Below are 57,314 nucleotides of genomic sequence, written 5' to 3'. Positions count from 1 at the left end.
ACGTTCCACAATATCCCGACGGGACAACACCTTTTCGCAGGTCTCCCATCTTGGACCTTTGGGTTCAACTGTGCTTGCGTAGCGCAGCTCAAAAGCGTTGGCCTGTTTCTTGTGCTCTGTAAACTCCTGCAATTTGGCCTCCAGAGTTTCGATATTCTCAATCCACTCATCTTCGATAGTATCGGGCAAAGAACCGAACAAGTCGTAGCGATCTTTCATCCGCTGAGAAAGCACCTCGTATACCTTTTCGTCGTGGGTACCGTGGTACACCAGGTTGAGCATGTCCACACGGTCGCGGGTCTGACCAAAGCGCTTGATCCGCCCGATGCGCTGCTCTAGGCGGGAAGGATTCCAAGGGAGATCAATGTTGATCAGCGTGCCCAAAGTTTGGAGATTCAGACCTTCACAAGCAGCATCGGTGGCCACCACCAGCCGAATGGTACGCTCTCGCACGGCTCTCTTGATATCTTCCCGCTCTGCGCTCCGCCATTCTCCGGCAAAAAACAAACCCGACTTGTGGGCGCCTGCATAGAGAGCCACACTTTCTTGAGGCAGACGTTGGCTCAGGTTGTTGGCCACCCAATGGGCGGTATCAAAATACTGGCTGAAAATGATGCATCCCAAGTCCAGCCAGTGTCGTTCCTGTAGGAAATAGAGGACGGCATCGAGTTTGGGATCCGTGCTCTTTTGGCTCAAGACGCTAACAATGCGCTCCAAATGGGCATATTCTGCCTCTAAAATCTCTGGAAGGTTGTCTAACAGCCAATCTTCTTCTCCGTCCTCCTCAAAAAAACGCCGCTTTTCCAGTAGTTTCTGAGCCGTAGATAGGCCGCTGGCAATACTGGAGCAGATCCGGCTTTGCATGATGCTTTTCATAAACCCAGCGGATTGGGTACGCTGTCTCAAAGCCCTAGCAAAATCTTGGGCAGCTTCATAGGCCACATCAAATTCGGGAGAAGTGAGCAAACCCAGCCCACAGAACATGGGCAATTGCTCTCCCTCGCTCGGCCAAATATCGACGGCAATCCGCTCAAGCAAGCCCAATTCTTCCAAGGTAGAGCGTTTTCGCAATACGGTATGGCGCAGAATTGGGTTGTGTCGCTGGAAAAAAGTCAGCCCCTGTTGGCGCTCTTCCAGGGCATCTCGCAGTTCTTGGCGGGTGAAGTCCTCCAATTCCGTCAGGGGCTTATCTGTGAAGTGTTGACCTTTGAAGAGCTTCAGATCGCTGCGGATGTGGTCAAACAAGGGATCCTCAACAGATGGCGGCAGAGGATTGCGGAGCAAATTCCAGGCAAAATGCTCGTCGGTCACTGCTTGTTGTCCTGTCAAGATGGGCAGGATCCTTTGCGTCTGCTGCCACAACTGCTGATGCCGTCGTCCCAACACATGCTCGGCACCGCTGTTGAGCACTCCCAGCAGATCCCACAGTTCCTCAACATGGGTTTGGATGGGGGTGGCTGTGCCCAAAAGGACGTGCTTGGACTGGGTGGCCGCCTTGCCCATAAAGTCCAAGAGATTGTTGGGTTTGGGATCCCTTACCGTGACACCACGGGTACAGCGGGCGCGGTGGGCCTCATCCAGGACAATCGTGCCAAAGCGTCGTTCCAAAAGGCATTGGGCTTCGGGGGCATTGTGAAAGATGAGACCCGTAGAAACAATACCAATTTGATAGGGGCAACGGCCAATACCTTCAGCACCCTTGGTTTTGATGATGTGCCCATTGGCATCTTGCCATACCTTGCGGTTGGAGAGCCACACAGCAGAGGGAATGCCCAGTTTATCTTTGAGTTCCACTTGCCACTGCTGGCAGAGGGTAGCCGGACAAAGAATTAAGGCTGGCCCATCTTCCAAAAGGCACGCCACCATCGCCGCAACCGCCAAAGACAAGGTTTTACCCAGCCCCACTTCATCTGCCAGAATGAGTCGCACTGCACCATACAGCTCTCGGTGTTCCAGGAACATTTCCACAAACGACTGCTGCCATGGTTTGAGAACCTCACCCCGGCGATAGAGAGGGGCTTCCACCAATGCGGCTCCAGGAACATCGACAGGTTGCAAGTCTTGAAGAAATACCTCTACCTTGCGAGATAATCGCCCCACCTCTTCCACAATCGCTTCTGGCAGAGGAACACTCCGTTCCCACAGGTACTGAAACTCCGCTTCGACCCAAGCAACCCCTTCTGGCGACTGGTCTTCCCAGACAATTTCGTAATGCTCTTGCCATCCCTGCCGCGTTTCGTTGAGGCTGCCGATAAAAGCAGATTTGGTGCCATCTCTTGCCTCAATAACACCTGCTTTGCCGTGGAGAAAGGGGGCATCTGCGGCTGACACCACTCGCACTTCCACTTTGCCGCTTTTGAGGATTTCGTAAAGTTGACGGTAGCGGGGGCGCTGTAATAGGCTGGTGATCAATTCTCCTTTCTCTTCGTTCCATTTTTCTTTGAGCGCCATTTCTCTGGCCTGGCGGGAAGCTTTGCCGATGGCAATATCCCAGGGATCCAAGTCGCTGTTACAGACGATCTGCACCTGCTTGATGTGTGTAATCTCTTCAGTCACCAATTCAAAAATAGAAGAGCGAAAGTACCCAGCAATGCGCTTGTAGGTGCGTGCCTTTGCCAGGCGATCTTTGAGAAAGACATGGCTGAGCCGCTGCTGGCGGGAACTGAAACGGCGTAGGAAAGAAGTGCTGGACATGGCGGGCTGGGGTAAAATTGTAACAATACTCTAGCCTTAAAATGAGCAGCCGAAGGCGCAAGCAGCGTCTTTGCAGAATAAGCTGATCAGCGCAAGGTAGCCATGTCAACCGTACAAGAGTCTGCAGGCTTTCAGGGCAGAGAGAAGCGCAGCATAGGAATATCCGAAGCACAAGCGCGGCTTATTCAAGAGAAAATTCAATCCGTCTTTGGCTCGGATCTGTGGGCTATTGTTGTCTATGGATCCCGCGCCAATAATTCATGGGTTCACGGCTCTGACCTCGATTTATTAGTAATTGCAGAGAATATACCCGATTGCAGAAGCAGAGATGACTTACTGCTTCCTACCTGCAGGGATCTAGAAAAACTTCTTGGCTTGGAGATAAACTTTATCTTGCTAAAGCCCACAGAGCTATGCAGGCCAGCCAGCTTGACTTATGAAGTGGCTACCAACCACCACATCATCTATGAAAAGCAGAACTGCATCACGCAGATCAGGGATATAGTCAATCAACTCATCTGTGACAGTTTAATTACGTATAAAGTATGCCGGGGGATCCCCTATTGGGTGAATAACGATGAGAAAGAAATTAGCAAGAGACTACTATCAAAGGGCTAATTATCGCATCCAAGCGTTGTCATTCTTCTATGAGGTTGGCGATTACGCTGATGTAGTTCGGATGTGCCAAGAAATCATTGAGTTATTCATCAAAGCTTGCCTAATGATTAAGGGAATAAACTACGGCAAAACCCATGACCCTGGTGGCCAAGTAGCAGAAAATAGAGAACGGTTCCCAGAGCTTTCTGACGAGGAAATAGCCTTGCTGGAAAACATATCATTTAAGATGCGCAAAGATAGGGAGTTGGCTTTTTATGGAGCTGTAGATATTGTCCCCTTGGAATAGCGGACAAGGCTATAGCTTATGTTAACCAAATAAAGTCGATTGTTGAGAAATACTTTAACTCAGATGCTGAGCTTGAAGGAAGCCCTGGCAATACAACCTGTGAGTGTGAGTGAGTTAATCCTATAACTTCTTCTTCAACCCAAGCGTTCATTTCTAATCAGTGCAAACAAGATATTAGCGGCTGAGGACTCTTCTGGATAGCGGTGTTCTCGCTTGCGGGCAATGTATTGACAAAAAGCCACCAAATCATCCCGGCGCATGTGGTAGTTGGGCACCAAAGACCGCAGGTGTTCCATCACCTCATCGCTATCCGCCTCTTTCTGCAGTTCGTAGAGAGCAAACAAAACGGCTCGCAGTGCTGAGCGGCCAAATTCGCCCTCAAAGCTGCTCTTCTTGAAGTCTAGAGCATTTTTGAGTCGGGCATTGTTGGGCTGCTGAGAGGCCATCAATTCGCCATAGTCGCCAACTCGAAATGCCTTGGCAAAGTTCTGGTAGTTGTCCAGCTTCTTCAGCCCTACCGCTTCCAGTTCCATCATTTTCAGATAAAAGCGCTCTGCACCACAGCACCCCTCCCACACACCCGGCGCAATCCCTTCGGGTACGAGATGCTCATTGGCAACCTGCACGGCATAATCAATAATTTCCCGAACGATATCTCTTTCGCCTTTGGGTCGGGGGCGCAGGGCTGCTGCCACCATATCCTGTCCATCAATGCGCCGGTAGCCTGTCAATACCCGCAACGCTGCCGCATAACCTGCCATTTGCAAATCGGCATCTTCAAACAGGTTTTCGGTGCGCCCCTTGCCTTGGGTGCTTTGATTTAGCCCCACCATGGTTTCAATCTGATGGGCAACTTCTTGCCGCACTTCTTCTACCAGTTCATCCCGATAGGCAGAAGTATCTTGCAACCGCTTACGCGCCACCAGCAACACCGTGCCTTGCACATAACCGCCCTTTTTGAGTTCGGAAGTGGTTTCCGTAGCGATGTACCAAGCCGCGGTAACCTGCAGCCCGGATCCCCACATGATGCCCGTCATATCCGACCACACTTCCGCATCCTGATGGGTAAACATCACAATCTGCAACCCGTTGTCGGGCATGTGGTTCGCTAGGGCGCTATAGGCGGCAATCATGTCCTGCCGAAACTTTTCGCCTTTGCCCTGAATGGCCAACGCCCGCCGACTGTCCCACACCCAATCGGCAAACTCCTTGGGCGGATTCTTGCGCAACCACGCGATGAAAAATTCTGTGATCTCGTGGTAGTTGACGGCGTCGGCGTAGGGTGGGTCGGCGATCCAGAATTCGCAGTGCTGTTGAGGATGATTGGCTGGGACAGAGACGATCTCGCGCTTTACATCCGGCATCGTCACCCTACTTAACTCGAAGAAATCTGGTGTGAATCGAACAAAGCCTCGCACGGCGTAGTTGTAAAAAACGTTGAGTGCCTGGTTGTAGAAAACGTGCTTAGGGCCACCTTCGCCTTGGGTCGGCAACCACTGACAAAGCTTGGCGTAGAAATTCAGTATCTTGGCTATGTTGATCCAGCCTACATTAGCCACTTGTGAGGTTCGCCATTCTTGGATCGTCAGCGCCATTGATAACAACTGCCGTGCGTTGAACAAATGATGCCAATACGTCCAGCCCCGCGTGCGAATTAGCTCATCGGTTTTTTCTCCAGGTTCAATCGGCATATCGGGTACTAAACCAGCTTCTTGCCAAGCGGCGAGGTTTTCTCTAACGATTTGCTCTACTTTGCGCTCTCGTTCTAGGTCGGCGGGGGTGACGCTGGCAAAAAAGGTTTCTTGACGGCTCTTGCCCAATGTTTCGGCGGTGATCCACTGAATGCAATACAGCCGTTCCTGAAAAATGTCGTCGGGGCGGGGCATAAAATCGTGCTTTTCCCAACGGCGCAATTTGTTGCCAGTGGTGCCATCGGGAAGGCGGTAATCCCCACGAAGGGTTCTAATGGGCGTGCGGTATTCTTCTCCATCCAAGACATACACCAAATCCCCATTTTGTACAGTGCCTTTGGCGGCGGCGGTCATTTCCGCTTCGCTCACTCCCGTGACAATTTCAATTTCAAAACGTTTTTGTTCGTAATTGGGGATTAACTTGGCCACCACCTTGCGGGTTTTGCTAATCACCCAACTGGGAGCCATTGGCACCATCCAGCCGGTGTGGGGGCAACGGGTTTCCAGGCAATACAAATAGGCTTTGGCGCGGTTGCCGTGCTCATCATGCTCAATGCCTAGAGCAGTAATTTCCCGATCCACCGCCTCAGCCACTGCTTTTTGGGCTGCTTCAATTTCCCGACGGGTGGCTTCATCGGCTCCCACGATATTCAGCGCTCCCCAAGTGAGCATACAGGCAATGGGATTGAGGTCGCTGGCATAGACATCGCATCCCAGCCTTGCCGCCTCAAAGGGGATTTGACCGCTCCCGCAGAAGGTATCTCCCACCCGCGGGCGATGGCCAAACCGCAAGATCCCCAGTTGTTCCACCAATTCCGGGAAACTGTGGGCATTTGTCCCCAAATGTTGGTTCACCCGATCCCAAATGGGGCCGTAGAGGGTGGCATCGTCGCATTCTTCCGGGCGTTTGCAGAGTTCCAGTTTTTCGAGGTAAGAGCCTTGTGCCAATTTGGGTTTATCCCGTTGCGATTTCAGACGGCGTTCCAAACTGCTGTCAGCAATGCCCATCAGCAACTCAAACACTTCCAGATCGGCTTCGGGGTTATCCGTTGCAGGTAGCAATGCCCCCAACACACAGGCTTTGGCCAGGATCAGGGGTTTGCGCCCTTTCCAGTAGCTCCCCAACGCCGTGAGGGTTTGGCCAGCCACAGCTTTGCGTTCCTTTTGCGCTTCGGCGCTGATTTTTTGGGCAGGCAAGAGCCGCTCGATCAAACTCGGCTTATCTTTCCAAGCAAGGGGGATGATGGACAAGGGAGATCTCCGGCGATACCATCGATCATGGTAGCTCTTAGGGCCCTAAGCCGTGAACTGGGAAGACTATATTCATTCGGATCCCGATATTCTCCTGGGTAAGCCAGTTTTCAGAGGAAGTCGCCTATCGGTGGAATTTATTTTGGGGCTATTTTCGGCAATGAAAATTTTCCACGCTTAAGTATCTGTCTATTGCGAGATGCTGGCTTAGATGTGGCATCGCTCTCAGAGGAAGCTCCAGGTACTAAAGATTTCGAGGTCTTGGCTAGAGCTGCACAAGAGAAGCGGATTATATTGACTTTTGATCGGGATTAGCGTCCTTTGTAAGTCTAGCTTGTCCAAATCTGGAATGGACTCTGGAAGAGCGTTAAACAACTTGCGAAACTGGGCGGTGGTGCGAGATTTCACAGCGTTTCGGGGTTTAATTCTTCCGTCTTGCCTGCTTGATACTCGGCTATTGCCTCGGCACCGAGTTTTGCTAACATATCCGCTGAAGAAGCAAAGGATTCTTCCCATCGCTGATCGTCTTCTAGCTCATCAAGAATCAGGCTGGCAATTGCATTTTGCTCCTCTGTGGGTAGAGCTTTTAACTTGCTAATCGCTTTCTCCAGCAGTTCTGTCATCATTTGCATTCTCCCAAATAGGCGGTTTTATCTATATAACTTAATCTCTTAGCTTTGTCGTGCCAATGGTTGCTTCACTATCCCAAAAGGGCGAGGGATCTTCTTGCAAGCAGGATAACAGGCTGAGTTGATCGGCTTCTACGGCTTCGCTACGCAAGCTATCGGAACAAGCTGGCTGGTATGGGCGCTTGACCGGAGTGGGCACACTCAGTTCCGTCAAGGGATTTTCTGTGAGGGCATAGCGCAGGGCTTTGCGCCAACCGATATTCCCGTGATCGACACCCCCTGTCGCCGCTGCTGTCATGGTGTAAAGCCACCAGCGCTCTTCTGGACGCAGCCCTCTCCAGTTGCGAATGGCATTGGGGATCGCCTCCGGTTTGGCCCGTTCTACTGCCCAAGCCAGCACCAGCAATTCCTTCCCCAGCAGACGTTCTACGAGGTTGCGGCCAGTTGTCCAACGGCTCGGATTCATTTTTTTCGCCCGCAGGCGGTCATTAAACTCTTGTTTGAGATCCTCAGCAATCTGGCTCCAGATAGACCGGCTGAGAACACAGCGCTCCGCAATGTCCGGCTGTCCGTTGATGCCCGCCTTGATGCCATAGACTTCGTAAATCAGCACAGGAGCGGTTCTGCCGGCAGGTATTTCGACCACAAAGTGGTGGGGATCAACGGTTTTGGGACAGCCGAACCCCACCGTCTCCCATTTTTTATCGCTCACTGCTCTACCTCTCCCGGCTCAGGATTGATTTCCAACCGATGCAAAAAGACTTCCAAATCGTGGCCGCTGCTGAAGTGTAGTTCGTTCAAGCGCAGACTCACCTCTGCCGTCTCATTGCCCAAAGCCTGACGTGCTATCGCAATAAACTGCTCAATGTCTTCCGCTTTTACCACCACATCGCTTCCAAACCGGGTGGTGATGGCTCGGTTCCCTTCCCCCACGGTTAGGGAGATCCCACCCGCCAGTCGCACACCCAAAGCCTTGCTCTGATTGATGGCCGTATAACTCGCCTTATTTCCTTGCAGGTTGAGGCGCTTGTGCAGCTTAGCCGGTTTGTTTTTGTCAATCACCGGCCCTTTTTGGTCGAGCGCCGGGATCGTGAAGTTGCGAGTGGTGCTCACCCCTTGATCTTCGGCGTAGGCATAGATGGTAACGGCTTCTGATCCCTCTAGTTCGATGGGGCCAGTGTAGAGGGTGCCTTCCCGTGGGTTAATGCCCGTGGTGTTCCAGCGAATTTGACCACGGGGTTTCACGGTTAGCTCTACGGTGCGCTTGCCGCCGCCAATACGAGGCTGGTGGGTGAGGGTCAGCGTATTCTTCCAAGCATAGACATCCCCTGTCTCGTGCCGGCCATCCGGGTCAATGGCGACAAACCACAGGGCAGTGTCATCGGTTGTCCAGATCGTATCGGGCACCACAGGGCTGTTGGCATCCACATTGGGCTTGTAGTCGTAGTGAACACGGCCATTTTTGCCCGCATCTCGAGGCAGAATTTCCAAGGTAGCCGTACCGGTGCGGTCATCGTATTCTCGCTGGGTGATGGCTACGGATGTGCGGGGGGGCGGAAAGGGCCCCTTTTCGATGTATCCATCTTCGGTGTACCGCCAGCGACCTTGGCTGACGGCTATCTGCCGCAGGGTATCCATTCCTTTGGGGGGCAACCAGGGCCAGCGCTCGTTGGTGATGGTGCGGGAAACCACGTCTCGCCAAGGGATACGCCGCTCTCCCCCTGCCGGCCACAACAGGTCTTCTGCTCGTGACAGCAACGCCTCGGCATTGGCTTCCACATCGACATACAGCTTGGATGCACCGACATCGGATAGGGCTTTTTCGATCTGCTCTTCAGCATGGAAGGTATTGCCCGTAAAGGTCATGGAGAGCTTGGTAGGAGTCAGTTTGCCCTTGATGGGGTAATAGACCCGATTGAACAGGCTGACCACAGTGGCGTTAAAGTCGTAGGCGGCTTGTTCGGCCTCTTCCTCCAGTTCTGCTTTGTGGGGGGATTTGTCTCCACCGGTTTCTTCCAGTACTCGGGCAACGGCCCACAAACGACGGGTTTTGTCTTCTAGGCTGGCCAGATTGGAGCCATCTCCGGTAACCACACAAAAGTTGTTCTTCTCGGGAACACTTTCCCAAAACTGCTGGGCCTCTTCTGGGGGTGTTTTGCTGTCTGGGCTGAGTACCAGGCACACCCGCGGGCCATTGAGGCGAATCTCATCAATTTTGGGCAGGGCTTGCACCTCTTGATAGGCAATCCGCCGTTGGGGTCGGAAAATTTCTTCCAGCCGCCGCTTCATTTCCGCATCAATTTTCGGCTGGGGAGCGTTGCGGGCACGGCTATCAATGCGCTTACGCAGGTTCTCGATGTTGGAAAAGTACCAAGCATCGTTTTCTTTGCGGTGCAGGTACCAGGCGTTGGCACGGAACGCTTGAAAAGCATCCTGAAATTCGCTGACATTCCGCTGAGGAGCTACTAGGTATTCCAAAAATTGCCCCTCGGTAAAGCCTTTCACGGCATCAACTGATTCAGACAGAGAGGCAGTCAACAGCAGGGCAGCAATCTGACTGGCAGCATCATGGCCCAGTTTTTGATCCACCAGTTCAGCGACAGCAGTGCCATTGGCCGCAATATCGTGGGCAATCGCTCCCTGTAGATTGCTGATTTTGTTGATCTCTTCCCGCACATCTGGGATGTTGAGGTTCAGATGCTGGCAACCGATCAGGTAGACATCGTTGCTGGGACGCTCCCATACCGACTGGATTATTTTTGAAACAAACTGCATCAAGCCGCGAGTTTGACGGTAGCTTTCGTTTTCCTTAAATAGGGCAATGATGTGCTTAACCGAAGGATGGAAAGGGTAAGAAGCATGAATTTCGGCGGCAATTTGTTCGGCAGTTTTGGCAATTGATTTGGCTCTGGCTGCATCTCCCAGCACTTTTGCGTAGGCAGAAGCAACTGCATCAATGGTTTGTACATTGGGCAGGGAGCTAAATAGCCGCTTGCGGAGAATGTCGTAAATTTCCGATGTGCCCAGGTCTACCGGTGTGATGGATCGCGCTTGGCGGTTGGTTTCTTGAGCGAAGTTACCGATTGCTTTTTGCAGTTCCCGTGAGGCTCCTTCGTAGCTGCCGGATAGGTTGGAAATGACAATGCAGCAGCGCTTTAACTTCAAGGCGGCACTCAGCAGGTTCGATAGGGCGTAGGTTGTCACTTGCGCCAATGTACCTCCGCCCACCATGCGGGTAATGGCGTAGTCGAAGTAGGGCGGCAGCTCGTCCAATAGAATGAGGGTGGGTTCATCTCCAATTAAATCAATCCAATCCTGCTCACTGGGGGCATCTGCTCCGTGCTGCCAAAATTTGACAAAAGCCTCTTCTTTCCCCAGTTGCCGGGCAATCTCTCCCCAAATAAACCGTTGCTCGAACTTGAGGCGTCCATTGATGGCAACCAGTTTAGCGTCGGCAAAAGGAGCATCTTGAGCGATGTCTGGCACAACCTCGGCACGCAAAGCGGCATCCCGCGCCAGCAACCCTAGGGCAATCATGGAGTGGGTTTTACCACCCCCCATCGCCTGTTTGAGTTCAAACACCGCTTGGTCGGAGCGACCTGCCAGCCGTTTGAGCCCCTGACGCAGCAACAGATCCATCCCGCGGGTAATGTGGTTTTTGGCGAAGAATGCCCGGGCATCCTCTGCTGTATGCTCGATAACATTCGACAGATTTTCAATTTGCTCAACTATGGCGTAGTTCAAGGCCATAGGATGAATTTGACAAACGTCTTTGACGGTGGGAATCATTGCGGCTAGCTCCTGCTACCCAAGATGGTGACCCTCTCTTCAGCTAAAGGAACTGTGGGGGGTGTTCAGTATTTAGCAGAGCTGACACAGGCAGGCAAGGGCGGCTGTTCGATATTCATGTCCCGCCTTGTTTGGGATGCGACGGTCAGGATGGGGATCCCTCTGTGAGGATTTGGCTAACCTTTTCTGTCCACTGGGGATCTTCAGGTGCAATCACTATGCTCTTGGGTCGGGATCCCAGTTCCCGATAGATGGGCTCCACTGCGGGAGTGCCCCGCAACTGCCAAGCTATGTCTTTGAGCTGTTGAGTGGTCAAGGTCGATAAATCAAGGATGGTCATGTGGATAGCTCCCCCTCTGGGCCAGTGAATCTCTGTAGCTTCGACCCGTTAGGCTTTACCTCAAGATAAACGGAGAGGGTGGGATTCGAACCCACGGTGGCGTCAACCACGGCAGTTTTCAAGACTGCTTCCTTAAACCGCTCGGACACCTCTCCAAACTGCTGGGATCCCCAGGCTTTACTTATGTTACGCAATGGGTTTCTGGCTGTGCAATCGCTGCCGACCACAACCCCCACAGATTTACCCGCCACTGCCGCCGGAGACCTGAGTGGACGCCTGATGGTTGCGAATGGCCCGCTTGACCAAATTGAGGAAGGCAAAGGCCCGTTGGTCGGTGGGATCCAAGCGCATCACCGCTTGAAAGGCTGCTTCTGCCTGCTGTAGAACGGCCAGATCGATTTGTCCATCCTCATCGGCTTCCAGTTGGGCCTTTTGCAAGAGGAGGGCCCCTCGATTGTAATGGGCTGCCACATGGTTGGGATCTGCCGCCAAAACGGCTTCCAGCTCTGCCAGGGCCGGATCCAGATAGCCGCTCATGCCCAGTACCCAGGCCAGCTTGTAACGAGCTTCGGTATGGGTTGGATCGGCAGCAACCGCCTGGCGAAACGCTTGGATGGCAGCCTGGAAATCGCCCGCTTGTACCGCTGCGATGCCTTCTTGGTAGCTGTCGTGAGCCATGAGCAAGTTGGGGGTTGACTGGGAAGCTGGCGTGAGGAAGGGATCCCTTACCTGTAGATTAACCCTTGCCAAACCGGTGGCTCCCAATTCCCATCCCAGGTACCGAGAACAGAGCCGTGCCCCCGCTGGTTTACCGTCTTTTCCCTCTTGGGGGTGCCATCTGCAGCAGGAGAAACTGCCGCGGCAAGAGATTGGAGATTGCGCAAAGCCTGACCTGCATAACCTGCGCCCCTTCCTAGGATGAACATAGCCATTGATTGGGTGTGAACCATGAATGCCAAACTGCTTTTCCTACCGCTGGCTTTGGGGCTGTCTGTAGCTCCGGCCACCGCCGTTTTTCCGCAAACCCTGGGCATCTACCCTCCTTTACAGAGGCTGCAACTGGCCGATACCCGTCAGTTGGATGCTGGCACTCGCTCCATCATTGTCAACCCCGTTCCTTCCGACCTGCGGGTGAATCTGGAGCTGGATCGGCACGGGTCTAACCCCATCTACCGGCCTGGCGAGCCGATTGCCATTACCCTGAGCACCAACCGCGATGCCTACGTTTACCTGTTCAGCATCCAAGCCGATGGCCGTACCCATCTGATTTTGCCCAACCGCTTTTCCGGTGGCAACGAGTTTCTGCGGGCCGGAGAAGTGCGCACCTTCCCGCCGCCAGGGGCCAGCTATCGGTTGACCATCGCTCCACCCTTCGGCCAAGCCCAGGTGTTGGCGGTGGCCTCTCCCCGTCCGCTGAACTTCCAGGAGATTGCCTCTTTTGAGCAGAGTGGCTCCTTTGCCGACGTGCGGGTGCGGGGATCCCAACTGGGCAATGCCATTGCCCGCGCCATCATCGTCGAGGGGATCCCTTCGGACCAGTGGGTGACGGCCACTCGGTTCTATCGGGTTGCCCCGCGCTAATCCAAGCTCTGAGACCTCAGGTGGATGGCCCGCACAGGATCCCCTTCATCGGGTATATGACCAGCCCCACCGTTCAAGCTGGGAAGGAAGTCAACCACCCCAAAGGCTGCCCAAAGATTGGGTTCATCTGCCACAATGAGAGCAGCCAAAAGTAGTCCCGGCTACGTTTCTCCTGTGTGGTTCTGGGTCAGCCGTTCTATGTCCCCTTCCTCCAAGCCCCTGAGCGAGCAGATTCGCAGCATTGACGACCATCTCTCCCGCCGCCCCCTGGATCTGGATCCGGCGGGCTATTTCGTCATCTACTTGGATCGGGAGCAGAACCTCATTTGCGCCAAGTACTACAGCACCGTCATCAATGAGCGGGGGCTGGCCACCGATCCGGAAACAGGAGCTGTGATCCCGGCAAAGGGCTCCGTCAACCGATCCCCTGAACGGGTGTACGTTGGGCGCACGGCCAAAGAACTGTGTGTGCAGATCTTTGAAAAAGAGCAGGAGAAAGTGGTCTCCCAGCTCAGCCATGCGGCCTACTTGGGCAGGGAGTTTCAAAAAGCTGAAGCTGCCCTGATCTCCGGCGAGGAGTACATCCAAGACTGATCCCTTCCCAGAAAGCTCACTTTCGCAAGACTACATCATCCCCTTAGGTGCAGAGCCAGCCGCCGGCTTGGGCTCAGGCTTTTCCACCACAATCGCTTCGGTTGTGAGGTACATTCCGGCTATGGAAGCCGCGTTTTGCAGCGCTGAGCGCACCACTTTGGCCGGATCCACGATCCCCTGGGCAAACATATCCACATAGGTTCCGGTCAGGGCATCGAAGCCAAAGGGCATCTCCTTCTCCAAAACCTTTTCCACCACCACTGACCCTTCCAGACCGGCATTGTGGGCAATCTGAAAGAGAGGGGCCTGCAAGGCTCGGTAAACAATTTCTGCCCCCACCTGTTCTTCGGCATTCAACTTGGCCTTGAAAGCCGGGATCCCTTTGGAGAGGTGCAATAGCGTCGCCCCGCCGCCAGGGACGATCCCTTCTTCCACCGCAGCTCGGGTGGCATTCAGGGCATCCTCAATGCGCAGCTTGCGATCTTTGAGTTCGGTTTCAGTGGCAGCCCCCACTTTGATCACCGCCACTCCCCCGGCTAACTTGGCGATGCGTTCTTGCAATTTTTCGCGGTCGTACTCGGAATCGGTGGTTTCCAGTTGCTTGCGAATTTGAGCCACTCGCTTTTCCACCGCCGCTTTGGTGCTGCCATCGGTCACGATGGTGGTCTTGTCTTTGGTGACGGTGATCTTGCGGGCTACCCCCATCATGTCCAGAGTGACCTTATCCAACTTGATGCCCACATCCTCAGAGATGAGCTGCCCGCCGGTGAGAATGGCGATATCTTCCAGCATGGCTTTGCGCCGATCCCCAAAAGCCGGAGCCTTGACCGCCACCGCATTGAGTACCCCCCGCAGGCGGTTCACCACCAATGTGGCCAGAGCCTCTCCCTCCACATCCTCCGCAATGACCAGAAGAGGCCGACCCTCGCGGGCCACCCGCTCTAGGATGGGCACCAGATCTTGCAGGCTGGAGATCTTGTTGCTGGTAATCAGCAGATAAGCATTCTCATACTCGGCCACCATCCGCTCCGAGTCTGTGACGAAATAGGGGGAAATGTAGCCGCGGTCAAACTGCATCCCCTCCACCACGTCCAACTCGGTTTCCAGCGACTTGGATTCTTCGACCGTGATCACCCCATCTCGCCCTACAGCATCCATGGCCTTGGCGATCATCTCTCCCACTTCGCTGTCATTGCCGGCAGAGATAGTGGCTACTTCGGCGATGGTTTTACGGCCTTCCACAGGCTTGGCATGAGCTGCAATTTGCTCCACCAAGTAGGCAGTGGTCTTTTCAATGCCGCGCCGCAGAGCCACAGGGTTGGCGCCCGCCGAGATGTTTTTGAGCCCTTCCCGCACCATGCTTTGGGCCAGGATGGTGGCTGTGGTGGTACCATCTCCGGCCACATCGTTGGTCTTAGAGGCCACTTCCCGCATCAACTGGGCGCCTGTGTTCTCCAAAGGATCGGCCAACTCAATTTCCTTGGCAATCGTGACCCCGTCGTTGACGATTTGGGGGGCACCAAACTTCTTCTCCAAGACCACGTTGCGTCCTTTGGGGCCAATCGTAACCTTGATTGCATCCGCCAGTTGGTTGATGCCCTGCTCCAATGCCTTGCGGGCCTCTTCTCTAAACAGAATCCGCTTTGCCATAGAATCCGCGATCCTCGTAAGTCTGACTGGGCTCCTACTTTGGGTACTGCCAGGCGGAGTGGGGTTCCCAGGAATCCTCCGGCTCGGCTAGCAGGGAGTTAGCACTCTAAACTCCCGAGTGCCAATCTAGCTCAAAGACGGGAGCCTGAGCAAGATGGGCAGATCCGGAGTCACGTTTTGGCTGACAGGGGGGAGAGGGCTAGGAGTTGCCGCCGATCAGGATGTCGGGAAACTGGGCCTGGGCTTCGCTGATGGGGCGGTTGCGCCCGCCGTTTTGCCAGTAGTTGATGAGTTCGGTGGCTCGGTTAAGCAGCTCGATGCGATCCACTTCGCTGATCCAAGTTTTGCTTTCCAGCTCAGCCTTAAGCTGCTCCCAAGCGTCATCCCGCGGCCAGAAAAAGTAGTGGGTGAGGGGGCTGCGGTTTTTGGCCACCACCTGATCGACGGCAATAGCCAAATCGTTTTCCAACCAGAGGGCTTTTAGGGCGAACTTCGGCAAGGCTCTCTTCTCCTTATGGGCTACTCAACGGACGATCCGATCCTAACCAGGCAGCCTTTCATTCTGACATATGTCCTGTCCATCGGCGGGCCGAGAGCCGGAAGATGGATACGGGCTCAGCCCTGTCTGGGGGCAAAGGGCCCTAGATCACAGAGGGCTGTTTCCCCTTTCAGTACCAAGTCCCGCAGGATGGCGGCGCTGATCGGGGCCAGCAACACTCCATTGCGATAATGGCCGGTGGCAATGAGCAGATTGGCGTAGCCAGGAGCCCAACCCAGGATGGGGGCGCGCTGTCCCACTGGTCGAGGCCGATGGCCGGCCCAATGATCCAACAAAGTCGCTGCGGCCAAAGCCGGGCAGAGTCGGATGGCGCGGGCCAGCAGATCTTGTAGCGCCAGCAGCGTCGGCTCGGGATGAGGGGCCTGAAATTCCACTGTTGCCCCCACCCACAGGGATCCATCCCCCAGGGGAACCAGATGCAGATCCGCGTCGGTGACCACGGGCCCCAGGGGGATCCCGGGGGCTTTGACCCGCAGGGCCTGACCTTTGACCGCTTGCAGCGGCACCTGCAGCCCCAGCTCTTTGGCCAGAGGAGAGCTGCCCAGACCTGCCGCCAGGATGACGTGCCCTGCCGAGAGGGTGAGAGCGGGCGTGTAGACCGTTTGCAGGCGAAAGGGGGGATCCGAGCTGCGCTGAATCTTCTGGACAGGCTGGTGGAAGAAAAAGCGGGATCCCTTGCGTTGGGCTGCTTCCAAGAGAGCCTGGGTTAGGAGCTTGGGTTGGACTTGTCGATCCTGGGGAGAGTAGATGGCCGCCGCCAGGTCGCTGCGCAGGCCGGGCTGCAGGGATCCCACTTCGGCAAGGCTGAGCAGATCTAGGCGGTAACCTGCTTGTCGGCGGGCCACCAGGGTTTCTTGCCAAGCTTCCACTTCCTCCTCCCTGAGGAGTTTGAGAATGCCGCGCCGATTGACGGGCAAACTCCGGCCCAGGTCTTCCTCCAGCCGCGCGATTAGGGGATCGAACAGCTCCAGGCTTTTCAGGCGAAGCTGAACCGTCTCCCCACCCGCTTGCCGACTGGAAATGCCCACCAATACCCCCAGAGCTGCCCCTGTCGAGCCGGCGGCAGGATCCCCGGCATCGATCCCAACCACCGATAGGCCAGCCGCAGACAATTCGTAGGCGATGGCACAGCCCACCACCCCACAGCCGATCACCAGCACATCACAGTTCAACAGCCCAACCCTCAATGGAGATGCTTTTCGTAGTGATACTCCACAGAGTTGCTGCGATCGTGCAATTCACGAATTTCCGGCAGACGCACATAGCCGAGCCGCTCATAAACCCGATGAGCCGTCGTGAAGCGAGTATCTGTCCACAGATGCAGAGAGTCCGCCTGCTGCTGCCGAGCCGCAAATTCGGCCTGTTCAATCAAACGCCGACCCAAACCTCGACCCCGCACTGCGGGCAGGGTGTAGAGTTTTTTCAGCTCCATTCGCCCAGGGATCCCATCGGGCACAAGGCCGACACAGCCGACCACTTGATCCTGATGCTGCGCCACCCAAAGGGATCCCCCCATCTCCGCGAAAGCTGTGGCAGGCTGAAGCAACTCCGGCACCTCTTCGATGTCCAATACACAGCCTGGATACTCCGCAAAGACCACTTGCAAAATGTGGAGCAGAGCCGCACTGTCCGAGTTTTCCGCAGGACGGATGTCGATCTGCATCGAGCAGCGAAGAAAAAGAACGAGCAGCGAAGAAAAAGAAATCATCGTTAAGTAAAGCTTTCTCGATTGTACCTGGGCTTGCTCGAGGACTCTGTTTTCTCTGTTTCTCAGGGAGCAGAGGATCCCTGAGGTGAGCAGCTAAGATCACTGGCATCCCCACCCCCATCTGCCCATGGATACTGAACTGCTGGTTCCCGACGTTGCCGACCTTGTGACGGAGGACGATACCCCGGTGGATAATTTCGCCTCCGAAAAGCAGCAGCGCCTCTTGACAGGGGCTCTCTACAGCGCTTTGCGCGGCAAAACCTTTTTAGCAGCGGCAAATGTAGGCATCTACACCGCCATCGGTCGGCCCCCGATTGTGCCGGATGTTTTTCTCAGCCTGGACGTCACGGTGCCGGAGCAATGGTGGGAGAAGCAAAACCGTTGCTACCTGCTCTGGCAATTTGACAAGCCGCCGGATGTGGTGATCGAGATCGTCTCCAACCGCGAAGGCGACGAGCTGGAAGGCAAGCTGAGCCGTTATGAGCAGATGCGAGTTAGCTACTACGCGGTCTTCGATCCCAATCATGAGCTGGGGCCAGAGGAGTTGCGCATTTTCGAACTGCGGGGCCGCCACTACGCGGAAATGACCGAGACCTGGCTAGAACAGGTGGGGCTGGGCCTGACGGTGTGGGAAGGCGTTTTTGAGGGGAAACAAGCTCGCTGGCTGCGCTGGTGTGATGCCCAAGGGCAGTTGCTGCTGACCGGCGATGAACGGGCTGAGTTGGAGCGGGAACGGGCGGAGCAGGAACGTCAACGGGCGGAACAAGAACGCCAAAGAGCCGAACAAGAACGCCAACGGGCGGAACAGGAACGTCAACGGGCGGAGCGTCTGGCGGCAAGATTGCGGGCTTTGGGTGAGGATCCCGATTTGGAGAGCTGAAGCCCAGGGATCCCCTTCAGCACCCACCCTCCACTACACTCAGAGAGGGAACTGCTGCCGGAGTGGCAGGGATCGTTGGACTCACAGATGGGTTATCGCCGCCGGGATTGGTTGGCCTACTGGCTGCTCAAGTGGCTGGTGGTCAACCCCTTGTTTCGGGGACTGTATTTTGGGCGCACCTATGGGCAGGAAAACGTGCCTCGCCAGGGATCCCTCATCGTCGTCAGCAACCACGCCAGCCATTTGGATCCGCCGCTGGTGGCCAATGCGGTGCGCCGCCCGGTGGCCTTCATGGCCAAGGAAGAGCTGTTTCGGGTGCCGGGGCTGAAGCAGGTGATCCAGCTCTACGGCGCCTACCCGGTCAAAAGAGGCGGCTCTGACCGCGCTGCCCTGCGGGCCACGGAAGCAGCTTTGGCGCAGGGATGGGCGGTAGGGATCTTTTTGAATGGCACTCGTACCCCCGATGGCCGCATTCCTCAGCCCCACTTGGGAGCGGCCTTGGTTGCAGCCCGCACCCAAACGCCTCTGCTGCCTGTAGCCCTTTGGGGCACGGAAAAGGTCTTGCCCAAGGGATCCCGGTGGCCGCGTTTGTTCTGCCCCATCACGGTGCGCATTGGCAACCTGATTCTCCCCCCCGCTTCCAGCGATAAGGCCGATTTGCAGCGGGTGACGGCAGAGTGCGTGCAGGCTATCCATGCCCTTTTGGATCAGGGGCGCTGAGGGTATCTTGGGCTACCAGATACTCAACAACAGGGATCCCTCCCAAGATGTGCTTTTGAAGAATCTCCTCCACCACCTCCGGCGTGACCGAGTGGTACCAAAACCCACCGGGATAGACCAGCAGCACAGGGCCAGGAACAGCATAGTCGCATGCCCGCAGGCAGTTGGCTTTGGTGCGGTGTACCCGCAGGGATCCCCCGCTCCCGATTTCCAGGTTCAATTCCTTGATCCGCGATTTCAAATAGTCCCAGGCTTCCAATCCCACGGCTTTCTCACAACATTTGGGCTTGGTTTGATCTGCACAAAGGAACAAATGCCACTGGTAGGGCGGAATGGGAGCCGGCTGAGGCGCTTGGCCTGGGGATCCGGTTGTCGAGGAGGGATCCAGGATAGGGGAAGAAGCGACAGGACGCGACATAACAAGATGTTTGGGCTTGGCTACAGTTGCATTATCCCCTGTTCTCTAGGTTCTTACCGATGCTGGTGGATAACCCCAAGCAGCGACTGTTTCTTGCTCTGCTCCCCCCTCCAGCACTGCAAGAGCAGGTGACAGCCATCAAACAGCAGTTTGCCGAGCAATTTGCCAGCCAAGCGGCCCTGCGCTCGCCTCCCCACATCACTCTGGTGCCGCCGTTCGAGTGGCCCAGTTCCGATCTGCCGGCCTTGACGGGATCCCTAGAGGCCTTTGCCAAGCAGCAAACTCCCGTCGCCATCCAGTTATCCGGCTTTGGGGCCTTCGCGCCGCGTGTCATTTTTATTCACGTCGTGCCCTCCCCAGAACTGCAGCAGCTACAAGCTCAAGCCCATCACCACATGGGGCTCCTTCTCAACCGGAAAGAAACGACCGCTCAAGCCCGTCCGTTTGTGCCCCACATAACCGTGGCCTTCCGAGACCTAACCCCCGCCCACTTTCGCGCCGCCTGGCCAGAGTTCAAGACGCGTTCTTTCCAGAGTGCGTTTGTAGCGTCAGCTTTGACGCTCCTCCTCCACGACGGCAAACGTTGGCAGGTTTTTGCCCAGTTCTCGATGGGGGAATAATGGGGAACAGAAGAGGGTTGCCAACCGAAGCAGCCTACTCCACCCAGTGAGCGGCCATGTATTCCGCCAAGTCCAACACCCGCTGGGAGTAGCCCCACTCGTTGTCGTACCAAGCCATGACCTTGACCAGATCCCCATCCAGCACACTGGTCATCTCCGCATCCACAATGGCCGAGCAGTCGTGGCCGCGGTAGTCGATGGAGACCAAGGGAATATCCGAGTAGGCGATGATCCCTTTCATCGTGGTTTCCGAGGCTTCCTTCAGGGCAGCGTTTACCTCCTCGGCAATCACGCGCCGCTCCGTCTGCACCACCAAGTCCACCAGAGACACATTGGGCGTGGGAACCCGTACCGCCACCCCATTCAGCTTGCCTTTCAGCTCCGGGATCACCAAAGCCACCGCCTTGGCAGCCCCCGTGGTGGTGGGCACCATACTCAACGCTGCTGCCCGCGCCCGCCGCAGGTCACGATGGCCCCCATCCAAAATCCGCTGGTCGCCGGTGTAGCTGTGGGTGGTGGTCATGGTGGCGCGAAGGACGCCGAACTTGTCCAGCAACACCTTGATGATCGGGGCAAGGCAGTTGGTGGTGCAGCTGGCGTTGCTTACAATGTTGTGCCGCAGCGGGTCGTAGGTGTGTTGATTAACACCGTAGACAAACGTGGGAATGTCTCCCCCCTTGGCCGGGGCGGTGATCACCACCTTTTTGGCCCCCGCTTCTATGTGCTTAGAGGCACCCTGGTAGTCGACAAAAACACCTGTAGCTTCAATAACAAGATCCACCTTCCACTCTTTCCAGGGCAGGTTGCTGGGGTTGCGGTCGGAAACGGCATAGATATGCTTGCCGTTCACCACCAAACCGTTTTCTGCAGGCTCAACGTCTGCTCCCTGCAACGGCCCAAGGATGGAATCGTACTTGAGCAGGTGGGCAGCCGTGCGAGCATCTGAGGTGTCGTTGATGGCAACAATGTCCAGGTTGGACTGGGAGCGACCCAGCCAACAGCGCAAAAAGTTGCGACCAATGCGACCAAACCCGTTGATGGCTACCCTAACCACTGCTCCTGACCTCGCTGCTTGAAATCTCTTGGGGGCTGCTGCCTAGCACATGATATCGCAACCCCTGAACATTCTGAAGACAAAATTTGGGATCCAAGGGGTTGTCTTCGTGGACGTTGACCTGCAAACCTATGCGGAGCAGGGATTGAGCCTCTTTCAAGCGGGATAGCGCTGGTGCAGCAGAGCCATAGCCGAGGCTACATTTTCTACCCCTCGCTGCTCCAGAAGATCCGTGAACATACTATCCAGCCAGTAAAGGTGCTCGCTGATGATCTGGCTCCAGGCGCGGTAGAGTTTCACCTGGACTTCCAGAGGCAACAGGATCAGCCCTTCGGTGGAAAGGCGTAGGGTTTGCACCTCGGTCATGCTCACTGCCGTAAAGGAGCGCCGCCGCCCCGTCAGCAGAGAAAGTTCCCCAAACAAGCGCCCGGCGTGCAGCGTGGCCAGCCAATAATCTCCCGGATGTCGCACGTACTGGCGACGCAGCTCCACCACTCCACTGAGGATCATGTACAGGTCACTGCTGGGATCCCCCTCTTGAAAGATCACCTGGCCAGGAGAGAAGCGGCTGGGCAACAGGGCTGCCGTCAGCGCCTTCCACTCGGCATCTTCCAAGGATTGGAAGAGCAAGTGCTCGCGAACACGCTCAAACGGATAACGGGGGCTGCTCATGATGTCGGTGGGCCAGAGGGGTACCTGAGGCCGGCTCCGTTTCATCCTACCGCTGCCGGCAGGGTATTGGGAGATGGGAGAGAGTTGTCCCCAAAGAGTATCTAAGATGCAATGGAAAAGGTAGGTCGCTCCCAGGGATCCCATGCAGCCTGGCTCAATTGTCCGCTGCCGCAACCGCGAGTGGGTGGTGCTCCCCGCTGATTCAGAAGAAATTGTGGTGCTGCGGCCCCTCACCGGCACCCCAGAAGATGCGGTTTGCATTCACCGACACCTGATGAACCTTGTGGGCGGCACCTTGCCCTTCGAGCGAGTGGAGCCTACCGCCTTTCCTTGGCCCTCTGGGGATCATCCTGCCGATGCCACCAGTACCCTTCTCCTCTGGCAGGCGGCCCGGCTGATTTTACGGGAGGGCGCAACTCCCTTTCGCTCTCTGGGGCGCCTCTCGATTCGGCCACGGGTATACCAGTTTGTGCCCTTGCTCATGGCGCTGCGCCTCGATCCGGTGCGGCTATTGATTGCCGACGACGTGGGGGTGGGCAAGACCATCGAGGCGCTGCTGATAGCCAGGGAGCTTTTGGATCGCGGCGAGATCCGACGCCTTTGTGTCCTGTGCCCTCCCTATTTGTGCGAGCAGTGGGCCAGCGAGCTGGCCGAGAAGTTTAACCTGGAGCCAGTGGTCATCCGCTCGGGAACGGTGGGGCAATTGGAGCGAAAAACCCCTGTTGGGCGCAGCCTCTACGAGTACTTTCCTGTCCAGGTGGCCAGCATTGACTTCGTCAAGACCGAGCGCAACCGCCACCCATTTCTGCAATTTTGTCCTGAGCTGGTCATTGCCGACGAAGTCCATGGGGCAGCGGCGGCCCATGGCAAAAACCAGCAGGAGCGCCACAGTCTGCTCAAAGCGGTGGCCCAAAACCCCAACCGCCACCTGATCCTGCTGACGGCAACTCCCCACAGCGGTGTCGAAGAGGCCTTCCGCTCGCTGCTGGGGCTGCTGCGGCCCGAGTTCGAGACATGGGATCTCCAGGATCTCAACGAAGACCAACGCGTCCAGCTAGCCCGTCATTTTGTCCAGCGCACGCGGCGAGATATTCGGGAAACTTGGCAGGAGCTCACCTGTTTTCCAACCCGGGAAGCTGAAGATGAAACCTACACCCTTTCTGAGGGGCAGCGCAAGCTGTTCGAGGACACCTATGGGTTTTGCTCGGAATTGGTGTGCACAGGGCAGCAACTAGAGAAGCGCCAGCAGCGAGTGCGCTACTGGGGAGCGCTGGCCCTTTTGCGCTGCGTAATGTCCAGCCCGGCGGCAGCAGTAGCGGCATTGCACAATCGCAGCGGAGCAACCCTGGAGGCAGAAGAAGAGGTTGAGGCAGAACTGAGCCGCTGGGTGTTCGAGTCGGCAGAAGAGCGTACCGACGATGAGCTGCCAACGCCAGCTCTTGAAGCCGCAGACCCAACCCTGCCGGATAGCGACCGCCGCCGGTTGCAGGCCCTGGCCCGTCTGGCCAAACAGCTCCAGGGCCCAGAGCACGACACCAAACTGGCGCGGGCCATCGAGCTGGTGAAAAAGTTGCTTCAGGAAGGTTTTCATCCCATCCTCTGGTGCCGCTACGTTGCCACTGCGGAGTATCTGGACAGTTACCTTCGGCAACAGCTGGGATCCCCAGCCCAAGTAGCCTGTGTAACGGGCAGGATGGGAGACGAGGAGCGGGAGGCCAAGATCGCGAACCTGGAAGTTGACCGACCACGGGTGCTGGTGGCCACCGACTGCCTCTCGGAAGGGATCAACCTGCAGGAAAAGTTTACAGCCGTCATCCACTACGACCTGCCCTGGAACCCCAATCGGCTGGAGCAGCGGGAGGGCCGGGTGGATCGCTACGGCCAAAAGGCCAGCCGGGTCAAGGTCATCCGCTTTTTTGGCCGCGACAACCCCGTAGATGGCGTGGTACTGGAGGTGTTGCTCAACAAAGCGCGGGAGATCCACCGCACCCTGGGCACCCACGTGCCTGTGCCGGAGGCTAGCGAAAGCGTTACCCAGGCTGTGCTCGAAGCCCTCTTCCTGCGCAAGGGACACTGGTCCGCCGAGCGCCAGCTAACCCTCGATCTTGGCGTGCCGGAAGTGGATGAGTTTCACCGGCGCTGGGATCGCTCTGTCGAACAGGAGCGGCGCAACCGCACCCGTTTTGCCCAGCGGGCCCTCAAGCCTGAGGCAGTGCAGCGGGAGCTGGAGGCCACCGATGCCGTGCTAGGGGATCCCGAAGCTGTGCGCGAATTCTTCCTGGCTGCCGCCCAGCGCCTCAACCTAGCCATAACCCCAGGGAAGCGGTCGGGGGTCTACCAGGTTAGCGTCGGCTCCGAAGCCACTGCCACCTTGCCGGAAGCCATTCGCCTGGCCCTGCCCTCTCCCAAAGGCGGGCGTTGGCTAATCAGCTTCGACTCGCCCACGCCCGAAGGTGCCGAATACATTGGCCGCAACCACCGCGTCGTGGTTGCCCTGGCCCAGTTTTTGCTGGAGGAAGCCCTCGACAACCCAGAGAAAGGGGATGCTGTCGTCTCCCGCTGCGGCGCTCTACGCACCCGAGCGGTAGTTGATCTTACAACTCTACTGCTGCTGCGGGTGCGCTACCTGGTGGAGCAACCCCAGGGGCAGCCTCTCTTGGCGGAAGAGGTGCTGGTGCTAGGCGGTGTTGGCCTGGAGAGCGGCGAGGCCCGCTGGCTGGAGACGGGCGCAGCTCTCCAACTGCTGGCCACGGCCAAGCCGGATGAGAACCTACCGCTAGCGGAAAAGCGGGAGCTGGTTCAGCATCTCCTGGCCTGTCTCGGCCCGTGGCAGGAGACAGAGGAAAACTGGGGAAGGGATCACCGGCTGCAGCAGGCGGCGCGGGAGCGGATTTTGCAGCGTGCTGCTGAGCTGGAGGCTGCCCATAGGCGCATCCGCCAAGCCGTGTCCCTACAGGGGCGGGGGCTGAAGGTGAAGCCGCAGCTTCCCCCCGATCTTTTAGGACTCCTTGTTCTCCAACCGGTGGTTTGCCGATGAGCGAGTTTTCTGGGGTACGCATCGAAGGAGGCCTGTTGGGGCCCGATATTCTCGAAAAGCTGCTGGCAGGGGATCTGCCAGGACAGAAGCCAGAAGACTTCGGCTTTAACAGCAAGCGCGGCCCAGTCGAAGAGATTGCCGCGGTCTTTGCCGATTGTCGAAAGTACTGGGAGGCCTTCCAGAGCCGCCTGCAGCGCCTGCCCGAAAGCGATCTCGCCACCAGCATCACCCGCGATGCCTGGGCGATCCCCTTCTTCAGTTTGCTGGGGATCGAGGTGCGCTATCAACCGCGCGCCTGCGAGGTGGACGGAATGAACTTCCCCATCTCGCATCGCATGGGCGAGGCGGAAGACGCGCCACCGGTGCACATCGTCGGCGCGCGCCAGGAGCTGGGCCGCGTGCCGGCTTCTGGCCGGCCTCGCCTGGCACCCCACTCGCTGCTGCAGGAGTATCTCAACCGCAGCGAGCACCTCTGGGGCATTGTTACCAACGGATTGACCCTGCGCCTCCTGCGGGACTCCACCTATGTGCGTCGGCAGGCCTATGTGGAGTTTGACCTGAAGCAGATCCTAGAGGAGCAGCGGTTTAACGACTTTGCCATCCTCTTTCGGCTGCTGCACCGCAGCCGCTTGCCCCAAACGGCAGAGCTAGCAGGGGATTGTCTGCTGGAAAAGTACTACCAACAGGCCCTGGAGCAGGGTGGCCGGGTACGGGAACGGCTGCGGGAGGGGGTTGAGGAGTGCATCAGGTTGCTGGCAAATGGGTTCCTGGCCCATCCCAAGAACCAGAGGCTGAGAGCGCGGCTCTTGTCGGATCCCAGGGAGCTCTACCGCCAACTGCTGCGCTTGGTCTACCGGTTCCTGTTCCTCTTGGTTTCCGAAGAGCGGGGGTTGATGAGCAGCGCGGCGCTCTATCGCGAGCACTACAGCGTGACGCGGCTGCGGCGGTTTTTGGATCGGCAAAGTGCCCAAGACGAACACGAGGATCTCTGGTGCAGCTTGCGGGTGCTCTGGAGGGTGCTTTCCCAAGAGGAGCTGGCGGAGCTGCTGGGGGCTGCTCCTCTCAACGGAGAGCTGTTTGCCCCTCTGGAGCTGGATGAGTGCAGCCTGAGCAACCGGGATCTGCTGCAAGCCTTTTCGCACCTAGCCTACTACCGAGAAAACCCCACCTCTCCCCTTCGGCGGGTCAACTACGCGGCGCTGGATGTAGAAGAACTGGGATCCGTCTACGAAAGCTTGCTCGACTACCAGCCTCAGATTGTAACTGGGCAAGGGGCGCCTCGCTTTGAGTTGAGCTACGGCTCAGAGCGCAAGAGCACAGGCTCCTACTACACCCCGCCGGAGCTAGTGGCCGAACTCATCCGCTCGGCGCTGGAGCCAGTGATCGAAGAACGGCTGAAAGCCGCTCGCCCACCTGAGGAAAAAGAGCAAGCGATTTTGTCCATCCGTGTGTGTGATCCCGCCTGCGGATCCGGTCACTTCCTGCTTGCTGCCGCCCGCAGGTTGGGCAAGGAACTGGCAAAGATCCGCACCGGCGAAGAGGAACCCGCCCCCGAGCGTGTCCGCGAGGCCATCCGCGATGTGGTGGCGCACTGCATCTACGGCGTGGACAAAAACCCGCTGGCGGTGGAACTCTGCCGCGTGGCCCTGTGGCTGGAGGCCCACTGCGCCGGCAAGCCCCTCACCTTCCTGGATCACCACATCAAGTGCGGCGATTCGCTGGTGGGTGTCTTGGATTTGGCGATTTTGGAAAAGGGCATCCCCGATGAAGCCTTTACCCCGGTTAGCGCTGACTCCAAGGAGGCTGCCCGCTCGCTAAAGCAGCGCAATCGCACCGAGTGCCAGAGTTTGCAAACAGGGCAGCTTTCCCTTGCTTTTGACACTGACCAGGTGGTAGCTGAGCTTAGCCAGGAGCGACAGAAGCTAGAAGCCATTCCAGACAACTCCCCGGCAGAGGTTAGCCGCAAGCAGCAGCTCTACAGCCGCTACTGCCAAGACCCGCAACACCAAAAGCTAGTGGAAGCCTGCAACCTGTGGACAGCCGCTTTTTTCCAGCCCTTGATCCCTGACTTCTCTAGGGCCATTACCACCCAAGCCGTGGCTGATCGACTGCAGGAGAGAACCCCCTCCCAGGCCCTTGCCACTGCTCAGGCCCTCGCCGTCGAGAACCGGTTTTTCCACTGGCCGCTGGAGTTCCCGGAGGTGTTTGAAAGTGGCGGCTTTGATGTGATCCTCGGCAACCCGCCCTGGGAGCGCATCAAATTGCAGGAAGAAGAGTTCTTTGCCAGCCGCAATACCGCCATTGCTCGGGCTCCGAATGCCGCCGCCCGCAAACGGCTGATCGCCGACCTACCCAAGACCAACCCCGCCCTCTGGCACGACTACCAGCGTGCCCTGCACGGCGCCGAAAGCACCAGCCGCTTTTTACGGGGCAGTGGTCAATATCCCCTCACCGGGCGCGGCGACATCAACACCTACTCGGTCTTTGCCGAACGGGTGCGTAGCCTGCTCAATATCCGGGGGCGGGCGGGCATCATCGTCCCCACCGGCATTGCCACCGACGCGACCAACCAGTTCTTCTTCGCCGATCTGGTGGAACAGGGACAACTGGCCAGTCTGTTCGATTTTGAAAACCGTGAAGCGCTCTTTCCCGGCGTACATCGCAGTTACAAATTCTGCCTGCTCACCCTCACTGGCAGCCGTACCCAGACCGACGCCACTACCTTCACCTTCTTCGCCACCCATGCCGATCACCTGCGCGACCCGCGTCGCGTTTTCACCCTCACAGCGGACGACATTGCCCGCATCAACCCCAACACCCGCACCCTGCCGGTCTTCCGTACCCGGCAAGATGCCGACCTGACCCGCGCCATCTATCAGCGCGTGCCGGTACTGGTGAACGAACGCACGGGTGAAAACCCTTGGGACGTGCGCTTCATGGCGATGTTCCACATGTCCAACGACTCGCACCTCTTCCGCACACGGGCAGAATTGGAGCAGCAGGGGTATCGGTTGGTGGGGAATCGATTGATAAAGGATGGAAGTATCTACCTGCCGATGTATGAAGGAAGGCTGGGGTTTCAATTCAATCATCGGTATGCCACACAACCTTCGGGTAATCTACAAGTCGTATCCCTGTCTCAACTCCAGGAGGCTTGCTTTCTGGTAGAACCCCAATTCTTTGTAGATCAAAATGACTTCAAGACACGGATGGGTCGCTTACGTCTCTCTTGTGTAACAGGATTGCTGGGATACAGGCGTATTTCAAACAATACCAATGAGCGCACTGTCGTTGCGAGTATTATTCCCTGGGGTCCGGCATCGTATGGTTGGATTCTCTCACTGGGTCCCGATGCCGCAGGTCTCTCTCTTCTGTGTGCTACCTATAATTCTCTGGTTTTTGATTACCTTTTGAGGCAGTCCCTCAGTCAACCCAGTATTCCGCAATCTACCTTTGAGCAGGTCGCCGCACTTCCCCCCACCGCCTACACCTCCGCCGATCTCGCCTTCATTGTGCCGCGCGCACTGGAACTGACCTATACTGCCTCGGATCTCAAGCCCTTCGCCGACGATGTGTGGAACGAAGCTGATGACGGGCTGCGGGCAGCCATCCATGCTGCGTGGGATGCAAACCGTATTGCTGTCGGCAGGCATGAATGGCGCCTGCCATCCTGGATCAGCGCTTACCCGGAGATCGAAACCAACCCGCAGAAGGGCATCCCCTTCCCGCCGTTCACCTGGAACGAGGAACGCCGCGCCGTGCTCCGCGCCGAACTCGATGCCTACTATGCCCGGCTCTACGGCCTCACCCGCAAGCAACTGCGCTACATCCTCGACCCGGCAGACCTCACCGAACGCGAACTGGAAGACATACTCGACCCGCGGGAAGAGGTGGCAGACCCGCTCGACCCGGCTGGCTACGCTACCCGCGCTGCTGCTAGCACCTTCCCCGGCGAAACCTTTCGCGTGCTGAAGGAGAAGGAGATACGTCAATACGGCGAATACCGCACCCGGCGGCTGGTACTGGAGGCGTGGGAGAAGCTGGCGCAGCACTCAATAAAAGCTTAGAATACACATAGATCTGCATTTCTATACACACAAGTGGCTCCTCATGCGCACCAACATCGTCCTGGATGACGACCTGATCGAGCGTGCCCGCCAGGTAACCGGCCTCAAGACCAAGCGCGAGGTGATTCACGAAGCGCTGCGTGTCCTGATTCGCCTACACGAGCAAGCTGAGATCCGCAACTTACGCGGCAAGTTGAAATGGGAGGGCAATTTGCATCAGCAACGCCTGTCGTGCCTGCAGGACTGAGGATGATCCTGGTGGACAGCACCATCTGGATTGATTACTTCAACGGCATTTCATCGCTTCACACCGACTATCTGGATTGGGCCCTGGATCAAACTCTTATCCTGGTGGGCGACCTGATTTTGGCAGAAGTCTTGCAGGGCTTTCGCAAAGATGCCGATTTCGAGCAGGCTTGCTGTGCTCTGGTGAAATTGCATCAGGTGCAAATGGTTAACCCCTCCCTGGCGGTGAAAAGTGCGCAGAACTTTCGCTTGTTGCGTCGCAAAGGCGTGACGGTGCGCAAAACAATAGACAGTTTGATTGCCACTTGGTGCATTGAGAACAATGTTCCGCTCCTCCACCACGACAGTGACTTCGATGGCTACGAGGCGCATCTAGGATTGCGGGTTATTCGTCCATGAGGCAGAGGTGGCCTTCTGCAGACCAGTTTTCTCTTGACATACCCCCTGCCTAAAGGCAAGGGATTCTGGTTCCTGCATTCGGAGAACGCTGCAGCCGTCGGCGGGTACTGGAGGTGTGGGGGAAGCTGGCGCATTGCCGATCCCACTTCGGAGATATCTTTTTGCCGTTCAGCGGGCCGTAGATCTTGGTGGGTGCGGTTTCAAACACCACTTGCGGCATCTTCAAGCTAGGCTTGAGCTAACCAAGCGGGCCTTAAGGGCAGATTCGATGTCCACCATCTTTGATCTCCACGCCACTGTTCTGGACGACTATCGCGATTTTGTCCGCTCCTTTTTTCTCATTGGCGACCAACGGGCGCAAGCCTTTGTGAATCAAGCTCTAGAGGAAGGGATCCACCTCTGGCCAGAGCCGCTTGTGCAGCTTAGCCCTGCCTACGTAGCCGGCCCAACCGTTGATGAGTTGGCTGAAACGGGGCGGATTACTGAAGAAACAGCCCGCATCTTCCGCTCTGAGGACGGCAGACCCTTTCGTCTCTACCGCCACCAAGAGGAGGCCATCGCCAAAGCCTTGGCCGAGGAAAGCTTTGTGGTAACCAGCGGCACCGGCTCTGGCAAAAGCCTTTGCTACTTCTTGCCCATCATTGACAACTGGATTCGCCAGGGGGGATCCCGTCATCAGGTGGTGGCCATTGTGGTCTACCCCATGAATGCCTTGGTGAACTCTCAATACCAGTCTTTGCAAGCCCTGTGCGAGCGGTACGAGCGCAACTACCATCGCCCTTTTCCGCTGCGCTTTGCCAGATACACCGGGGAAACTTCGGAAAACGAACGAGACCAGCTACGGCGGGATCCACCTCAAATTCTGCTCACCAACTATGTGATGGCAGAACTCCTCCTGGTTCGTCCTGAAGATCAGCGGTTTTTGAATCCCGAGATGGGAGGGCTGCGCTTTCTGGTCTTTGACGAGCTGCACACCTACCGGGGTCGGCAAGGGGCGGATGTGGCCATGCTGGTTCGCCGCCTAAAAGGACGCTGTGGGGCCAAGAACTTGGTGCATATTGGCACCAGCGCCACCATGATCTCCCGACCAGAAGCCGACGCCCAGGAGCGCCGCCAGACTGTAGCCGCCTTTGCCAGCCGTTTTTTCGGCCATTGCTTTGAGCTGGAGGATGTTATTGAAGAAACCCTGGCTCCCTTCAGCGAAGGCGGCCCCCCCACCCCAGCAGAGCTAAAGAACGCCCTCGATCCGCCCTGGCCAACAGACCTGGCCACCCTGCGCCGCCATCCCCTGATGCGCTGGCTAGAGTATGAGCTGGGCCTGGAGCAAAGTCCCGATGGCAGCTTCAGGCGCCGCGTGCCCAGGAAGCTTTCCAAGGTAGCCGCCCAACTGGCAGAGCTGACCAGCACTACCCCTGAGAGCTGCACCGAGTCCCTACGCCAGTTTCTGGCCCACGCCAGCAGCCTGCGGGAGGGCTCTAGCCGCGGCCCGGCCTTGAAGTTGCACCAGTTTATCTCCCAGGGCCGCACCCTCTATGCCACCCTGGAAAGTCGGGACAAGCGGCAGTTTTCCCTGGAAGGACAAGTGCAAGCAGGGGAAGGAAAGCTGTTTTTCCCCGTCAAGTTCTGCCGCCACTGTGGCCAGGACTACTACCACGTCCTCAGGTCAAAGACTCACTTCCTGCCCTATCCTCTGGGGGAAGAGGTTGAGGAAGGCGAAGACCAGCAGGCCGGCTACCTCAGCTTGGATCCCATTGACAACGAGTGGTCGCCAGAGCAGATCCCGGAAGATTGGTACACCCCTGAAAACCGGCTCAAACCCCACTGGAAAAAGCGCGTCCCCCAAGCAGTTTGGGTACGCCCGGACGGCTCCTTTTCCGAGGTGCCTCAGGCAGAGGCCCAGAAGCTGTGGTGGCAGCCCCAGCCCTTTTCTCTTTGCCTAGCTTGCGGCGAGTACTACAGTGGGCGGGAGCGGGAGTTCGCCAAGCTGGCTTCCCTCTCCAGCGAAGGCCGCTCCAGCGCCACCACCATTCTGGCCACTTCTCTGCTGCGCCATGCCGCTCAGACGGGTGCAGCCCGCGGCAAGCTGCTCACCTTTACCGACAACCGCCAGGACGCCTCCCTGCAGGCCGGCCACTTCAACGATTTTGTGCATGTGGCCCTTCTGCGGGCCTCGCTCTATGCTGCCCTGCAGGAGAAAAAAGAGCTGGACTTCTCAGAGGTAGCCCCGGCAGTGGTGCAGGCCTCAGGCTTGAGCCTTGCCGACATTACCCAAAACCCCGATTTGGATCCCGACTCGCCCAGTGCCGAGGAAGTGTGGCAGACCTTTAGCGAGCTAACCGAATACCGGCTCTATGAAGATCTGCGGCGCGGCTGGCGGGTTACCCACCCCAACCTGGAACAGGTGGGCTTGTTGAAAATCGAATACCGCAGCCTCAGGGAGCTTTGCCAAGGCTCGGCCCTGGCCCCTCTCCACCCCTGGTTTGTCCAGGCCGAGGTTGAGGAGCGGGAACGCCTGCTGCGGGCTGTTTTGGATCAGTTTCGGCGCAAATTGGCCATCGATGTGCGCCTGCTCAAAGCCGAGTCCCAGAGAACGCTGCGCCGACGGGCCGAGCAACACCTCAACGAGTTTTGGGGCCTAGAAGAGTACGACGAGCTGCGGACGGCCACCTGCTTTGTCCGCCAAAGCTGCGACGGAAAGGACATAACAACTTTCAGCCTGGGCCCCCGCAGCGCCCTCGGACGCTTTCTTGCCAAGCGCCTTGGGCTAACCCGGGAAACCTACGACGAGCTTCTGGGATCCCTGCTTTCTCTCCTAGTTAGCTACGACCTGCTGCGGCGCCACTCGGAGAATGGCCAGGAAGCCTACCAGCTCAACGCTGGCTGTCTGCGCTGGTGCCTGGGCGATGGCTCGCCGCCGCCAGATCCTCTGTATTCCCGCCGGGCCGAGCAGAGCGGCTACTCCTCTGCCCGCCGCCCCGTTAATCTCTTTTTCCAGCGCCTCTACCAGGCCGGGGCAGCAGGGCTGGGATCCCTGGAGGCCAGAGAGCACACGGCTCAGGTGGTTCGGCCAGGAGAGCGGGAGCAGCGAGAAAGGCGCTTTCGCGGGGAGGATCAAGCTCGACGCCTTCCCTATTTGGTGTGCTCGCCCACCCTGGAGCTGGGGGTCGATATTGCCGATTTGGATCTGGTGCATCTGCGCAACGTGCCCCCCACACCCGCCAACTACGCCCAGCGCAGCGGTCGGGCAGGCCGCCAGGGGCAGCCGGGACTCATCATCACCTATTGCGGGGCTTTCAATAGCCACGACCAGTACTACTTCCGCCGCCGCCCCGAGATGGTGGCCGGTCGCGTGCGCCCTCCCCGCCTGGATCTAGCCAACGAATCGCTGCTGCGCGCTCACATCCACGCCGTTTGGTTGGCTCAGGTGCGCCTGCCCCTAGGCAATTCCATTGAAACCGTCATCGACGCGGATCGGGAAGAGCTGCCCCTCAGGGAGACAGTGGCCCAGCAAATCCAACTTGAGGAGTCTGCCCGCCAACAAGTGAAGGAGCAGGTGCAGAAGCTGCTGGCCGCCGATCGCCAACTCCTAGATAAAAGCGGCTGGTTTAGCGAGCGCTGGCTTCAGCAGGTCATTGAAGAGGCACCCCAGGCTTTTGACCGAGCTTTCGATCGCTGGCGAGAGCTCTATCGGGCTGCCACGCAGCAGTTGGAAGCCGCTAACCGCCAGCTCCAGACGACTCGCCAAAAGAAAGACCAACAGGAAGCCGAGCGCCGCCAGCAAGAAGCCCTGCGCCAGCGCAACTTGCTGCTGCAGATTGGAACCCAGCGGGAGGAAAGCGACTTCTATCCCTACCGCTATTTGGCTAGCGAAGGCTTCTTGCCCGGCTACAACTTCCCTGCCTTGCCGGTGCGGGCCTGGGTGCCCCGCGGCAGCGAGGGCGAGTTCATCGCCCGGCCTCGCTTTTTGGCTATCCGCGAGTTTGCTCCCCACAACTTCCTCTACCATGAGGGCTGCCAGTGGGAAGCAGTGGCGTTTCAGGCTCCGCCCGGCGGCCTGGAGGAGCGCAAAAGTAGCCACAAGCTCTGTTTTAGCTGTGGGGCCTTTGCCGATCCCCACCTGGATTGCTGCCCCGTCTGCGGCACCCAGTTCGATGGGCAAAACAGCCTCTTTACCCAGCTTCTGGAAATGCCCAATGTGCGCATGCGGCGGCGGAATCGCATCACAGCTGACGAAGAGGAGCGGCGGCGGCAAGGCTACGAGCTGCAGACCTTCTTCCAGTTTGCTCCCGAAAGCTCTGGCTACCGCGTCCAAGAAGCTGATGTGCTGAGCGGACAAACTCCCCTGCTGCAGTTGCGCTATGCCCCGGCGGCCACCCTGCTACGCATCAACCACGGCTGGCGGGGAAGTGGAGGGCGCGGCTTTTTGGTCAACTTTGAAAATGGGGAAGTTCCCTCGCGAGATCAGCTTGAGCGGAACAGGGCAGGCTCGTCCAACCCAGTCCCCCTGCAGTCCATTCGCCTGGCGGTGCGCAGTACCCAAAACCTGTTGCTGGTGCGCCTAGTTCAGCCAGGGGTGGAGAATCCGCAGGCCCTGGAGACCACCCTGCGCTATGCCCTCAAGCGAGGGATCGAAGAGACCTTTGAGCTAGAAGAGACAGAGCTGGCCGCCGAGTGCATCGGCCAGGGATCCCATCAGGCCATGCTCTTCTACGAAACAGCAGAAGGGGGCGCTGGCGTCCTGCGGCGCCTGGTGGAAGAGCCCCAGGCTCTAGCGGAAGTGGCCCAAGTGGCGCTGGAGATCTGTCACTTCCAGCTTTCAGAGGCCGGGATCCAAGACCTGCGGCCCGAATGCCGAGCAGCCTGCTACGAATGCCTGCTCAGCTATGCCAACCAACGGGAAGCGCTGCAGCTTGACCGCTATCAGATCCGGGATCTTTTGGGCCTGCTGGTCAACAGCCGCACCGAGCTGCGCTCCCTGGGTCGCTCCCGCCAAGAGCACCTGGAGTGGCTGCGCCAGCTCCTGGACCCTCGCTCTGAACTGGAGCGCCGCTTTCTCGAAACGCTGGCAGCAGGAGGGTATCGGCTGCCTGAGGATGCCCAGAAAGCCATTGCCGATCCCGACTGCGTCGTTGACTTCTTCTACAGCCCCAACATCTGCATCTTCTGCGATGGCCCAGTCCACGACCAGCCTGCCCAAGCGGAACGGGATCGCCAACTGCGCTCGCAGCTGCAGGGACGGGGCTACCGCGTGCTTGTTCTGCGCTACAACCAAGATTTGCAAGAGCAGCTGGCTCGCTACCCAGAAGTATTTGGCAAGGGCAGCTAGTCCTGCTGGTGGGAAAACAGATAAGCTCCCACAAAAGCCAGGATTACCGCCAAGCCGCCCAAAACTCCCACCGTGTACCAGGGAAACTCCGCAAGCGGCTGGTAGGCGGCTGCCCGCATGCCAATGCTGGCGTAGGAAAGGGGCAGGCAATAGACCAGCACCTGCAGGTAGGTCGGCAACTGGGCGGGATCGAAAAAGGTGGCCCCCAGAAAAGACATGGGCGTAATCAAAAAGTTGGTTAGCACGCCCACACTCTCCAGGCTGGGCACCTTCAAGCCAGCAATTACCCCAATGCCGGCAAAGACGGCGCAATCCAAAAGTAGAACCAACAGCGACAAGGGGTGAAGCAGGCCCCAGGCCCCCGTACCCAGCACCCCCACCGCCAACACCCCCAAGGCCGTCAGCAGGCCGCGGGCAATGCCCGCCAGCACCTTGCCCAGATGCAAAGACAAGGGGTGCACCGGCAACAGCAGCAGCTCTTCAAAGCTCTTGGTAAATAGCCGCGATCCACAAATGGAGAAGGTGGTGCCGGCAAAGCTGATGGTCATGGCTGAAAGAGCCACCATCCCCGGCAAAATAAAGCGCAAATAAGAACCTGCCGCCGTGGATCCGGCCACCTCGGCCAAAGCTTCGGCCCGCAGGGATCCCCCTAGGCCCACCCCAAAGGCAACAATGTAGATGAGGGGAGCCACCAGCCCCGAGGCCACCACCTGCCAAACTCGCCCCCGCAGATCCAGCCAGTCGCGCCAGAAGATGGTTAAACTGTCTTCCCAGATTCGCTGATAGGGTAGGGTCAGGGCACGGTTCACCATACGTTTTCCTCGCCGTTCACGGGTTTTGGGCTTGCCGTCTTGTGTCCGATTTTCTGCCACCACTCCGGTTGGGCACCGTTGGCTAATAGCCGTAGTAGTTGGAACGCCACCAAGCCACCGGCAGCGCCAATGCCTTGCTGAGAGTGGACACGTAAGCGCGGGTGCGAAAAACCTGGTAGTGGTTGCGCTCGATGGCGTTGAGAATCTGCCGGTAGAGCATCAAGGAAGCGGCTACCGGCCAGCGGGAGTCCGGCTGCAGGGTAGGGATCCCCCGTTCCGCTTGGGCATAGAGCTCTCTAGCCCGCCGGATCTCATAGTCCATCAAAGCCATCCAGCGCTCGTCAATAACATAGTTAAACAGGTCCCGCTCGGAGTAGTTGAAGCGGCGCAGATCTTCCAGGGGGATGTAGATCCGCCCGCGGCGGGCGTCCTCTCCCACATCCCGCAAGATGTTGGTTAGTTGCATGGCGATCCCCAGCGCCACCGCCTCCTCGCGGCCATCCCGGCCCGGCACAAATCCCATGATCTCCGAGCACATCAGCCCCACCACCCCAGCCACGCGGTAGCAGTAGACCCGCAGATCCTCCCAGGTGGCGTAGCGCCGCGTATCCAAGTCCATGCTCTGCCCCCGCAGCATCTCGCGAAACGGCTCGATGGAAAGGCGGTAGGTGCGGATGGTGTGGATCAAAGCGAGGTCCGTGGGGACTTGCGGCTCGCCTCCCTGGAAGAGCGACTCCAGATGGGATCCCCACTGCTCCAGCTTGCTGCGGGTGACCTCCACCTCTGCCTGGCTGGCTTCCAGTCCATCCAGCAACTCATCGGTTTGCCGCAGCCAAGCGTAGATGGCCCAGATGGCCCGCCGTTTGGACTGGGGCAAGAGCAGGGATCCCAGGTAGAAAGTCTTAGCGTGCTTGGCCGTAATCTGGCGACAGAGGGCAAAAGATTGCTCAAGCGGACTCATCTGGCTATCTCCAGGAGCACAGGGCCAGGATAGAGAAGGAAGAGGAACGGCGAGGGCACATATCAACACTACGGGAAAGCGGACGCCGCGGATAGCCTAGAAGAGGTTGTGGGGAAAAGAAAGATTCAAAAGGCATAGGAGGCGGACGGCGGAGAGCTAGACCCCCGCAGCTGCCAGAGTTGAGGCCGAGACAGAAGCGCGTTGAAATGGGATCCCCTTGTTGATGGCCTCCGCCGCCCACTTGCCGGAGAGGATGGCCCCCTCCATGCTGCCCAGGAAGGGCTGTAGGGTGTAGCTGCCCGCCAAGAAGAAGTTGGGAATAGGGGTAACTTGAGTGGGGCGATACTGCTGTCTGCCAGGGGTAGCCTTGTAGACCGAGCGCGGCGTTTTCACCACCACCCACTTGCGCACGCGGGCGGGGTTGGGGCCGGTAAGGTGCTGGGGAAAGAGTTTTTTCAGTTCCTCCAGCGTGGCGGCAAAGATCTCCTCATCGCCGCGATCAATCCACTCGGCAGCCGGAGCCAGCACCAGCTCCAACATGGACCGCTCCGGATCGGCATAGGCCCGGCAGGTGTTGCTCATGTCGGCATACACGCTCAATAGCGGCGAGCGGGAAAACAAGGAGTGATCGATGTGAGTAATCTTGCGGTCAAACCAGATCTGCAGGCTAATTACTGGCACCCCCTCCAGTTCACGCAGCTTTTGGAAAAAGGGGATCCCCCACCACTGCGCCGGCAGCAGCTCCTTGAGCGCGTCCACCGAAAGGGCCGAGACATAGGCATCGGCAGTCACCTCCACCGGCCCAGAGGGGGTGGCTAAGCAAAACCCGGCCACGCTGTTATCGAGGTTGAGACGAATGTCCTGCAACGCCGCCTTCAAATGCACTTCCCCCCCACGGGCGACAATGTAGTCCACCATCGGCTGGCAGAGCCGCTCTGGGGGAGCGCCGTCTAGGTAGGCAATCCTAGAGCCATCTTTTTGCTGCAAAAAGCGGTTCAAGGCCGTCAGGGGCACCATGGCCGAGATCTCCTCCGGGTTGATGAAGGCCAGGGCCTTGGAGACGGCAATGAAAATATCGGTGTTGACCCGCTCGTCAATACCCTGCCGCCGCAGCCATTCCAAGAGGCTATAGCGATCCATCTGCTCCACATAGCGCTGGCCGCGAATCATGGCCGGCACCAGCCCCAGGGCAAACTTCACCTTTTCCCCCCAGGTGAGCATGTCGTTGTTGCGCAAGATGCCGACAATGGCGTTGAAAGGAGCGGGAATATCCGGCAGGTCAAAGCGGGAATAGGTGCCCGGCTTGTCCGGCTGGTTGAAAATCAAGCTGTGTTCCTTCCACTGCAGGCGATCGGAGATGCCCAGCTCCCGGAACAGCTGCAACGTGTTGGGGTAGGCGCCAAAAAAGTTGTGCAGCCCCGTCTCGATCCAGTCGCCGTCGGCATCTTTCCAGGCAGCCACCAGGCCACCCAAAACATCCCGCCGCTCAAAGAGGAGCGGTTGATGCCCGGCATCGCAGAGATACTTGGCACAGGCCAGCCCGGCCAGCCCGCCACCAGCAATGGCAACACGCATGAGGGTAACGACAAAGCAACATTTTTATTCTATTTGCAAACCGTTACAATTGCCGGGGCCAAGGGGCAGACGGAAGGCCGACCCAGCAAAAGCAGCGGAACAAGGGGATCCCGAAGCCCATCTGTCTCACTGCCGGGATCCCAATCGCTGGTAGGATACATACGGAAGAAAAAATAAAGATTTTCTGCAGTCCGGGGGAAAACAACGATGGCCAAACAAACACTGGGATCCCTGCTGTCATCTGGCTTTGATTTAAACGGCAAGCGCGTGCTGGTGCGCGCCGACTTCAACGTCCCGTTGGATCCCCAGGGCAACATCACCGACGACACCCGCATTCGCGCCTCCCTGCCCACCATCCAGGCCCTCACCCAGGCAGGCGCCAAAGTGATCCTCACCAGCCACCTGGGCCGCCCCGTCAAGAAGGACAAAGAGACAGGCGCGGTTAAGGTCGCCCGCGAGGGCAATAGCCTGGCCCCCGTAGCCACCCGTCTTTCTCAGTTGCTGGGCCAGCCGGTTGCCTTTGCCCCCGACTGCATCGGCCCTGAGGCCGAGGCGGTAGTGAACCGCCTGGAAAACGGCCAGGTGGCCCTGCTGGAAAACGTCCGCTTCTACCCAGAAGAGGAGGACAACGACCCGGAATTTGCCCGCAAGCTGGCCTCACTGGCCGACCTGTTCGTCAACGACGCCTTTGGCAGCGCCCACCGCGCCCACGCCTCCACTGCCGGCGTCACCGCCTATCTCCAGCCTGCTGTGGCCGGCTACCTGGTGGAAAGGGAGCTGCAATTCCTCTCCGGCGCCATTGAGGATCCCCGGCGGCCCTTGGCGGCCATCATCGGCGGCTCCAAAGTCTCCACTAAGATCGGCGTCATTGAGCGGCTCCTGGAAAAAGTGGACAAGCTCCTGCTGGGCGGCGGCATGATCTTTACCTTTTACCAAGCCCAAGGGATCCAAACCGGCAAGTCTTTGGTGGAAACCGACAAGCTGGATCTGGCCCGCTCCCTGATGGAAAAAGCCAAAGAGCGGGGGGTGGAGCTGCTGCTGCCGGTGGATGTGGTGGTAGCCGATAGGTTTGACAAAGATGCCCAGGCCCAGACCGTTTCCATCCACGCCATCCCCGAGGATTGGATGGGCTTGGACATCGGCCCGGAATCGATCAAAGCCTTCCAGGCTGCCCTGCAGGGGTGCCAAACCGTGGTCTGGAACGGGCCGATGGGCGTCTTTGAGTTTGACCGCTTTGCCGTGGGCACAGAAGCCATCGCCCGCACCCTGGCCGATCTCACTCAAGCGGGAGCCACCACCATCATCGGCGGGGGAGACTCGGTGGCTGCCGTGGAAAAAGTGGGCCTGGCCGACAAAATGACCCATATCTCCACCGGTGGCGGAGCCAGCCTGGAGCTATTGGAAGGGAAGGTGCTGCCCGGCATTGCCGCTCTCACGGAAGCCTAGGTTTCTCCTTTGGATCACAGCTCATCCAACACAAAAACCGAATCAACAAAGTAGGGGCTGAACCCAGCCCCTCTTAGCCTTAGTCGGTGTAGATCGCTGCAGCGATGGCGAGACAGGATCCGGCTTAGTGCACCACCACTTTAACGTTGGCGTTGTTCAGGCCAGGACGCTTCACCTCGGCCAAGGTCTTGTTGACGGCGTACTTTTGGTTGATGGAGTTGATCAACTCGGTTTGGTTGTGCTTCTTGGCCACGCCCCACAGATCGGCGATCAGGTCGTAGGAACCGTCGGGATTCTTCGACCAGCCCAGATCGTAGTCGCCTTCCAACTGAGCCACGATGTCAGCGCGAACACGCTGGCCGTTGTAGCCACGCACGTCGGCGTTCAGCTTAACGGTGTAGCCGAGATCGCGCAGAGAGTTGATCAGGACTTGACCGTCAGTGATTTTGGTACGCAGGGTGCTAAAATGAGACATGGTGTTTCTCTCCTTTGTATAGGGGTTGGAACATCGACACAAACAATGGGCACTGTTCTTTGGGGAAGGTTTGGGCCCTGCCGTCCCTGCTTCTGTCAAGGTAGCTTTGGATCCTCACCTCCTCCTAGAACTCCAGCCGCTGGTACTCGGCTACAGAGGCCGCTGCAGGCCGAGCCCGCTGCTGGGCCCATTCCCTCAACGCTACCACTTGCTCCGTCATGGTGCGAGATAGCGGTTGAGTTGCTTTCGTTGCTGCCAGAATGTCCAGCTGGGTAAACTCACGGTTCTGGGCAAACGCTTCGTACATGGCAGCAATCAAAACTTGTTCGATCTCCGCGCCGGAGAAGCCTTCACAGGCTGCGGCCAACTGGCGCAGATCAAAGCGGCTGATGTCGCGCCGCCGCTTCTTCAGGTGGATCCGAAAGATCTCGATGCGCTCGTTGATGTTGGGCAAGTCCACGAAGAAGATTTCGTCAAAACGGCCCTTGCGCAAGAATTCACCCGGCAGACGATCCACACGGTTGGCCGTGGCCATGACAAAAACCGGCGAGCGTTTCTCCTGCATCCAGGTCAGGAAGGAGCCAAAGATGCGGCTAGAGGTGCCCCCGTCAGAATCGCTGGAGCCTGCTGATCCAGCAAAGGCTTTGTCCAGCTCGTCGATGAAAAGGATGGCAGGGGCGAGAGATTCAGCAGTTCGCAGGGCACTGCGCAGATTCGCTTCCGATTTGCCCACCATGGAGCCATCATAAACGCGGCCCATGTCCAGACGCAGCAGGGGCAGGCCCCAGAGACGGGCAGTGGTCTTGGCGATCAGCGACTTACCGCAGCCAGGCACGCCCAGGATCAGCATACCCTTGGGTTGGGGCAGTCCATAGGCGCGGGCCCGCTCAGTGAAGGCCTCAGAACGTTGCAGCAGCCAGCGCTTCAGCTCTTCCAGACCGCCAACGGCGTCGATGGTCTCGTCCTCTTCGATAAACTCGAGAATGCCGTTGCGCCGGATCAGTTGCTTCTTCTCAGAGAGGATGATGTCTACTTCTGCCTCGGTGAGGCGACCATGCATCACCACAGCCTTGCGGTAGACTTTTTCTGCCTCGTCCTGCGTTAGGCCCAGGGCCGCCTTGAGCAACTTTTCGCGGGTATCAGGAGCCAAAGGCAGGGAGCGCGGGATCTGCTCCAGCTGGCGGTTGAGGGCGCGCTCCAATGTGGCCATGTCCGGCAGGGGGAAGTCCACTACGCAAATGTCTTTCTCCAGCTCGACCGGGATCACCTGCACCGGCGACATGAGCAGGATGGTTTTGTGGGATCCCTTCAGGCTGGCAATAGCATCCCGCAGCCAGCGCTTCACCTCGGTGTTGTCCAAGAAGTCATGTAGGTCTTTGAAGACGCAGATGGCGGGATCCTTTTGCTCCATTACCCACTGGATGGCGGGCTGGGGGGATTGGGTGTTGTGCTGGGTGAGGCTGCGGGGGTTGCCGTATTCGACGATGCCGTGGGTAACTGTCCAAATGAATAGGCGACGCTGAGGCTTAAGGGTGCGGGCAATTGCTGCCAGAGCCGCTTCTGCCCGTTCCTCCTCTGGAGTCAGCAGGTACAGCAGTGGGTATTGAGCTTGAATGAGGATGCTTAGCTCTTGCATGGGAAACACCAACTGCAGAGGGGAAATTTCAGGAGCCGCCAGAACGGTTGAAAAATGGGGTTCGAGTTGCCTAGGTATTGGATTGCACTTGGGAGTACGCCCTTGTTGGATGGATTTTGAGAGGATTTTAGAAGCCTTCTGTGTTGCTGTCTGCTCCTATCAGCTCAAGTTCCTGAAGGGGGCCCGCTTGGGAGCGTTCTAGCAGGGTACCAGAGCATCCTGCCGTTGCTCTTCCGAGCCAGCAGCCGATCCCCAGTATTCTGGCTCCACCTCTTCAAGGATGGCTTCGGCAGCCGATGTCTGGTGCAGGGAAACCACCTCTCCATCGCGGATAACAAATGGGTGACTACACTTGGGACATTGATGGACACGATAGGCGCTACCTTGTACCCCTTCAATGACCTCTGGGTGAAGCAGATAGAAGGTAATGGCCTTCTCTGCCACTGCCGACATCGGCTCCCGCTCCACGGCAGCCCGAATCTTCAGATTCCGGTGCAGCTCAGGTGAGAGATACAGGGTCACCTTCTGCTTGGACTCTGTGCCTTCCACTACCTCTGGCCGATGATTCATGGCTAACCGCTTTCTTTGAATTGCTTGCCAAACTTGGGGCCTATCATAGCCAGTCTGCCGGCTTGACGGCAAGTTTTTAACAATCTGTAACAAACAATTTTCTTGATGGCCCTCTGTGGATACCTGCGGCTGGGGGAGTAGGCTAGGTGGAAGACAAGGAGCGGAATGTCCAATCCCTATGGAACGCTTGATCAACACCCTCAGCAAAAATTTCTCTAGCTGGGGCCGCCGTGCCCTGGTGCAGGCCAGCGATGGTTTGGCCAGCTTGAGAGACACTGCCGTGGATAACGGCAATCTGTTACTCTGCAAGGCTCGCATCGCGTTCGCGGATGCCAGCTTCACCACCCTAAAGGCAATTCGGTCTCGCTTTGGCGCCAGTCGCTGACGGTTGGGCAGAAGCACCCTGCTAGCCGCCCAGATCTTGCAGCCGATAGAGGCTGGCATAGAGCCCGCTGAGGGCCATGAGCTCGGCATGGGATCCCTGCTCTTTGAGTTCCCCCCGCTGCAGAACCAAGATGCGATCCACATCGCGGATGGTGGAAAGGCGGTGGGCGATGATCAGGGCGGTGCGATCCCGCAGCAGGGTGTCTAGAGCGGATTGCAGGAGGGCTTCGGTGCCCACATCCAGGCTGGCGGTGGCTTCGTCCAAAACCAAGATTTTGGGATCCCGCCACATGGCCCGCACAAAGCTGATAAGCTGTTTCTGGCCGCTGGAGAGGTTGCTGCCCCGCTCTCGCACAGGGGTGGCGTAGCCTTGGGGCAAATTGCGGAGGAAGTCATGCAGGTTGAGTTGGCGGGCGACCTGCTCCACTGCCGCTAGATCTGCCTTCTCTCCTAGGGTGATGTTTTGCTGGATATCCCCGGAAAACAAAAATCCATCCTGCAGGATTACCCCTAGGTGGCGGTGCAGCTCAGCCTGGGGGAGATCCCGAATATCAACGCCGTCAATGCGAATAGATCCCTGGGTTACGTCGTAGAGACGGCAGAGCAAGCGAATGATGGAGCTTTTCCCGGCTCCCGTGGGCCCCACCAGGGCCACTTTTTCTCCGGGGCGGATGGTGAAGGTGAGGTCTTTGAGCACCCACTCCCCGGGGTTGTAGGCAAACCAGACGTGCTCGAACTGCACCTCTCCTCTGGCATTGGGGGGCAAGTGGCGGGGCTGAGCGGGATCCCGGATGGCGACCGGCAGGCTGAGGATGGCATCGATGCGCTCGACGGCGGTGAACCCCGCCTGCAGGGCGGTGAACTTTTCGGCCAACTGCCGCAGCGGGTTGAAAAACCGTTGCGAAAAGAGAATAAAGGCGTAGAGGCTGCCAAAGGTGAGGGGTTCCCTGGGCAGGGGCAGGGATCCCGTCCATCCCCCTCCAACTGAGCCCCTACCGGCTGACATCACCTGCTGCCCGCCCACCCAGAGCAAAGCCGCCACGGCCAGCCAAGACACCCACTCCAAAACGGCAGAAAGGGCAGAATCATAAAGGATGGTTTGATCCACTTCCCGGATGTAGCGGCGGTTCATGGTTTGAAAAATCTCGCTATTGAGCCGCTCCCGCCGAAACAGTTGCACCACGGTAATGCCCAAGATGTTCTCCTGGATCCAGGAGTTCAGCTTGGAGAGTTCTTCGCGCACGCGAAAGTTGGCATCCCGAAAGCGGCGCTGCAACTCGAGGACAACAGCGCTGATGGGCAGGACGATGAGGATTAGCAGCAAGCCCAGATCCCAGCGTTGGCTGAGCATGACCACCGCGATCACCCCCAGAGTAAACAGGTCGCTGACAATGCCGACGGCACCGGTGGAAAAGACATCCCCCAAGGCTTCCACGTCGCTGGTGATGCGGGTGATCAGCTTGCCCACCGGGGTGCGGTCGAAAAACTGAGCCGGCAAGGCCAGAATGTGGGCGAAGAGATCGTCGCGGATGTCGCGGGTCATCAACTGCCCCAGCTTTTGGCTGACATACCCTTCCAGGGCTTGGAAGAGCCAGCGAACCAGTACCGTTAGGATCAACAGCCCCACATAGGGCCAAAGGTCGGAGAGGATCCCGGCCTCACCCTGTTCCAGCGCTCGGGCAATGGGGCCATCCAGAGCCCGCTGCAGAATCAAGGGCTGCACCGCATCCGCTAAGGCCAAAGGGGGCAGAAAGGCCAAGGCCGCCAACACCAGCCTGAGGTGCCGACGGGCGTAGGGCCAGAGCAGCCGCAGCAGCCGCCAATCGCTTTCTCGCCGCGGGCGGGGATCCCTACTTAAATCGGTATCGGGGGGAGAGGCGGCAAGGCTCACAGGCTTACACCCGAGAACAACAAAGACAACTCATAGAGAGCACTGATCTACTCTAAGCGCTCTCCCTGAGGGAGAGGGAGTTTGGGATCCGCAAGGGTTTCCTCGCCATTGGGAATGGCTATAGCTGCACCCCTAATGGCTCTGGGACGGACGGAAAACTGGCCGCTTCAGGAGCTTCTGGCCGCTCGGTTCGGGCAGGCTGTAGGCAGCTTGATGAGGAGAAACCGGCAATGTCTTACTCAACCTCTTACTCCGTGTCTTACTCGAAAATCTTTTTCCCAGTTTGGGTGGCGGGGCTGCTGTTGTTGATTGGCGGTGGGATCCTGTTTGTCCTGCTGCGGGCTTTTGGGCTACCCATTGGGGAGCTGGCCGACTGGGCCATTGGGATCGCCAGCTTTTGGTGGCTGGTGGTGATCGTCACCCTTCCCTGGAACCTCTACTTTCAGGCCAAGGCCGTTCAGCAGGAGGCGGTTGTGTCTCAGGAACGAGGGATCCCGGTGGAAGATTCAACCTTGGCTTTCCTACAAAAGCTCAGCCGCTGGTCGTTGCGCGTGGCCATTGCCCTGCATGGGCTGTCGGCTCTAGCTTTCTATGGCTTGGCCGTTGGGCAAGTCACCCCCATTGGCTACCCCAGCGCCGTGGCTGCGGTGTTGTTAACGGCTCTGCGCCCGGCCATCCGGGGCTACGAGTATTTGGCCGACCGCTTGGCCCAGTTGCAAGGGCAAATCCGCATCCCTCGCGAAGATGCCCTCGAGCTGGCGGAACGACTAGAGCAGTTGCAGCGCCAAGTCGAGCAGTTGCAGGAGCAATGGGATCCCGGCAAGCCCGGTTCTTGGGCCCAACAGGAGGAAGAAACCCGGCGCTACCTGCGGCAGGAGCTGGCCGCGCTCAAAGCCCAACTGGAACAGTTCCGGGCCAGCAACGAGCTGGAGCACAGGCAATTGCGCCAGGAGACCCACCAAGCTGTGGCTCAGCTCAGTGTGGATAGCCAGTTTCTCGGCCATGTGCGGGAGATTCTTCGCTTTATCAAGGAAGCTTAGCGGGATCCGTTGTTCAGTCCTTCCAACTGGGCGGCAAATTGAGAAGGAACCAGCTTGGTGCCCACCCCGGCATCGGTCAGCAGCTCCAGCAATAGGGAATGAGGGGATCCCCCATCCAGAATGTGGGCTGCCCGTACCCCTTGTGCCAAGGCGCGAATGCAACACTGCACCTTCGGGATCATGCCGCCCTTGACGACACCGGCTTGGATCAACTGGCGAGCCGTCTCGATATCCAGCAACGTAATCAGAGAGCTGGGATCCTGGGGATCCCGGAGAATGCCAGGGGTGTCGGTGAGCAAAATCAGCTTTTCTGCCCCCAGAGAGGCCGCCAGTTCTCCCGCCACCGTATCGGCGTTGATGTTGTAGGCTTGGCCTGTCTCATCGGCAGCCACGCTGGAGATCACCGGAATCTGTCCACCTTCCAACAGGGTTTGCAGCAACTGGGGGTTGATGCTGCTCACTTCCCCAACAAAGCCGATCTCTGCCCGGCCCTGGGATCGCGCCTTGATCAAGTTGCCATCTCGCCCGCACAGCCCCACCGCCGATCCGCCGGCCAAGCTGATGAGCTGGACGATCTGCTTATTAACCTTGCCCACCAACACCATCTCCACTACTTCCATGGTGGCGGCATCGGTAACCCGCAAGCCATCCACAAACTTGAAGGGAATGTCCAGTTTTTGTAGCCAACTGTTGATCTCCGGCCCCCCCCCATGCACCAACACCGGGCGGATCCCCACACAGGCCAGAAAGACGATGTCTCGGAGCACCTCGGCCCGTCGCTCTTGGTGCACCATGGCTGCGCCGCCGTATTTGATGACAATAACACGGCCCTGGTACTGCTGAATGTAGGGTAAAGCCTCGATGAGGATCTGCGCCCGCGTAAGGGGATCACACGCCGACCCGGTCGCCTCAGAAAGGGAAGAGTTGGTTTGCACCGCCGTAAGTCCCTAGAAGTTCAGAAAACCTGACCTAGAGTATCCCATTCTGCTTGCAAAGCAGATCTCAGGCTTTGGGCGTCAACTGGTAGTTTTTTTTCAAGCTCGCTTCCCCAACCCAAGGACAATTTGGTTGAGGAATCGCCGTCAATCTTCAGGTATGGAACGGGATCGCCAGCAAAGGCAACAGGGCCAACCCCAACCAGGCCCAACCCCGAATGGAAGAAGAATGGGGTAGGGGATCGACGGGCCCTGACTCTGCCTGCTGCAGCAGGGCATCGATACGCTCCTGCAGCCGTTGCCCTGAGTCTGAACTCACGGCCATTGCAAAGCCAACCCAGGCCGCCGCCGGTTGCTCCACCACGCCATAGCCCACCACCTGCAGCAGGGCCTCTCCCAACAGCAAGGGATCCACCCGTTGGGCCGCCCAGCGATCCGCCCGCAGTTCCCGCAGAGTGAGCAATTCCTGCCAGAGGGCCTCGGTGTTGGGCAGCCAGCCGGTGAGGCGTCGCAGCCAGCCCACCCCAAACATCCACAGGGTGTCGCGGTAGTGGCGATGGGCTTCTTCGTGAGCGATTACAGCCCGCAAGTGCTCATCATCCAACTGCTCCAGCAGGCCGCGGCTGACCACCAACTGGGCATTCCACACCCCCACTTGAGCAGCAAAAGGAATCTCCAAATCCAGCACGTAGGCCGGAGAGCCATGCAAATCCACCTGGGCCAGAGCTTGCAGATGGGCACGTCGATAGGAGCGCCAGTATTCCCAAATCCAGTGCAAGGCCACGCCGCCGGCCACGGCCAGCAACAGCAGGGCACAGCCGTAGCAGAACCAGCCCCCCACCCCGGCCATTTGTCCCCACGGCCCCATCCAGGCCAAGGCCAGAGCAGTGGTCAGCAACAGCAGCGGGGGCAGCAAGAAGTGGATCCAAGCCCGCTGCCAACGTCGGCCCCATCCCCCACTCCTGTCCAGGCGCACCTGGGCTCGCCACAGCCAACTGAGGCCCAAGCCCAGCAATAACATGCCCAAGTGGCTCATCGCGGATCCCTCCTGGCTTGACGGGCTGCCCGCAGCCGTTCGGCAATCGCCTGCAACTGGGACACACTGGCCTGATCCAGGCTATCGGCAAAGGCTGCCACCGTATCGGGATCCCCTACAGCCAAAAACTGCTGCAGGTGGGTGAAGGCCCTGAGGCTGGCCGCTTCCTGACGCGAAAGACGAGGCCGCCACAGCATGGGCAGATTCCGCCCTTGGGGATCGGTGCGGCGCTCACAGCTCACCCAGCCCTTCTGGCTTAAGCGCTGCAAAACTGTAGTCACAGAGGCATAGGCCAGCTCCCGATCCGGATCGGCCAAGATGCGCTCGTGGATTTGACGGGTGCTGGCACTGCCCAGATCCCAGAGGATGTCCAAGATTTCCGACTCCAGAGGGCCCAGCGACAGTTGCTTGGGACGATGCTTGGGCAACATGAGCCTTTGCCGGTGTAGGAACTTTTATCTAGACTAACCGTTGCAGTCTCAAACCCCTCAGCCATTTTAAGGATCCGCTAAGCTCGAAGATGGTGGTTCTTTGTGCTGTTACTTCCCATGGCTGCTCCCACCTATTACACCATCACCTTCGGCTGCCAAATGAACCGCGCCGATACCGAGCGCATGGCCGGGATCCTGGAGTCCCTGGGGTATGTGGCCACCGAAGATGAGTTGCAGGCGGACTTAGTTCTCTACAACACCTGCACCATCCGCGACAATGCTGAGCAAAAGGTCTATTCCTACCTGGGCATCCAGGCGCAGCGCAAGCGCAAAAACCCGGCCATCAAGCTCATTGTGGCCGGCTGTGTGGCCCAGCAGGAAGGGGAAAAATTGTTGCGCCGCGTCCCTGAGCTGGATCTGGTCATGGGCCCCCAGTACGTGAACCGCCTTGGGGATTTGCTGGCGCAGGTGGAAGCCGGAAACCAGGTGGTGGCCACCGATCCGGTTGAGATCCCAGAAGACATCACCAAGCCCCGTCGCGACAGCCAGGTCACTGCTTGGATCAACGTTATCTACGGTTGCAACGAGCGCTGCACCTACTGCATCGTGCCGCGGGTGCGAGGGCAAGAGCAGTCCCGCCAGCCCCAGGCCATCCGCGCCGAAATCGAAGACGTGGCCAGAGCAGGCTATCGAGAGGTGACGTTGCTGGGGCAGAACATCGATGCCTACGGACGGGATCTGGATCCCAAAACCAACCTGGCCAGCTTGTTGCGCTTCGTCCATTCGGTGGAAGGTATTGAACGGATCCGCTTTGCCACCAGCCACCCGCGCTACTTTACCGAGGAGCTGATCACCACCTGCGCCGAGCTGCCCAAAGTCTGCGAGCACTTCCACATTCCCTTCCAGGCGGGCAGCAACGAAGTGCTCAAGCGGATGCGGCGCGGCTACACCCACGAGCGCTATCGCCAGATTATCCAGCTCATCCGCCAATACATGCCCGAAGCCGCCATCAGCGCCGATGCCATTGTCGGCTTCCCGGGAGAGACCGAAGCTCAGTTCCAAGAAACCCTGCAACTGGTGCAGGACATTGGCTTTGACCAAGTGAACACTGCTGCCTACTCCCCCCGTCCCGGCACCCCTGCCGCCGAGTGGCCCGACCAGGTGCCTGAAGAGGAAAAAAGCGACCGCCTGCAACGGCTGAACCGACTGGTGGCCGAGGTGGCCGCCGCCCGCAGCGCCCGACTCTTAGGCCAGGTGCAAGAGGTGCTGGTGGAAGGCCCCAACCCGAAAAACCCCCGCCAGGCGATGGGGCGTACCCGCGGCAATCGCTTGGTGTTCTTTGAAGGGGATCCGGAGGAACTGCAGGGATCCCTGGTGCCGGTGCGCATTACCGCCACGCGAGCTTTTTCGCTGACCGGAGAGGCAGTTACCGTCCGCGCGAGCGGGCCATAGGATGAAGGCTCTCACAAACACAACTTTCCCCAGTTCCCTCTTGTCCGATTGCGCCGGCGGAGCGCCTCTCCAGGGAGCTGTTTCGCTGAGAAAAACCATGCCCTCCTGGGTGAACAGCTTTAAGGCAACCGCCAGGCAGTCACTGCCCTTTCCGCCACGCCGACCAGGGCACAACCACCGCCCTAGCTAGCTTTCTTCCGCGCAGCAGTAGAACGGAGCTTCATACACAACGTTTTGGCAACAGCAACAGGCCGGCGCTGGAACAGGCCCCGAATACCTGCCCTGCCTAGCGCAAGATTTCAAAATCCAAAACGGGCTCTGTCTGGGTCACGCGGTAGTACCCGGCCTGGGTACGAACCGAAGCCTGATAGGGACTGGGCAAATCTAGCGAGCGCAGGGGTGGGATGTTGGTGCGTTGGTTCAGCAGCGTGGTGAAGAAGGCGGTGGTCTGCCGGGCCTGGGAGCGCACCACCTCCTCAGGGAAAATGACCGGATCCACATTCCTGCCTGTATCCAACAGGATCCTATCCAGGGCATCTCCCACCGGATAGGAAGGATAGGCAATTTGGGCCAAGGCGGATCCAATCGGGATCCCGGCGGACAGACAACCCAGAAGAATGGCCAAAGTCAGACGCATGTGCTGGGATTCCTCCTGCGCTACAGCTTTTCCTCAACACCGGAAAAAAGCGGGGTTTGAACGTTGCTCATTGACTTGGATCCCCATGAAGCCTACCTTTTGACCGGCAGCTAAGGCGGATTCTACTCGAAATGCCTCGATTGGCAACCGCCTGCAACCCAATGGAGGGCCAACATGACAAAGGATCTCGCCGCCGACTAGGATCGGGATACTCTGCTTGGGATCCTTAGACCTGTGAGTGTTTGTGTTCGCATTGCCCCCAGTCCAACTGGAAATCTGCACATCGGCACCGCCCGGACGGCAGTGTTCAACTGGCTGTATGCCCGTCGCCACGGTGGCCGGTTCATTTTGCGCATTGAGGACACCGACCGCGACCGCTCTTTGCCCCGCTACACCCGCAACATTTTGGCGGGCCTGGCCTGGTTGGGCCTAGACTGGGACGAAGGGCCGGTCTACCAGTCCAAGCGCATCGAGCGCTACCAAGCAGTGGTGCAGCAGCTTCTAGATCAAGGGCTGGCCTACCGCTGCTACGTCAGCGAGGCAGAGCTGGAGGAGATGCGCGCTGCCCAGAAGGCTGCCGGCAAAGCCCCCCGCTACGACAACCGCCACCGCTTTCTCACCGAAGCCCAGCGACGAGCCTACGAAGCCGAGGGGCGGCAGCCAGTGATCCGCTTCAAAATCGAGGAGCCCCTAGAGGTGTCTTGGGTGGATCTCATCCGCGGCCCCATTACCTGGAACACCCAGGATTTGGGAGGAGACATGGTCATTGCCCGAGCGGATGGCTACCCTCTCTACAACTTGGCGGTGGTGGTGGATGACATCGACATGGGCATCACCCATGTGATTCGCGGCGAAGATCACATCGGCAATACCCCCAAGCAGATTTTGCTCTACCGTGCTCTTGGCCACGAACCTCCCCAGTTTGCCCATTCTCCGCTAATCCTGAACCCGGAGGGGAAAAAGCTCTCCAAACGGGATGGGGCAACTTCGGTAGCAGAGTTCCAGCAACTGGGCTTTTTGCCGGAAGCTCTCAAGAACTATTTGGCTTTGCTCAGTTGGTCGCCCCCGGATGGGGAAGAGCTTTTCTCTTTGGAAAAGGCGGCTGCGCTGTTCGACTTTGACCGGGTTAACCGTGCGGCTGCCCGCTTTGACTGGGACAAGCTCAACTGGATCAACAGCCAGTACATCAAGCGGCTTTCTCCGCCAGAACTGGTAGAACGGCTCACCCCCTTTTGGCAGGCGGCAGGGTTTGACCTTTCCGAGGTGCCGGATCCCACCTGGTTAGAAGATGTGGCCCGCCTGATTGCCGATGGCATCGACCGCCTGGCAGAAGCTCCTCCGCTCAGCCGCTTTTTGTTTCAGGAGCCCCTCAGCTACACGTTGCCAGCTCTGGAACAGTTGCGCCTGCCTGGGGTGGCAGAGGCTATGGCTGCTATGGCTGCCACGCTGGCTGCTGCCGAGCTGCCCCAGGTTTCGGCGGACAGCTTAAAACCGCTGGTGGATCAGGTGGCCAAGGGCCAGAACATGAAAAAGGGCCTGCTGATGAAGAGTTTGCGGGCCGCCCTGACAGGGGATCTGCAGGGGCCGGATTTGCTGGAATCTTTTGCCCTTCTCCAGCGGCGGGGCTGGGCTTTGGGGCGGTTAGAGGCTGTGCAGAAGTTGGTTCCTTGTTGATGGAAGCCCATCTCTTGCTGTCATGCCTTCGGTTGCCTCTGTTGAAAGTGCTCCGCACCGCTGCCGCAATCGGGATCCCATGCTGTCACGCCAGCTACAGGCTGCAAACCAAATTGTCCAAGAACTGGTGCTGCTCTCTTCTCAGTTATCTTCCCCATCCTCTTCGGACTCTGTAGAGATGGGGGAGCTGGAGCAGTGTGTGCTCAAGCTGGCCCAGACCTTGGTACGGCAGATGGTGGATCGTCTGGGTGCAGCCTCAGCTCGCCTTTGGTTTTTCGACCCGCAGGAAGGATGTTTTCAGTCGGTGGCCCATGCCGGCCTGCTCAGTCCTGCTCACGACCAAATTCAGCGGATCTACCCTGACGACAGCCCTTTGGGACGGGTGGCCCAGGAGGGGCTGCCGCTTTTGAGCAACAATCCCGCCCAAGAAGCCTGGATGCCCGCCCCGGAGTGGGTGAAGGCCAATGGCTTGCGAGGCTTTGTTGCCTACCCGATTAACCGGGGGGAGGAGCGGCTGGGGGCTTTGGCTCTGCTGAGCCGGACACCTCTGGAAGCCAGCTTTCTGATTGTCAAACACGCGGGGGCACGGCGCATCGATCTCATCATTCAGCCCAAGGTTCAACAGGACGCCGGTTCCTCTATCAACCCTCAGGCTCCCTACACCCACTTGGAGCTGAAGATCATCGACGATGGCTGCGGTATGCCGGCGTCCAAGAGTGGGGTGGATCCCGCCCAGCCGTCTGGCCATGGACACGGGTTGCTCAACATGCGCTACCGAGCCGAGTTGATCGGGGCAAGCATTGCTTGGCGTAATCGCCGCTTTGGCAGTGGCACAGTTGTAGAGCTGCGAGTCCCTCTGCCGCCGAGTCCCCGATCTTGCGGCTAGCCCCCCCTTTTCTGAGGTAGCAGACGCAGCATTTTCAGTCTCAACCTGTTCTATAGTCATTTAAGCTCAAGGGTTCCCGGTTCTCTAACCTGTCTGGTGGAGGGATCCTCTCACGCCGGCAGGACGGAGTTTTTGCGCTGTCGTTAACACTGCGAGGAGAAGCATCTGTGGCCTATCGTGTGACTTTGATCCCTGGGGATGGCATCGGCCCGGAAGTGGCCAAGGCGATGACCACGGTCTTGGAGGCTACCGGGGTTGGGTTGGAATGGATCCCGGTAGAGGCAGGGGTGGAGGTGATCGAGAAATACGGCACCCCCTTGCCGCCCCAGGTGTTGGAGTCCATTCGGGAAACCAAAGTGGCGATCAAAGGGCCGATTGGCACTCCCGTAGGTACTGGCTTTCGTTCGGTCAACGTAGCCATTCGCAAGGAGCTGGATCTCTACGCCAATCTGCGCCCGGCCAAATCCATGCTCGGTGTCAAAAGCCCTTTTCAAGACATCGACCTAGTGGTGGTGCGGGAAAATACCGAAGATCTCTATGCCGGGATCGAGTTTGAACGGGGCACGCCGGAAGCCATCCAGGCGCGGGAGGAAATGATGCGCCTTTCCGGCAAACCCATCCGCGAGGGATCCGCCATCGGCATCAAGCCCATTTCGGACTTCGGCAGCCGCCGCATTGTCAAATTTGCCTTTGAGTACGCCCGCCAGAATGGCCGCAAGAAGGTGACGGCAGTTCACAAAGCCAACATCATGAAGTTCACCGATGGCTTGTTTTTGCAGGTGGCGCGGGAGGTGGCCCAGGAGTACCCCGACATCGAGTTTGAAGATCGCATCGTGGACAACATGTGCATGCAACTGATGCAAAAGCCGCAGCTCTACGATGTGCTGGTGCTCACCAACCTCTATGGGGACATCATTTCCGACTTGTGCGCGGGGATGATCGGCGGGCTGGGGGTGGCGCCGGGGGCCAACATCGGCAACGGCATTGCGGTTTTTGAGGCCATTCACGGCTCTGCTCCCAAGTACGCTGGCCAAAACAAAGTCAACCCCTGCGCTCTGATCCTCTCCGGGGCGATGATGCTGCGCTACCTGGGAGAGCGGGAGGCTGCCGCAAGGGTGGAGGCGGCGGTGCAGGCGGTGATCGCCGAGGGCAAGCAGGTCACCTATGACCTGGCCACAGGGGATCCCGTCGGCACTCAGGAAATGGCCAAGGCCATTGCTGCCCGCGTGCAGGAGATGGCTTTGCAGTAGGGTTTGGCGCCAAATGTTTCTGATCCCAGGCTCCCCAAGGGAGGGGGGCTAGAGGACTCAATACCCCAAAACCGGATCCACCACCCCTAGCAAGGGATCCCCGGTCCGGAAGCGCTGCACATTTTCTCGCACCCGCTTAGAGAGGGCTGGGACAATCATGGCATCGGTAAGAGCAGTGTGGGGGGTAATCAGGCAGTTGGGCAAGCTCCAGAGGGGATGCCCATCCGGTAGGGGCTCGGGATCCGTGACATCCAAGGCGGCCCCGCGAATGACCCCCTGCTGCAGGGCGGCCACCAAGTCGGAGGTCACGATGTGCTTGCCTCGCGCCACATTCACCAACCAACACTGGGATCCCATCTGCTCCAACTCAGCTTGGGCGATGATCCCCTCGGTTTCCGGCGTGAGGGCCAAAGCCAGGATCACCACATCTGCCCCTGCCAACACCGTTTGCCGTTCCGCGAGCGTCACCACCCGTGTGGCACCCGGCAAGGGATCCGCCTTGCGACGCACCACGTCGACGGAGCATTGAAAAGGCTGCAACAGCTTGATCAACTCTTGGGCGATGCCCCCGGCCCCGAAAATGACCACACGGCTACCCCAGAGGCTGGTACCGGAGCCCTCCTGCCAAGTTTGGGCCAAGGCGCGGATCTTCAAGTCGCGCAAGCCGGCCAAGGTCAAGGCCAAGGCATGTTCCGCCACCGGTTGAGCATAGACCCCCTTGCCACAAGTCCACACATAAGCGGGATCCAAGACTCCCGCCCGAACAAAGGGTTCCACCCCTGCCCAGGGCAGCTGCACCCAGCGGATCCCTTTCCCTTCCGCCAGACAACGCTTCAGGCCAGGCACATCAAAGGCATCAGCCCAGACCAAGGCTTCTGCTTCTGCCAGGGGCACAATTTCGCCGCCCCCCGCCAAAACAGCCTCTTTGAGCCAGGGGCGAAGATGGCCGGGTTCGACGGCAATGCGTTTGCCTTGGATGCCCATAGGAACCGTTGGATAAGGCTTTCCCCTTGCCAGGATACTGTCGGCAGAGCGAGAGATGGCATGCACGGGCAGCCAAACCGGTGTCGAGTGTTAAGGGATCCCAAAGGGAGCCTGGAGCACCCTTCTGGGATCGCTAGGGTGGAAGCCGGAGCTGTTGTGTTGGTTAAATCTCCAGTAGGTGGCATTCCCCGATGACCCTTTCCGAACTGCTGATCTTGGTGACGCTGCTCTTTCCAGGGATCCTGTTGTCGCTCATTGTGATGGGAACCTTTGCCGCAGGGGGATAATCATCTCCCAATGACAATGGTGAAGCCCTAAAGACGTGAAGACATGTCCAAAACCAAGCTGAGCGCCTGGGTCATGGGCTGGGGGTTAGCCTGCACTGCTGCTCTCTTTTTGCCCAGCGTGGCTGCTCAAGCTCAGGTGACCCTCGGTGTGCAGCCGGTGCGGGTGGTGCAAGGGATCCCTTTGTACCAGAAGGAGGTTTGGGTTGGAGACAATCGGATCCCAGTTTCCATCGTGGTGGTTTCTCTCGCAGCCGGCCAACTGCGGCCCATCTGGGCTGCACGCGCGGGGCTGGTGGGTTTGGGGGAGCTGTCTTCCTTTGGCCCTGAACAGGGGGCAGTGGCCGCCATTAACGGTGGGTTTTTCAACCGCAACACCCGTCAGCCGCTGGGGGCAATTCGTCGGGATGGCCGCTGGATCTCCAGCCCCATTTTGGGTCGTGGGGTCATCGCTTGGTCGGATGGGACGGCAGGGCAAGAAGGGGGATCCGTGCGCTTTGCCCGTCTGCAGATGCAAGCAGAGCTGCGCAATGCCATTGGGGATCAAATCCCAGTGGTGGGCATCAATACAGGCTATATCCTGCCCGGCATCTCCCAGTTCACCCCCGACTGGGGATCCACCTACACCACCCAAACGGACGACGAAATGCTCGTGATGGTGCGGCAGGATCAGGTGCAAGAAATTCTGGTGGCGGGCCTGGCCGGCAGTTTGACGGTACAGATTCCCAGTGAGGGGTATGTATTGGCAGGGCGGGGGCTAGAAGGTGCCCTAGAAGCCCGCAAGCTGGTTCCCGGGGATCGCCTCAGCCTTCATCTGCGCTTGGATCCGCCCGAGCTGGAGGCCTATCCCCACATCCTAGGGGCAGGGCCGCTCTTGCTCTTGGATGGGCAGGTGGTTTTGGATGCCCGATTGGAGGGATTTCAGCCTCTCTTTCGCAGGCAGCGAGCCGCCCGCAGTGCCATCGGCCAACTGGACAGCGGACATTTGCTGCTGGTGACCGCCGGCAATGCCCAGGAAAATCAAGGGCTCACCCTGCTGGAGATGGCACAGTTGATGCAGCAATTGGGCTGTCGCCATGCCTTGAACTTGGATGGGGGCAATGCTTCCACCTTGGTGCTGGGGGGAGAGGCCGTCAATTTGGAACACCGACACCCAGAAGCCAGCCCACCCAACAGTGAGACGGATCCCAGTCCCTCCCGGCGGCGTACACCCCGAGTTCACAATGGCCTAGGGTTTTTCCCAAGCCCAAGTCGGTGACAGAAAACTTTTGTGCCGGCGGGATAGAGTCTTTTCCCTTTGATCCAGGGATCGAGGGTGGGATCCCCGAACTTTCTGGCTGATTGGAGGAGGGGGCAGGTATTCTCCAGGATTGGATCTACCTTCTCAAGAAAAAGATCTCTCCCCCCGCCAGAGGAAGGACTCGGCTTTGATTGCGCAATGGGATCCCGGCAATCTCAGCACCCAAAGCCCCAGAGCTTTTTCAGGTCAATTTTAAGTGGGATCCAAACTGAACGCCCAATGCTCATTTCTCATAACAGAAATAGAGATTAAATTAAGTAGAAAACATTGGCCTTGAGACCGGTAAGAAAAATGATCAAAGAGGCGATCTCTTGAAGAAGACGACCTCAGAGTATAAAAGGCACGCAATTCTTTACGCTTCTGCTAAATCAGATGCTGGTTTTCAAAAAAGTATTGTCAATAATCCATTTTTTGACGAAGATGATTGACGAATTTATATTTCTTCACTCTCGAGGTTAGAAATTAACTCCTTGGACTTTTGGTTACAATTCCCTCTACTACGAATGTTCGCTAATGTGTAGGCCTACCCGGCTCCCGACCAAATGTATAGTTATTTTAAAAATGACTATCTCTCCTGGTGGACAAGGCTTTTGGGGCAGGTTGACCCTTGCTCCTCTCTCGTGGGTGGGCTGCTGGTACTGGCATTCCTGTTTGTGAGAGTTAGGTCGTGTTGATCTTATGTTAGGATAGAGAGAATAATTTATAGAGGAAAGAGGATGAAGTTGGTTTTTTTAGATGAAAACAAATGGCAGAAGATATTGGCTTTTTTACAGACAGAAGAGAGAGTTAACATTGGGAAAGAAGCAAACTGCAAACAGTTTATTGA

At 58.2% G+C, this 57,314-nt stretch carries 46 protein-coding genes, 1 tRNA gene and 3 pseudogenes (1 of these 50 running past the window's edge); 23 read left to right on the top strand and 27 right to left on the bottom strand.

All coding sequences use genetic code 11. The annotated features are described in order from the left end of the window. Positions 1-2,694 carry the 5' portion of a phospholipase D-like domain-containing anti-phage protein gene (locus ACVWZF_RS07505; protein ID WP_457411209.1) on the bottom strand. 18 nt of this gene lie to the left of the window's left edge, so the window shows 2,694 of its 2,712 coding nt (coding positions 1-2,694); it begins with the start codon at positions 2,692-2,694; its stop codon lies beyond the left edge, outside the window. A gap of 102 nt (positions 2,695-2,796) precedes the next feature. On the opposite strand from ACVWZF_RS07505, the gene ACVWZF_RS07500 reads away from it, so the two are divergent. Both ACVWZF_RS07500 and ACVWZF_RS07495 read left to right on the top strand, forming a co-directional pair. Beyond that, entirely contained in the window at positions 2,797-3,312 is a 516-nt protein-coding gene (locus tag ACVWZF_RS07500) for a nucleotidyltransferase domain-containing protein (protein WP_414357407.1), read from the top strand. Continuing rightward, positions 3,272-3,598, top strand: a complete 327-nt coding sequence (locus ACVWZF_RS07495; RefSeq protein ID WP_457411208.1) for a HEPN domain-containing protein — start codon at positions 3,272-3,274, stop codon at positions 3,596-3,598. Before ACVWZF_RS07500 ends, ACVWZF_RS07495 begins: the two co-directional genes overlap by 41 nt. A gap of 134 nt (positions 3,599-3,732) precedes the next feature. Here ACVWZF_RS07495 and ACVWZF_RS07490 read toward each other — a convergent pair whose 3' ends face one another. Further along, complete coding sequence (locus ACVWZF_RS07490; protein ID WP_457411206.1) at positions 3,733-6,540, bottom strand: anti-phage-associated DUF1156 domain-containing protein; 2,808 nt, start codon at positions 6,538-6,540, stop codon at positions 3,733-3,735. A gap of 52 nt (positions 6,541-6,592) precedes the next feature. On the opposite strand from ACVWZF_RS07490, the pseudogene ACVWZF_RS07485 reads away from it, so the two are divergent. Together ACVWZF_RS07485 and ACVWZF_RS07480 are read left to right on the top strand one after the other, a co-directional pair. Beyond that, positions 6,593-6,700: pseudogene (locus ACVWZF_RS07485) on the top strand (DUF433 domain-containing protein); the annotation flags it as partial. 53 nt (positions 6,701-6,753) lie between these two features. Then, the gene (locus ACVWZF_RS07480; protein ID WP_457411218.1) at positions 6,754-6,855 is read left to right on the top strand and encodes a DUF5615 family PIN-like protein; all 102 of its coding nucleotides are present in this window, start codon (positions 6,754-6,756) and stop codon (positions 6,853-6,855) included. Between the two features lie 89 nt (positions 6,856-6,944). On the opposite strand, the gene ACVWZF_RS07475 is transcribed toward ACVWZF_RS07480, so the two are convergent. From ACVWZF_RS07475 to ACVWZF_RS07450, 6 genes are all read right to left on the bottom strand, one after another. Continuing rightward, positions 6,945-7,163, bottom strand: coding sequence for a hypothetical protein (locus ACVWZF_RS07475; RefSeq protein ID WP_041437369.1), 219 nt, complete (start codon positions 7,161-7,163; stop codon positions 6,945-6,947). Positions 7,164-7,203: 40 nt separating this feature from the next. Next, a complete protein-coding gene (locus ACVWZF_RS07470) occupies positions 7,204-7,881 on the bottom strand; it encodes an anti-phage-associated DUF3780 domain-containing protein (protein ID WP_083757646.1) in 678 nt (225 codons plus the stop codon). Beyond that, positions 7,878-10,958, bottom strand: coding sequence for an anti-phage-associated DUF499 domain-containing protein (locus ACVWZF_RS07465; RefSeq protein WP_457411204.1), 3,081 nt, complete (start codon positions 10,956-10,958; stop codon positions 7,878-7,880). The genes ACVWZF_RS07470 and ACVWZF_RS07465 overlap by 4 nt, the downstream gene beginning before the upstream one ends. A gap of 145 nt (positions 10,959-11,103) precedes the next feature. Then, positions 11,104-11,298 carry a hypothetical protein gene (locus ACVWZF_RS07460; protein ID WP_457411203.1) on the bottom strand — a complete coding sequence of 65 codons (195 nt, stop codon included), beginning with the start codon at positions 11,296-11,298 and terminating at the stop codon, positions 11,104-11,106. Positions 11,299-11,368: 70 nt separating this feature from the next. After that, positions 11,369-11,453 (bottom strand) — tRNA-Ser (locus ACVWZF_RS07455). Positions 11,454-11,538: 85 nt separating this feature from the next. After that, on the bottom strand, positions 11,539-12,048 hold the full coding sequence (locus tag ACVWZF_RS07450) for a tetratricopeptide repeat protein (RefSeq protein ID WP_457411201.1): 510 nt from the start codon (positions 12,046-12,048) through the stop codon (positions 11,539-11,541). Between the two features lie 198 nt (positions 12,049-12,246). Here ACVWZF_RS07450 and ACVWZF_RS07445 point away from each other — a divergent pair, with 198 nt between their 5' ends. After that, a complete protein-coding gene (locus ACVWZF_RS07445; protein WP_011433318.1) occupies positions 12,247-12,879 on the top strand; it encodes a DUF4384 domain-containing protein in 633 nt (210 codons plus the stop codon). Between the two features lie 198 nt (positions 12,880-13,077). Continuing rightward, positions 13,078-13,473 (top strand): DUF4346 domain-containing protein, encoded by a 396-nt coding sequence (locus tag ACVWZF_RS07440; protein ID WP_011433316.1) that lies wholly within the window; start codon positions 13,078-13,080, stop codon positions 13,471-13,473. A 30-nt stretch (positions 13,474-13,503) separates the two neighbouring features. Here ACVWZF_RS07440 and groL read toward each other — a convergent pair whose 3' ends face one another. The 4 genes and pseudogenes from groL to ACVWZF_RS07420 all read right to left on the bottom strand — a co-directional run bounded on the left by groL (position 13,504) and on the right by ACVWZF_RS07420 (position 17,345). Then, positions 13,504-15,123 carry a chaperonin GroEL gene (gene groL / locus ACVWZF_RS07435; protein WP_011433315.1) on the bottom strand — a complete coding sequence of 540 codons (1,620 nt, stop codon included), beginning with the start codon at positions 15,121-15,123 and terminating at the stop codon, positions 13,504-13,506. A 199-nt stretch (positions 15,124-15,322) separates the two neighbouring features. Beyond that, positions 15,323-15,625, bottom strand: a pseudogene (locus ACVWZF_RS07430) (30S ribosomal protein PSRP-3); the annotation flags it as partial. A 113-nt stretch (positions 15,626-15,738) separates the two neighbouring features. Continuing rightward, positions 15,739-16,854, bottom strand: a complete 1,116-nt coding sequence (locus ACVWZF_RS07425) for an NAD(P)/FAD-dependent oxidoreductase (protein WP_071818196.1) — start codon at positions 16,852-16,854, stop codon at positions 15,739-15,741. An 11-nt stretch (positions 16,855-16,865) separates the two neighbouring features. Then, positions 16,866-17,345: a GNAT family N-acetyltransferase gene (locus ACVWZF_RS07420; RefSeq protein WP_041437363.1), complete on the bottom strand. Its 480-nt coding sequence runs from the start codon at positions 17,343-17,345 to the stop codon at positions 16,866-16,868. A 172-nt stretch (positions 17,346-17,517) separates the two neighbouring features. On the opposite strand from ACVWZF_RS07420, the gene ACVWZF_RS07415 reads away from it, so the two are divergent. Both ACVWZF_RS07415 and ACVWZF_RS07410 read left to right on the top strand, forming a co-directional pair. Next, positions 17,518-18,270 carry a Uma2 family endonuclease gene (locus tag ACVWZF_RS07415; RefSeq protein WP_011433311.1) on the top strand — a complete coding sequence of 251 codons (753 nt, stop codon included), beginning with the start codon at positions 17,518-17,520 and terminating at the stop codon, positions 18,268-18,270. Between the two features lie 87 nt (positions 18,271-18,357). Beyond that, positions 18,358-18,990 carry a lysophospholipid acyltransferase family protein gene (locus ACVWZF_RS07410; RefSeq protein WP_011433310.1) on the top strand — a complete coding sequence of 211 codons (633 nt, stop codon included), beginning with the start codon at positions 18,358-18,360 and terminating at the stop codon, positions 18,988-18,990. Here ACVWZF_RS07410 and ACVWZF_RS07405 read toward each other — a convergent pair. Then, entirely contained in the window at positions 18,959-19,408 is a 450-nt protein-coding gene (locus ACVWZF_RS07405; RefSeq protein ID WP_011433309.1) for a (2Fe-2S) ferredoxin domain-containing protein, read from the bottom strand. The two genes, ACVWZF_RS07410 and ACVWZF_RS07405, sit on opposite strands and share 32 nt — an antisense overlap. Positions 19,409-19,467: 59 nt before the next feature. On the opposite strand from ACVWZF_RS07405, the gene ACVWZF_RS07400 reads away from it, so the two are divergent. After that, a complete protein-coding gene (locus ACVWZF_RS07400; protein WP_414373648.1) occupies positions 19,468-20,028 on the top strand; it encodes a 2'-5' RNA ligase family protein in 561 nt (186 codons plus the stop codon). Between the two features lie 34 nt (positions 20,029-20,062). Here ACVWZF_RS07400 and gap read toward each other — a convergent pair whose 3' ends face one another. Beyond that, positions 20,063-21,082, bottom strand: coding sequence for a type I glyceraldehyde-3-phosphate dehydrogenase (gene gap, locus ACVWZF_RS07395; protein ID WP_457395531.1), 1,020 nt, complete (start codon positions 21,080-21,082; stop codon positions 20,063-20,065). A 156-nt stretch (positions 21,083-21,238) separates the two neighbouring features. Then, on the bottom strand, positions 21,239-21,799 hold the full coding sequence (locus tag ACVWZF_RS07390) for a Crp/Fnr family transcriptional regulator (RefSeq protein ID WP_187147224.1): 561 nt from the start codon (positions 21,797-21,799) through the stop codon (positions 21,239-21,241). Positions 21,800-21,896: 97 nt separating this feature from the next. On the opposite strand from ACVWZF_RS07390, the gene ACVWZF_RS07385 reads away from it, so the two are divergent. The 5 genes from ACVWZF_RS07385 to ACVWZF_RS07365 all read left to right on the top strand — a co-directional run bounded on the left by ACVWZF_RS07385 (position 21,897) and on the right by ACVWZF_RS07365 (position 34,829). Further along, entirely contained in the window at positions 21,897-24,791 is a 2,895-nt protein-coding gene (locus ACVWZF_RS07385; RefSeq protein ID WP_457411199.1) for a helicase-related protein, read from the top strand. Beyond that, positions 24,788-28,858, top strand: a complete 4,071-nt coding sequence (locus ACVWZF_RS07380) for an Eco57I restriction-modification methylase domain-containing protein (protein WP_457411198.1) — start codon at positions 24,788-24,790, stop codon at positions 28,856-28,858. The genes ACVWZF_RS07385 and ACVWZF_RS07380 overlap by 4 nt, the downstream gene beginning before the upstream one ends. Before the next feature lie 43 nt (positions 28,859-28,901). Continuing rightward, positions 28,902-29,105, top strand: coding sequence for a type II toxin-antitoxin system VapB family antitoxin (locus tag ACVWZF_RS07375; RefSeq protein WP_414418939.1), 204 nt, complete (start codon positions 28,902-28,904; stop codon positions 29,103-29,105). Positions 29,106-29,107: 2 nt separating this feature from the next. Further along, complete coding sequence (vapC, locus tag ACVWZF_RS07370) at positions 29,108-29,503, top strand: type II toxin-antitoxin system VapC family toxin (RefSeq protein ID WP_457411197.1); 396 nt, start codon at positions 29,108-29,110, stop codon at positions 29,501-29,503. A 268-nt stretch (positions 29,504-29,771) separates the two neighbouring features. Continuing rightward, entirely contained in the window at positions 29,772-34,829 is a 5,058-nt protein-coding gene (locus ACVWZF_RS07365; RefSeq protein ID WP_457411196.1) for a DEAD/DEAH box helicase, read from the top strand. On the opposite strand, the gene ACVWZF_RS07360 is transcribed toward ACVWZF_RS07365, so the two are convergent. From ACVWZF_RS07360 to pds, 3 genes are all read right to left on the bottom strand, one after another. Beyond that, entirely contained in the window at positions 34,826-35,641 is an 816-nt protein-coding gene (locus tag ACVWZF_RS07360; RefSeq protein ID WP_011433299.1) for an ABC transporter permease, read from the bottom strand. The genes ACVWZF_RS07365 and ACVWZF_RS07360 overlap by 4 nt on opposite strands. A gap of 82 nt (positions 35,642-35,723) precedes the next feature. Next, entirely contained in the window at positions 35,724-36,602 is an 879-nt protein-coding gene (locus ACVWZF_RS07355) for a phytoene synthase (RefSeq protein WP_011433298.1), read from the bottom strand. A gap of 156 nt (positions 36,603-36,758) precedes the next feature. Further along, on the bottom strand, positions 36,759-38,177 hold the full coding sequence (gene pds / locus ACVWZF_RS07350) for a 15-cis-phytoene desaturase (RefSeq protein ID WP_011433297.1): 1,419 nt from the start codon (positions 38,175-38,177) through the stop codon (positions 36,759-36,761). Positions 38,178-38,384: 207 nt separating this feature from the next. Here pds and ACVWZF_RS07345 point away from each other — a divergent pair, with 207 nt between their 5' ends. Next, complete coding sequence (locus tag ACVWZF_RS07345; protein ID WP_457411194.1) at positions 38,385-39,623, top strand: phosphoglycerate kinase; 1,239 nt, start codon at positions 38,385-38,387, stop codon at positions 39,621-39,623. Positions 39,624-39,747: 124 nt separating this feature from the next. Here ACVWZF_RS07345 and ACVWZF_RS07340 read toward each other — a convergent pair whose 3' ends face one another. The 3 genes from ACVWZF_RS07340 to ACVWZF_RS07330 all read right to left on the bottom strand — a co-directional run bounded on the left by ACVWZF_RS07340 (position 39,748) and on the right by ACVWZF_RS07330 (position 42,304). Beyond that, positions 39,748-40,098, bottom strand: coding sequence for a DUF1257 domain-containing protein (locus ACVWZF_RS07340; protein WP_011433295.1), 351 nt, complete (start codon positions 40,096-40,098; stop codon positions 39,748-39,750). Positions 40,099-40,222: 124 nt separating this feature from the next. Beyond that, entirely contained in the window at positions 40,223-41,734 is a 1,512-nt protein-coding gene (gene ycf46 / locus ACVWZF_RS07335; RefSeq protein ID WP_011433294.1) for a stress-responsive protein Ycf46, read from the bottom strand. Positions 41,735-41,932: 198 nt separating this feature from the next. Beyond that, positions 41,933-42,304 (bottom strand): hypothetical protein, encoded by a 372-nt coding sequence (locus tag ACVWZF_RS07330; RefSeq protein WP_041436554.1) that lies wholly within the window; start codon positions 42,302-42,304, stop codon positions 41,933-41,935. 178 nt (positions 42,305-42,482) lie between these two features. Here ACVWZF_RS07330 and ACVWZF_RS07325 point away from each other — a divergent pair, with 178 nt between their 5' ends. Further along, the gene (locus tag ACVWZF_RS07325) at positions 42,483-42,689 is read left to right on the top strand and encodes a hypothetical protein (protein ID WP_041436551.1); all 207 of its coding nucleotides are present in this window, start codon (positions 42,483-42,485) and stop codon (positions 42,687-42,689) included. A gap of 21 nt (positions 42,690-42,710) precedes the next feature. Here ACVWZF_RS07325 and ACVWZF_RS07320 read toward each other — a convergent pair whose 3' ends face one another. Continuing rightward, a complete protein-coding gene (locus tag ACVWZF_RS07320) occupies positions 42,711-44,579 on the bottom strand; it encodes an ABC transporter ATP-binding protein (protein WP_011433292.1) in 1,869 nt (622 codons plus the stop codon). A 230-nt stretch (positions 44,580-44,809) separates the two neighbouring features. On the opposite strand from ACVWZF_RS07320, the gene ACVWZF_RS07315 reads away from it, so the two are divergent. Then, the gene (locus tag ACVWZF_RS07315; protein WP_457411192.1) at positions 44,810-45,619 is read left to right on the top strand and encodes a hypothetical protein; all 810 of its coding nucleotides are present in this window, start codon (positions 44,810-44,812) and stop codon (positions 45,617-45,619) included. Here the strand turns inward: ACVWZF_RS07315 and argB are convergent. The 3 genes from argB to ACVWZF_RS07300 all read right to left on the bottom strand — a co-directional run bounded on the left by argB (position 45,616) and on the right by ACVWZF_RS07300 (position 48,021). Then, positions 45,616-46,554 (bottom strand): acetylglutamate kinase, encoded by a 939-nt coding sequence (argB, locus tag ACVWZF_RS07310; protein ID WP_457411191.1) that lies wholly within the window; start codon positions 46,552-46,554, stop codon positions 45,616-45,618. The genes ACVWZF_RS07315 and argB overlap by 4 nt on opposite strands. Before the next feature lie 154 nt (positions 46,555-46,708). Next, on the bottom strand, positions 46,709-47,590 hold the full coding sequence (locus ACVWZF_RS07305; RefSeq protein ID WP_457411189.1) for a M56 family metallopeptidase: 882 nt from the start codon (positions 47,588-47,590) through the stop codon (positions 46,709-46,711). Next, entirely contained in the window at positions 47,587-48,021 is a 435-nt protein-coding gene (locus ACVWZF_RS07300) for a BlaI/MecI/CopY family transcriptional regulator (RefSeq protein ID WP_011433287.1), read from the bottom strand. The genes ACVWZF_RS07305 and ACVWZF_RS07300 overlap by 4 nt, the downstream gene beginning before the upstream one ends. 117 nt (positions 48,022-48,138) lie before the next feature. Here ACVWZF_RS07300 and miaB point away from each other — a divergent pair, with 117 nt between their 5' ends. After that, the gene (miaB, locus tag ACVWZF_RS07295) at positions 48,139-49,473 is read left to right on the top strand and encodes a tRNA (N6-isopentenyl adenosine(37)-C2)-methylthiotransferase MiaB (RefSeq protein ID WP_011433286.1); all 1,335 of its coding nucleotides are present in this window, start codon (positions 48,139-48,141) and stop codon (positions 49,471-49,473) included. Between the two features lie 286 nt (positions 49,474-49,759). On the opposite strand, the gene ACVWZF_RS07290 is transcribed toward miaB, so the two are convergent. Then, the gene (locus ACVWZF_RS07290; RefSeq protein WP_011433285.1) at positions 49,760-50,110 is read right to left on the bottom strand and encodes a hypothetical protein; all 351 of its coding nucleotides are present in this window, start codon (positions 50,108-50,110) and stop codon (positions 49,760-49,762) included. A 234-nt stretch (positions 50,111-50,344) separates the two neighbouring features. Between ACVWZF_RS07290 and gltX the strand changes: the two genes are divergently transcribed. The 3 genes from gltX to ACVWZF_RS07275 all read left to right on the top strand — a co-directional run bounded on the left by gltX (position 50,345) and on the right by ACVWZF_RS07275 (position 53,920). After that, a complete protein-coding gene (gene gltX, locus ACVWZF_RS07285; protein WP_414418525.1) occupies positions 50,345-51,784 on the top strand; it encodes a glutamate--tRNA ligase in 1,440 nt (479 codons plus the stop codon). Between the two features lie 79 nt (positions 51,785-51,863). After that, positions 51,864-52,670 (top strand): GAF domain-containing sensor histidine kinase, encoded by an 807-nt coding sequence (locus ACVWZF_RS07280; RefSeq protein WP_457395556.1) that lies wholly within the window; start codon positions 51,864-51,866, stop codon positions 52,668-52,670. 167 nt (positions 52,671-52,837) lie between these two features. Further along, entirely contained in the window at positions 52,838-53,920 is a 1,083-nt protein-coding gene (locus ACVWZF_RS07275) for an isocitrate/isopropylmalate dehydrogenase family protein (RefSeq protein ID WP_041436546.1), read from the top strand. Positions 53,921-53,977: 57 nt separating this feature from the next. Here ACVWZF_RS07275 and ACVWZF_RS07270 read toward each other — a convergent pair whose 3' ends face one another. Further along, positions 53,978-54,904, bottom strand: a complete 927-nt coding sequence (locus ACVWZF_RS07270; RefSeq protein WP_011433280.1) for a D-isomer specific 2-hydroxyacid dehydrogenase family protein — start codon at positions 54,902-54,904, stop codon at positions 53,978-53,980. Positions 54,905-55,234: 330 nt separating this feature from the next. Between ACVWZF_RS07270 and ACVWZF_RS07265 the strand changes: the two genes are divergently transcribed. Then, positions 55,235-56,446 carry a phosphodiester glycosidase family protein gene (locus ACVWZF_RS07265; RefSeq protein WP_457394324.1) on the top strand — a complete coding sequence of 404 codons (1,212 nt, stop codon included), beginning with the start codon at positions 55,235-55,237 and terminating at the stop codon, positions 56,444-56,446. A gap of 758 nt (positions 56,447-57,204) precedes the next feature. Beyond that, a pseudogene (locus ACVWZF_RS07260) lies at positions 57,205-57,314 on the top strand (IS5-like element ISSoc13 family transposase); the annotation flags it as partial.

This window comes from Thermostichus sp. OS-CIW-30, assembly GCF_054060215.1.
The sequence above is the reverse complement of the archived record's forward strand: the minus strand, read 5'-3'. Positions and strand labels throughout refer to the sequence as shown.

Bases quoted from the DNA above. Each gene is read 5' to 3' on its own strand.
- ACVWZF_RS07500 (WP_414357407.1), top strand. From the start codon at position 2,797: ATGTCAACCGTACAAGAGTCTGCAGGCTTTCAGGGCAGAGAGAAGCGC.
- ACVWZF_RS07495 (WP_457411208.1), top strand. From the start codon at position 3,272: ATGAGAAAGAAATTAGCAAGAGACTACTATCAAAGGGCTAATTATCGC.
- ACVWZF_RS07475 (WP_041437369.1), bottom strand. From the start codon at position 7,163: ATGACAGAACTGCTGGAGAAAGCGATTAGCAAGTTAAAAGCTCTACCC.
- ACVWZF_RS07465 (WP_457411204.1), bottom strand. From the start codon at position 10,958: ATGATTCCCACCGTCAAAGACGTTTGTCAAATTCATCCTATGGCCTTG.
- ACVWZF_RS07460 (WP_457411203.1), bottom strand. From the start codon at position 11,298: ATGACCATCCTTGATTTATCGACCTTGACCACTCAACAGCTCAAAGAC.
- ACVWZF_RS07445 (WP_011433318.1), top strand. From the start codon at position 12,247: ATGAATGCCAAACTGCTTTTCCTACCGCTGGCTTTGGGGCTGTCTGTA.
- ACVWZF_RS07440 (WP_011433316.1), top strand. From the start codon at position 13,078: ATGTCCCCTTCCTCCAAGCCCCTGAGCGAGCAGATTCGCAGCATTGAC.
- groL (WP_011433315.1), bottom strand. From the start codon at position 15,123: ATGGCAAAGCGGATTCTGTTTAGAGAAGAGGCCCGCAAGGCATTGGAG.
- ACVWZF_RS07420 (WP_041437363.1), bottom strand. From the start codon at position 17,345: ATGCAGATCGACATCCGTCCTGCGGAAAACTCGGACAGTGCGGCTCTG.
- ACVWZF_RS07415 (WP_011433311.1), top strand. From the start codon at position 17,518: ATGGATACTGAACTGCTGGTTCCCGACGTTGCCGACCTTGTGACGGAG.
- ACVWZF_RS07410 (WP_011433310.1), top strand. From the start codon at position 18,358: ATGGGTTATCGCCGCCGGGATTGGTTGGCCTACTGGCTGCTCAAGTGG.
- ACVWZF_RS07405 (WP_011433309.1), bottom strand. From the start codon at position 19,408: ATGTCGCGTCCTGTCGCTTCTTCCCCTATCCTGGATCCCTCCTCGACA.
- ACVWZF_RS07400 (WP_414373648.1), top strand. From the start codon at position 19,468: ATGCTGGTGGATAACCCCAAGCAGCGACTGTTTCTTGCTCTGCTCCCC.
- ACVWZF_RS07390 (WP_187147224.1), bottom strand. From the start codon at position 21,799: ATGAAACGGAGCCGGCCTCAGGTACCCCTCTGGCCCACCGACATCATG.
- ACVWZF_RS07385 (WP_457411199.1), top strand. From the start codon at position 21,897: ATGCAGCCTGGCTCAATTGTCCGCTGCCGCAACCGCGAGTGGGTGGTG.
- ACVWZF_RS07380 (WP_457411198.1), top strand. From the start codon at position 24,788: ATGAGCGAGTTTTCTGGGGTACGCATCGAAGGAGGCCTGTTGGGGCCC.
- ACVWZF_RS07375 (WP_414418939.1), top strand. From the start codon at position 28,902: ATGCGCACCAACATCGTCCTGGATGACGACCTGATCGAGCGTGCCCGC.
- vapC (WP_457411197.1), top strand. From the start codon at position 29,108: ATGATCCTGGTGGACAGCACCATCTGGATTGATTACTTCAACGGCATT.
- ACVWZF_RS07365 (WP_457411196.1), top strand. From the start codon at position 29,772: ATGTCCACCATCTTTGATCTCCACGCCACTGTTCTGGACGACTATCGC.
- ACVWZF_RS07360 (WP_011433299.1), bottom strand. From the start codon at position 35,641: ATGGTGAACCGTGCCCTGACCCTACCCTATCAGCGAATCTGGGAAGAC.
- ACVWZF_RS07355 (WP_011433298.1), bottom strand. From the start codon at position 36,602: ATGAGTCCGCTTGAGCAATCTTTTGCCCTCTGTCGCCAGATTACGGCC.
- pds (WP_011433297.1), bottom strand. From the start codon at position 38,177: ATGCGTGTTGCCATTGCTGGTGGCGGGCTGGCCGGGCTGGCCTGTGCC.
- ACVWZF_RS07345 (WP_457411194.1), top strand. From the start codon at position 38,385: ATGGCCAAACAAACACTGGGATCCCTGCTGTCATCTGGCTTTGATTTA.
- ACVWZF_RS07340 (WP_011433295.1), bottom strand. From the start codon at position 40,098: ATGTCTCATTTTAGCACCCTGCGTACCAAAATCACTGACGGTCAAGTC.
- ycf46 (WP_011433294.1), bottom strand. From the start codon at position 41,734: ATGCAAGAGCTAAGCATCCTCATTCAAGCTCAATACCCACTGCTGTAC.
- ACVWZF_RS07330 (WP_041436554.1), bottom strand. From the start codon at position 42,304: ATGAATCATCGGCCAGAGGTAGTGGAAGGCACAGAGTCCAAGCAGAAG.
- ACVWZF_RS07325 (WP_041436551.1), top strand. From the start codon at position 42,483: ATGGAACGCTTGATCAACACCCTCAGCAAAAATTTCTCTAGCTGGGGC.
- ACVWZF_RS07315 (WP_457411192.1), top strand. From the start codon at position 44,810: ATGTCTTACTCAACCTCTTACTCCGTGTCTTACTCGAAAATCTTTTTC.
- ACVWZF_RS07305 (WP_457411189.1), bottom strand. From the start codon at position 47,590: ATGAGCCACTTGGGCATGTTATTGCTGGGCTTGGGCCTCAGTTGGCTG.
- ACVWZF_RS07300 (WP_011433287.1), bottom strand. From the start codon at position 48,021: ATGTTGCCCAAGCATCGTCCCAAGCAACTGTCGCTGGGCCCTCTGGAG.
- miaB (WP_011433286.1), top strand. From the start codon at position 48,139: ATGGCTGCTCCCACCTATTACACCATCACCTTCGGCTGCCAAATGAAC.
- ACVWZF_RS07290 (WP_011433285.1), bottom strand. From the start codon at position 50,110: ATGCGTCTGACTTTGGCCATTCTTCTGGGTTGTCTGTCCGCCGGGATC.
- ACVWZF_RS07280 (WP_457395556.1), top strand. From the start codon at position 51,864: ATGCTGTCACGCCAGCTACAGGCTGCAAACCAAATTGTCCAAGAACTG.
- ACVWZF_RS07270 (WP_011433280.1), bottom strand. From the start codon at position 54,904: ATGGGCATCCAAGGCAAACGCATTGCCGTCGAACCCGGCCATCTTCGC.
- ACVWZF_RS07265 (WP_457394324.1), top strand. From the start codon at position 55,235: ATGTCCAAAACCAAGCTGAGCGCCTGGGTCATGGGCTGGGGGTTAGCC.